The sequence below is a fragment of the Halorhodospira sp. 9622 genome (genome assembly GCF_022228025.1).
GTDB classification, from domain to species: Bacteria; Pseudomonadota; Gammaproteobacteria; order Nitrococcales; family Halorhodospiraceae; genus Halorhodospira; species Halorhodospira halophila_A.
In genome coordinates this window covers 56125-100257 of record NZ_JAJNRE010000010.1, presented here as the reverse complement: position 1 = coordinate 100257, position 44133 = coordinate 56125, and the positions used below count along the sequence as shown (strand labels likewise).

Annotated in this window: 39 protein-coding genes and 1 tRNA gene (1 of these 40 only partly in view); 17 read left to right on the top strand and 23 right to left on the bottom strand. The window is 66.8% G+C overall.

All coding sequences use genetic code 11. From position 1 onward, the window contains the following. The coding region (locus LRG07_RS07700; RefSeq protein ID WP_238642088.1) for a hypothetical protein at positions 1–1288 on the top strand (1288 nt) is incomplete at its 5' end. A 1768-nt stretch (positions 1289–3056) separates the two neighbouring features. Beyond that, complete coding sequence (locus tag LRG07_RS07695) at positions 3057–3701, top strand: hypothetical protein (RefSeq protein ID WP_238642087.1); 645 nt, start codon at positions 3057–3059, stop codon at positions 3699–3701. An 844-nt stretch (positions 3702–4545) separates the two neighbouring features. Here LRG07_RS07695 and LRG07_RS07690 read toward each other — a convergent pair. After that, positions 4546–4622: transfer RNA gene (locus tag LRG07_RS07690), tRNA-Glu, on the bottom strand. A 128-nt stretch (positions 4623–4750) separates the two neighbouring features. Between LRG07_RS07690 and LRG07_RS07685 the strand changes: the two genes are divergently transcribed. From LRG07_RS07685 to LRG07_RS07675, 3 genes are all read left to right on the top strand, one after another. Continuing rightward, complete coding sequence (locus LRG07_RS07685; protein ID WP_238642086.1) at positions 4751–6250, top strand: SPOR domain-containing protein; 1500 nt, start codon at positions 4751–4753, stop codon at positions 6248–6250. A gap of 73 nt (positions 6251–6323) precedes the next feature. Then, positions 6324–7382: a flagellar hook-length control protein FliK gene (locus LRG07_RS07680; protein ID WP_201243122.1), complete on the top strand. Its 1059-nt coding sequence runs from the start codon at positions 6324–6326 to the stop codon at positions 7380–7382. Then, complete coding sequence (locus LRG07_RS07675) at positions 7369–7638, top strand: hypothetical protein (protein ID WP_201167585.1); 270 nt, start codon at positions 7369–7371, stop codon at positions 7636–7638. The genes LRG07_RS07680 and LRG07_RS07675 overlap by 14 nt, the downstream gene beginning before the upstream one ends. Here the strand turns inward: LRG07_RS07675 and LRG07_RS07670 are convergent. The 3 genes from LRG07_RS07670 to gltX are packed head-to-tail and all read right to left on the bottom strand — an operon-like array spanning position 7599 to position 10850. After that, on the bottom strand, positions 7599–8024 hold the full coding sequence (locus LRG07_RS07670) for a DUF2802 domain-containing protein (protein WP_201167587.1): 426 nt from the start codon (positions 8022–8024) through the stop codon (positions 7599–7601). The genes LRG07_RS07675 and LRG07_RS07670 overlap by 40 nt on opposite strands. A gap of 13 nt (positions 8025–8037) precedes the next feature. Continuing rightward, a complete protein-coding gene (gene cysS, locus LRG07_RS07665) occupies positions 8038–9417 on the bottom strand; it encodes a cysteine--tRNA ligase (RefSeq protein WP_238636446.1) in 1380 nt (459 codons plus the stop codon). Further along, positions 9417–10850 (bottom strand): glutamate--tRNA ligase, encoded by a 1434-nt coding sequence (gene gltX, locus LRG07_RS07660; protein ID WP_238642085.1) that lies wholly within the window; start codon positions 10848–10850, stop codon positions 9417–9419. Before gltX ends, cysS begins: the two co-directional genes overlap by 1 nt. A 115-nt stretch (positions 10851–10965) precedes the next feature. Here gltX and LRG07_RS07655 point away from each other — a divergent pair, with 115 nt between their 5' ends. Then, positions 10966–11694, top strand: a complete 729-nt coding sequence (locus tag LRG07_RS07655; protein WP_238636447.1) for a UDP-2,3-diacylglucosamine diphosphatase — start codon at positions 10966–10968, stop codon at positions 11692–11694. Between the two features lie 19 nt (positions 11695–11713). On the opposite strand, the gene dusA is transcribed toward LRG07_RS07655, so the two are convergent. Next, positions 11714–12700: a tRNA dihydrouridine(20/20a) synthase DusA gene (dusA, locus tag LRG07_RS07650; protein ID WP_201167595.1), complete on the bottom strand. Its 987-nt coding sequence runs from the start codon at positions 12698–12700 to the stop codon at positions 11714–11716. A gap of 97 nt (positions 12701–12797) precedes the next feature. Between dusA and LRG07_RS07645 the strand changes: the two genes are divergently transcribed. From LRG07_RS07645 to LRG07_RS07635, 3 genes are read left to right on the top strand one after another with little or no spacing between them, the layout of a single operon-like run. Beyond that, a complete protein-coding gene (locus LRG07_RS07645) occupies positions 12798–13052 on the top strand; it encodes a glutaredoxin family protein (RefSeq protein WP_201167597.1) in 255 nt (84 codons plus the stop codon). A 5-nt stretch (positions 13053–13057) separates the two neighbouring features. After that, the gene (locus LRG07_RS07640) at positions 13058–13636 is read left to right on the top strand and encodes a murein L,D-transpeptidase family protein (protein WP_207189875.1); all 579 of its coding nucleotides are present in this window, start codon (positions 13058–13060) and stop codon (positions 13634–13636) included. A 53-nt stretch (positions 13637–13689) separates the two neighbouring features. Further along, the gene (locus LRG07_RS07635) at positions 13690–13989 is read left to right on the top strand and encodes an Lpp/OprI family alanine-zipper lipoprotein (RefSeq protein ID WP_201167612.1); all 300 of its coding nucleotides are present in this window, start codon (positions 13690–13692) and stop codon (positions 13987–13989) included. Positions 13990–14149: 160 nt separating this feature from the next. Here the strand turns inward: LRG07_RS07635 and LRG07_RS07630 are convergent, their stop codons facing one another. The 3 genes from LRG07_RS07630 to lipA all read right to left on the bottom strand — a co-directional run bounded on the left by LRG07_RS07630 (position 14150) and on the right by lipA (position 16838). Further along, positions 14150–15124: a L,D-transpeptidase family protein gene (locus LRG07_RS07630; protein WP_238632930.1), complete on the bottom strand. Its 975-nt coding sequence runs from the start codon at positions 15122–15124 to the stop codon at positions 14150–14152. A gap of 96 nt (positions 15125–15220) precedes the next feature. Next, positions 15221–15826 carry a CoA pyrophosphatase gene (locus LRG07_RS07625; protein ID WP_201167624.1) on the bottom strand — a complete coding sequence of 202 codons (606 nt, stop codon included), beginning with the start codon at positions 15824–15826 and terminating at the stop codon, positions 15221–15223. A gap of 7 nt (positions 15827–15833) precedes the next feature. Then, positions 15834–16838: a lipoyl synthase gene (gene lipA, locus LRG07_RS07620; protein WP_201167630.1), complete on the bottom strand. Its 1005-nt coding sequence runs from the start codon at positions 16836–16838 to the stop codon at positions 15834–15836. 176 nt (positions 16839–17014) lie between these two features. Here lipA and LRG07_RS07615 point away from each other — a divergent pair, with 176 nt between their 5' ends. Continuing rightward, a complete protein-coding gene (locus tag LRG07_RS07615; protein ID WP_238635250.1) occupies positions 17015–18145 on the top strand; it encodes a ChaN family lipoprotein in 1131 nt (376 codons plus the stop codon). A gap of 77 nt (positions 18146–18222) precedes the next feature. Here LRG07_RS07615 and LRG07_RS07610 read toward each other — a convergent pair whose 3' ends face one another. Both LRG07_RS07610 and LRG07_RS07605 read right to left on the bottom strand, forming a co-directional pair. Next, entirely contained in the window at positions 18223–18531 is a 309-nt protein-coding gene (locus LRG07_RS07610; RefSeq protein ID WP_201167644.1) for a cytochrome c5 family protein, read from the bottom strand. 209 nt (positions 18532–18740) lie between these two features. Next, the gene (locus tag LRG07_RS07605) at positions 18741–19601 is read right to left on the bottom strand and encodes an alpha/beta hydrolase (RefSeq protein ID WP_201167647.1); all 861 of its coding nucleotides are present in this window, start codon (positions 19599–19601) and stop codon (positions 18741–18743) included. Between the two features lie 102 nt (positions 19602–19703). Here LRG07_RS07605 and pepN point away from each other — a divergent pair, with 102 nt between their 5' ends. Then, on the top strand, positions 19704–22340 hold the full coding sequence (gene pepN / locus LRG07_RS07600; RefSeq protein WP_238642084.1) for an aminopeptidase N: 2637 nt from the start codon (positions 19704–19706) through the stop codon (positions 22338–22340). Positions 22341–22391: 51 nt separating this feature from the next. Beyond that, positions 22392–24512: a carboxy terminal-processing peptidase gene (locus tag LRG07_RS07595; RefSeq protein WP_238642083.1), complete on the top strand. Its 2121-nt coding sequence runs from the start codon at positions 22392–22394 to the stop codon at positions 24510–24512. A gap of 39 nt (positions 24513–24551) precedes the next feature. Here the strand turns inward: LRG07_RS07595 and recJ are convergent, their stop codons facing one another. Genes recJ through alaC form a run of 5 tightly spaced genes read right to left on the bottom strand, consistent with a single transcriptional unit; the run spans position 24552 to position 30983 of the window. Then, positions 24552–26285 carry a single-stranded-DNA-specific exonuclease RecJ gene (gene recJ / locus LRG07_RS07590; protein WP_238642082.1) on the bottom strand — a complete coding sequence of 578 codons (1734 nt, stop codon included), beginning with the start codon at positions 26283–26285 and terminating at the stop codon, positions 24552–24554. Next, positions 26278–27279, bottom strand: coding sequence for a hypothetical protein (locus LRG07_RS07585; RefSeq protein ID WP_238632870.1), 1002 nt, complete (start codon positions 27277–27279; stop codon positions 26278–26280). The genes recJ and LRG07_RS07585 overlap by 8 nt, the downstream gene beginning before the upstream one ends. Next, positions 27276–28415 carry a threonine synthase gene (gene thrC, locus LRG07_RS07580; protein ID WP_201167663.1) on the bottom strand — a complete coding sequence of 380 codons (1140 nt, stop codon included), beginning with the start codon at positions 28413–28415 and terminating at the stop codon, positions 27276–27278. Before thrC ends, LRG07_RS07585 begins: the two co-directional genes overlap by 4 nt. 4 nt (positions 28416–28419) lie before the next feature. Beyond that, a complete protein-coding gene (locus LRG07_RS07575; RefSeq protein WP_201167665.1) occupies positions 28420–29730 on the bottom strand; it encodes a homoserine dehydrogenase in 1311 nt (436 codons plus the stop codon). A gap of 50 nt (positions 29731–29780) precedes the next feature. Next, on the bottom strand, positions 29781–30983 hold the full coding sequence (alaC, locus tag LRG07_RS07570) for an alanine transaminase (RefSeq protein ID WP_238632872.1): 1203 nt from the start codon (positions 30981–30983) through the stop codon (positions 29781–29783). Positions 30984–31084: 101 nt separating this feature from the next. Between alaC and LRG07_RS07565 the strand changes: the two genes are divergently transcribed. After that, positions 31085–31456, top strand: a complete 372-nt coding sequence (locus LRG07_RS07565; RefSeq protein WP_201167668.1) for an Mth938-like domain-containing protein — start codon at positions 31085–31087, stop codon at positions 31454–31456. On the opposite strand, the gene LRG07_RS07560 is transcribed toward LRG07_RS07565, so the two are convergent. Both LRG07_RS07560 and mazG read right to left on the bottom strand, forming a co-directional pair. Beyond that, positions 31453–33273, bottom strand: coding sequence for a diguanylate cyclase domain-containing protein (locus LRG07_RS07560; RefSeq protein WP_201243111.1), 1821 nt, complete (start codon positions 33271–33273; stop codon positions 31453–31455). The genes LRG07_RS07565 and LRG07_RS07560 overlap by 4 nt on opposite strands. A gap of 35 nt (positions 33274–33308) precedes the next feature. Next, complete coding sequence (mazG, locus tag LRG07_RS07555; RefSeq protein WP_201167694.1) at positions 33309–34094, bottom strand: nucleoside triphosphate pyrophosphohydrolase; 786 nt, start codon at positions 34092–34094, stop codon at positions 33309–33311. Between the two features lie 98 nt (positions 34095–34192). Between mazG and LRG07_RS07550 the strand changes: the two genes are divergently transcribed. Continuing rightward, complete coding sequence (locus tag LRG07_RS07550) at positions 34193–34825, top strand: TetR/AcrR family transcriptional regulator (protein WP_238635269.1); 633 nt, start codon at positions 34193–34195, stop codon at positions 34823–34825. Positions 34826–34860: 35 nt separating this feature from the next. Here the strand turns inward: LRG07_RS07550 and LRG07_RS07545 are convergent, their stop codons facing one another. Further along, positions 34861–35487 carry a glutathione S-transferase N-terminal domain-containing protein gene (locus LRG07_RS07545; protein WP_238642081.1) on the bottom strand — a complete coding sequence of 209 codons (627 nt, stop codon included), beginning with the start codon at positions 35485–35487 and terminating at the stop codon, positions 34861–34863. Positions 35488–35594: 107 nt separating this feature from the next. Here LRG07_RS07545 and ispG point away from each other — a divergent pair, with 107 nt between their 5' ends. Beyond that, on the top strand, positions 35595–36836 hold the full coding sequence (gene ispG, locus LRG07_RS07540; RefSeq protein ID WP_238642080.1) for a flavodoxin-dependent (E)-4-hydroxy-3-methylbut-2-enyl-diphosphate synthase: 1242 nt from the start codon (positions 35595–35597) through the stop codon (positions 36834–36836). 36 nt (positions 36837–36872) lie between these two features. Here ispG and LRG07_RS07535 read toward each other — a convergent pair whose 3' ends face one another. The 4 genes from LRG07_RS07535 to LRG07_RS07520 all read right to left on the bottom strand — a co-directional run bounded on the left by LRG07_RS07535 (position 36873) and on the right by LRG07_RS07520 (position 40862). After that, positions 36873–37403, bottom strand: a complete 531-nt coding sequence (locus LRG07_RS07535) for an Rrf2 family transcriptional regulator (protein WP_201167705.1) — start codon at positions 37401–37403, stop codon at positions 36873–36875. Between the two features lie 95 nt (positions 37404–37498). Continuing rightward, positions 37499–38314, bottom strand: a complete 816-nt coding sequence (gene thiD / locus LRG07_RS07530) for a bifunctional hydroxymethylpyrimidine kinase/phosphomethylpyrimidine kinase (RefSeq protein WP_201167708.1) — start codon at positions 38312–38314, stop codon at positions 37499–37501. 2 nt (positions 38315–38316) lie between these two features. Then, positions 38317–39912 (bottom strand): AMP-binding protein, encoded by a 1596-nt coding sequence (locus tag LRG07_RS07525; protein ID WP_201167711.1) that lies wholly within the window; start codon positions 39910–39912, stop codon positions 38317–38319. A gap of 32 nt (positions 39913–39944) precedes the next feature. Then, positions 39945–40862 carry an MBL fold metallo-hydrolase gene (locus LRG07_RS07520; RefSeq protein ID WP_238642079.1) on the bottom strand — a complete coding sequence of 306 codons (918 nt, stop codon included), beginning with the start codon at positions 40860–40862 and terminating at the stop codon, positions 39945–39947. Between the two features lie 65 nt (positions 40863–40927). Here LRG07_RS07520 and LRG07_RS07515 point away from each other — a divergent pair, with 65 nt between their 5' ends. After that, positions 40928–42088 carry a PQQ-dependent sugar dehydrogenase gene (locus LRG07_RS07515; protein ID WP_201167721.1) on the top strand — a complete coding sequence of 387 codons (1161 nt, stop codon included), beginning with the start codon at positions 40928–40930 and terminating at the stop codon, positions 42086–42088. A gap of 8 nt (positions 42089–42096) precedes the next feature. Continuing rightward, positions 42097–44028 carry an ATP-binding cassette domain-containing protein gene (locus LRG07_RS07510; RefSeq protein ID WP_238632882.1) on the top strand — a complete coding sequence of 644 codons (1932 nt, stop codon included), beginning with the start codon at positions 42097–42099 and terminating at the stop codon, positions 44026–44028. A 31-nt stretch (positions 44029–44059) separates the two neighbouring features. Here LRG07_RS07510 and LRG07_RS07505 read toward each other — a convergent pair whose 3' ends face one another. Beyond that, positions 44060–44133: the 3' portion of a hypothetical protein gene (locus LRG07_RS07505; RefSeq protein ID WP_201167725.1), read on the bottom strand. 253 nt of this gene lie beyond the right edge of the window; 74 of the gene's 327 nt are visible here — the last part of the coding sequence; the start codon falls outside the window, past its right edge; it ends in the stop codon at positions 44060–44062.

The window sequence follows — 44133 nt, the reverse complement described above, 5'->3', positions numbered from 1 at the left end:
CAGCAGTCCCACCATCGATGTTGCAGACCAACCCAAGGACCGCTGGTTCAACCCCTATCGCGTTGCCCGAAGCGAACGCGCTAAGGCTCTCATGTCCGAGATCGCGGCCGAGTGCGAAAACCACGAGAGGCGCACCGGACTAAGAACCCGTAAACGGCGCCCTCGTGACCAAGAGATTTTCCAACAAGTGATCACCGCACTCGTCGCAAACCTCGTTTACCATCACCTAATCGCCAACGACGGCGAGGGGGTGGCTATCTCTCGCTCACGGCAGGTACTGGGGCGCAAGAGTCGTTATCGACCCAAAGCGAGCAGCAGCGTCCTTCCCCAGATAATGGACCGACTAGCCGCACCGGAGCTTGGGATCATGCGAATAGAGCTGGGCCACCAAGAGGTGTTTTCCAAGGCTCGCCGCACCCGCATCTGGCCTGAGCGCGAACTGATCAAGCGGATCGACCGATATGACCTCCACTTCGAAGATCTCGGGATGGAAGACCATGAGACCGTCTACTTGAAATCCAAGACCGACGGGACCGGTGATCCCGCCGACCTGGTCGAGTACGAGGACACAGAGCTAACGAACCAGCTACGCTCACGCATGCTCAAAATCAACCAATGGCTGAACCATGCGGATATCTTGGTTGACGACCTGCGGCTGAGCAGCGCCCAGCGCATTGACCCCAGCGACCGCCATTTACGCCGTTACTTTACCAGGGGAAGTTTTCAATCTGGGGGGCGCCTATTCGGGGGCTTCTGGCAGCCCATGAGCAAAGCAGACCGATTGGACTGCATCGCCATTGATGATGAGCCCGTCGTATCCCTCGACTATTCTCAGATGGCTCCGAGGATCCTCTACGCCAAGACTGGACTACTGCCTACCTTTGACGATGCTTACACCATACCCGGGCTCATTGGTCACCGGGGGGTTGTTAAGAAAATCTTCAACGCCTTGCTCTTTGTGGAGCAGCCAATGGTTCGACTGCCAAGGGACACTCGAGGGGACCTACCTTGGACGATACGCGGCCCAGAGCTGATCGACCAAGTAAAGGCTTTCCACGCTCCAATCGCTCATCACTTTGAAACGGGAATAGGCCACTCTGTTCAATACACCGAAAGCGAGATACTCGTTGGGGTCCTCGAAGAGCTGCGGGAAAGACACGTGGTTGCTCTACCAATCCATGATGCCGTCTTGGTGAAAGAATCTGCCAGGAACGTCACGAAGACGATCATGGAGGAGGTCTTCTACCGACACACCGGCCTAACTGGCCTGGTCACCGAGGAGACCTGAGTCTTCCCTTTTGATTACTCTCGATGTTCTGCATGTTGGGTCTGCCCCCATGAAAAACCTTGGTGTTCCCCGTAGGCCACTGGGGTACCCCATGTAGATAACCAGATGAGACACAGTGGCTTCTCCACAGGAGACCTCAGGTATTCCTTAGGGTACCTAAGGGTTGTCCTGAGGATACCCTGTGGAGGTACTTAGGTATTTATTATTAGTATTGGTAGTAGGTTCTTTATCCTAGAGGGTTCCTGTAGAGACCAAAGGGAGCACTAAGGAGTACCTAAGGTATCCCCTAGAGAGATAATCTGGGGCTCCCCTTAGGGGGGATCGTAACTTCTCGAGACCACCCAGTGCCGACACAAATCTTCCTCTAGTCCTCTATCAACCCCGAGGTCCTACCCGAGAGGCTTCCAGAACGGATACCCCCGAAGCTCACCTTGGAGAAGGTGACCGGAGCTAACATCGATGGTCCCGCGCACCCTCACACAACCGTGGGTTGTAGCCACGATATCTTTTTCCATGTCTAGCCCATCAGCTGGGATTCTGATAACAACTGGCTGCCGGTGTCTACCGTCCCGGCGACCGCGACTTTGCAGATGCGCTGTGTATGCCCACCACGCAGCACCTCTCCATGTCTCCGAGAAGTACACCGCCTCATCACTGTGGGCCCTCTCCGTTTCAGTTTTCCAAACCGGCTTCTCTCCAGGCTTCAAGCCTGATCTTCTAATCTGACCGATACGGCCAAGTATTGTTCCGTGGTATAGGTATTGTTCCGCACCGTGCGAGACTGCGAGGGCACGAAGCCTTTCTACCAGATTTTCAGAACTACCCGCCTCGAAAGAAAGAGGGTCCTCGAAGAAAGCTGGATATGGGTTCCTCATCTGACTCTCAAACTCCTCTCGTACCTGCTCGAGGAGGTTGATCTCGGCTGGCAGCAACCAGGGACGGCCAAGGTAGCCCCGAAGTATCGCAAGGTGCTGACCTCTTTCCTCTGGGTCCCAGTTGGGTGCAGATACCGCATCTAAGCACTCGACAAGAAAATCAGCAAAAGAGCACCGGGCAGAAGGGTAGAAACTACCAGCATGTGAGCCTGAGGTTGATTCTTCTAAGGAATCCAACGAACTAGTCCTCGCCTCTAGAGTCTAAAGGTCACCTAAGAGAAGGGCGGGCACCACGTTGTTTGACTTTATCGTAATGCTGCTCGTAATGCGACCGCGATCGTGGTGGGGCCAGACCTCGCGGAGTTTTTTTAAGCATGTGAACGACATAGAAGGACTTTTTCGGTCAGGAAGCTCTTGCGTCGATGTTCAGGCTGGGAAGCGGCTAGACACCAGAGCGACGCGTTAGGTCTTGCGGTCTTGAGAGGCGCCTTCCAGTCACGCTGTCCACTCCATGTCAGCCCCCTGAGGGCGACCACGAAGAAATGCGGTTAGCTTGATCAACAGCTGACTGCTTTCCAGCGTCAACTGGCACAGCCCATCGGCTTCGGTATATCAACGAGGTAGAGCCTATTGTTTGAGTCGAGCCGCAGGTGTCAAGGGACGAATCACGACACGAGAGGGTATTGACAGGCAGGGGCTACCTTGGTGTGCTCCCCTTACTAATCTCTTGTTGGATGTATGGTCGTTTCCCCGCTCACTGTGCCCTCTTATTCCGCCTGGACCGGCGAGACATCTTCCTATATAGCTGTGTCCTGGCCTGAGGGAATTTCTAACGTGCATTCTTTATTACCCCGTGCACGACCCATGTTTCGCTCCTCGATCACGGTGAAAAAATGGAATTAATAATCGGTTTGATCATCTGTTTTGTTGCCCTTCTCGTCATCGTTCATAACCACGGAAAAGAAGTGGCCAAGAAGATTGGCGCCAACCCCCAGGATCACTCCATAAAAGAGGGTTTGCGCATGGCGCGGGAGCGCCAGGATGAAATCTGGAAAAAACAAAAGAGACAAAACAAATACTACGTCGAGGAAGACTCTGAAGATAACTATGCGATCCCAATTTTTGCAAACCAGATTATCGAAATCACGCACCGCCCAATAGAGCAAACATTAAGGTATTACGGATTCGACGATGACCCACCAGTAGAGTTCTATCTTTTCTTTTACGGTGTTTTCTCTGGCTTTGCGGATTTTTTGGTAAGGAAAACGAAAATGGATGTAGGCGGCCCCTTTGAAAGGCGGCTACTTACGGAAATAGGGGAAAGATTTGGCGGCGAAGACCATGGACATTTGTTTCAGGCCATGGTTTTATCCGGCAAGCAAATAGATAACCCTCCACCTAGCTTCACTGCTGGCTTCTCGGTTGGGGTTAGTGCAGCGATAAAATATTACGAGGAGAAGGACACAGAGGCCACACCGAAAATAATTCGGACGGGGGCTCATGCGCAATTCGGTCATTTACGCGATACACACCGGTGACCCCCCCCCCTGATCGCTCTGAGGTGTGGACATTAACCGCTACACGGAACCTCGCCTAGGGTTTGTCCTTATGCTTGAGCCAAAACACCAATGGTGCCGTACCGTGGATTCCTAAACGTGATCTCCAAGATTGAGTCAGTTCTCTCGCGTAAGGGCGCAGGCAGGTCTGGCATACGCTCCTTAGCGCTGACTTTCGCTTAGAGAGCGGTAATAACGCAGGCTTCTCCGCGTCGATTGAGTCGCGCATGCCTGACATCGGAAGGAGTCAGCGCTCTTGGCGAACCGTCTCATCGCAGGGGAGCGCTACTGGGACTGGTCACCCCGGGGAAGCGGTTCGTAAGTAAGGAAGTGAGGGTCGACAGCCCCAGCTCGTGTCCAGACAAGCCGTTAGGGTGCGCCAAAAGACCGCACGTGATTCCGTAACCGAGCCCTCCCCGAAGCCTCCCTGGTTAGCCCGCTTATGACCAGCGCAGCGCCGGGTACAACAACCTTCGTGCTAGTGGCAATCCCGGCATCTGAAGCAGTCAAGGCAGGCACCGCAGAGGCATACGCAAGGAGGCAAATCGACGCTGAGACGCTGAATGTGCTCGCTCAACAGGACCCACAACCGCACACGGCAGGCTGCGCGGAGCAAAGCGGGGCATAGCGTGGCGAAGAACACCAATCCATGTCGAACACGGCGCTGGAGCCCAGCAGCCTGTGCCTCGCCCGACTCCGCTATCCTTAGCAGCGAGCACCCAGCGACGATGGGTGGCTAGCGTGGGTGGTAAACGTGGGTGGTAGCGCGTGGGACGCCACGGGGCATTCCGTGGAATAACAGCAGGTTACGTGCGAAAAAGGAAAATGGCGTCCCCAACGGGATTCGAACCCGTGTCGCCACCTTGAAAGGGTGGTGTCCTAGGCCAGCTAGACGATGGGGACGCTGTGCCGTAAAGCGAGCGCAATGGTAAGGGCGGCTGACGGGGGTGTCAACACTTCCGGCCATGACGATCGCACCGGCTCTGTTAAACTGGCGGCACACTGACCGAAGAGCACCCTCCAGGTCCTGCATGGCTCCGCAAACCGGCACGACGTTACACCTCCCGGAGGCGGCCCTGTACCGACTGGGGCTGACCGCACAGCCCTTCGTCGGTATTCCCGACCCTCCCTTCGAGGACAGCGCCCGAATCACGCAGATCAACGTCACGCTCAGTCTCCTGCAAAGCGGCGAACGCATCGTGCTCATTAGCGGCGACGCGGGCCTGGGCAAGACGACACTCCTGCGCCGCCTGGCCGAATCTCAGCCCCCCGGGCTGAGCATGCAGCGGGTCCAGGGCGACGGTGCCGACATCGATACCCTGTGGGGCGCTCTGGTCGCCGCCGCAGAGGCCGAGGAAGGCACCCTGGCTCCTCGATCCCGCGAACAGGCCTTGAACTACGTGCGGAGTGCCCGCCGTGGCGGCGTTCGCCCCGCCCTGCTTATCGATGATGCCCACGCCCTGCCCGCACGGGAGATCGACGAGCTGCTTGGACTGTGGACAGAACTCGCCGAGGACGACGAGGCCTTCAGCCTCGCCATGGCCCTCGAGCCCGCCGGCCTGCAGAGCCTCCCGGAGACGCCGCCCGCGGAGCGGTTTCACACCACGACCCTGTACCCGCTGAGCCAGGAGCAGACCGGCGCCTACCTGGACCACCGAACCCGAAGCGCCGGTGCCGAGCACACCCTGTTCGACCCGCACGAGATCGAGGACATATTCTGGCAATCCGGCGGACACCCGGAGCGGATCAACGAGGCGGCCTATCGACGCCTGACCGCCCGGCTGGCCAGTTCCGACCAGCCGGCGCCCAAGCCGGGGCCGCGCCCGGCGAAATCGCCCGGGCTCCGCGGCACCGGCTTACGGTGGGCCCTGGCCGGTGTCACCGGGATCACGGCCGCGTCGGCGGGCACCTACTGGCTGCTCACGCACCAGCTATCCACCGGCCCGGCGACGGAGGAACTCGCCATCGAGGATTTCGAGGAACCCGAGGAGGAGACAGTCGCGGCCGAAAGCGAAGAGATCGAGCCGGCAAGCGACACACCCTTTGGCCTGGATCTACCCGGGCGCTACAGCTTCCGGGACAGCCCTGACGAACAGGAGCCACCCTCCCCCACGGGACAGTCGACGACCAACCTGCAGCTCCTCGACACCCCGGATGCTGCGCAAGGGCCAACTGACAGCGGTCCGACCGAGGGCGAGCCGGGCACCGAAACCGCGGAGGAGGACCTGGCCGATAGCGCGGACTGGATCCGCGGCGAGGACGGGGAGCGCTACACCATCCAGCTGCTGGCCGCCTCTGAGCCAGCTCCGCTGCAGGAATACGCGGGGCAACAGCCACTGGATGAGCCGACCCACGTGGTCGCTACGGAGCGCGACGACGGCGATCTGTGGTTCCTGCTATTACACGGCTCCCACGAAGACCGAGAGGCCGCTCACGCAGCCCTTGACGCCCTCCCAGAAGCGGTCGCGGAGCGCGGTGCGTGGGTGCGCTCCTTCGAGTCCGTAGCCGAGAGCCTGGCGGCCGAGGACTAGTCCGGCGTCACCAGGGCGACACCTGTAGCAGAGCGACATTTTTTTGACGCACCAAGGGTGTCAATTGCTTGACATGTCAGCACAACGTCCCACGGTGTGGATCCGCTTCCCAGAGGCCAGCGGCCGGCCGGATCTGCCGTTGCGCCTGGGGGACACCCTGGAGGCGCGGGCCCGGCTCACCGGGGCCGGGCTGATCCTGATCCTCGGCGCCCACCGCCTCCCCGCACGGGCCGATGTACCGGTGGCCGACGGCGATCGCCTGCGACTGCGTGTGGCCAGCGTGGGCCACCCCCTGGTGCTACAGGTCACCGACCACCTTGGCCCCCGCCCGGCGCTGCAGTGGACCCTGCGCCAGGCCCTGCCCCGCCAGGCCACTGCGGAATCGCTGGTAGGCGACCTGCGCAGCGCACTCCGGCGCCCTCTTACCAACCTTGATTTGCACACAGCGTGCCAAGAGTTCCAGGATGCCGTGCCGTCGGCACGCTCACTGAGCTCCGCCGCCGGTATCCGCGAGACCTTGGCCCACGCCGGCCTCTACTTGGAGGCTCGACTGGCCCGCGGTGCCGACACGGGCGCGGATCTCAAGGGGCGGTTGAGCGCCTGGCTCGCTGCATTGCGCCCACGCCACCCGGAGGGGGGCGACCGCAAGAGGCCCACGCCGGAGTTCCCGCCGGCCGAGCGCGCCCTGCTCGACCAACTGGAGGCCTTCTTCTGGCGCATCCAGGCACTTCAGGCCCACCGTGCCCTCCACACCCGCGGGACACGCGACTGGACGCTCGACATCCCGGTACGCCAGGGCGACGCCCTGCACGCCCTGCGACTGCGCATCCGCCCCGCCACCGGGGCAGACGGCGGCGCAGCGTGGACCATCGAGGCCCGTCTGGCACTCGAGCGACTGGGCCCGGTGGCAGTCTCGCTGCACCTGGCCGGCGGGCGCGCCGATCTGGCCTGGTGGGCCCAGCAGCGTGTCAGCGCCGAGCGCCTGGCCAACGCGCTCCCGAAGCTTGAACAACGCCTCCGCGCCGCCGGCCTCGAACCCGGCGCGATTACCTGCTACCACGGGTGGCCGGCTCACGACGGTACCGCCCCTTCATCCACCGCAACCCAGGGGATCATCGATGAGCAGATCTGATCCGGAGCCGGACGAGTTCGGGCGGACCCTCCTGGAGCGAGCCGCAACCCGGGGCTTCGCGCTACCCGACGACCCCGACCTGGCCGCGGCACTGGCCCGCCTTGAGGACGACGCGGAACCACCCCCCGAGGTTGCGGAGGCCATCGCTGCCCTACTGGCGTTCACCTGGACCGTGGAGCAGGATGTCGGGCCCGCCGGCGCCGGCCCGTCACTCGATCACCCGGAGGCGCCGCCCTCTCCGCGCCCCGGACCGTGAAGCAGAACCACCAGGTCCGCCTCCACCTGACTGATCTCGCAGGTATCGGCGATCTCCCGGGCCTCGGCCCCCTTGCGCGCCATGCGGATCGCCTGATTGAAGCGGCTGCCATCCGTGCCGCCGGCTGCGGCCACCTGATCCAGACGCCGCCGCAGCCGGGCCAGGTTCTGCTCCAGCCGGGCCAGGTGCTCCCCCTGGCCGACCGCCCCCGCGGAGAGCCCCCGGAAGTGCTCGAGGATCTGCCGGGTCGTGGTCTCGACGCTCTCCATGCGTTGCTCAGCCTGCTGGACCCGCTCCAGGGTGCGCTGCACGCGGTAAACGGCATAGGCCGACGCCACCAGGGCACCGGCTAGAACGGCGAGCACCACCCCGATCAGCCACGCCATGCGGCCCTCCTCGTTAGCGGGTTCGCCGCCACTTGGTCCCCTCCGGCGTGTCCTCCAGCTCAATCCCCCGCGCCTGGAGTTCGTCCCGGATCCGATCGGCCTCGGCGAAATCCTTCGCCTTGCGCGCCGCTGCCCGCTGCGCCACGAGCGCCTCGATCTCGTCGACCTCGGCATCCGCAACATCGCCGCGCAGGTAGCTCTCCGGGTCCTGCTGCAACAGCCCGAGGACCGCGCCGAGCTCACGCAGCTCGGCGGCTGCCGCAGCAGCTCCTGCCTCGTCACCGCCCTCGCGCAGCCGGTTGATCTCACGGGCACTCTCGAAGAGCACCGCGAGGGCTTCGCGGGTATTGAAGTCGTCGTCCATCGCCTCACGGAAGCGCTCCCGCGCCCGGCTGCACGCCGGTTCTGCCTCCGGCAGTCCGCGCAGGGCGTTGTAGAGCCGCTCCAGCCCCCCGCGGGCCTCGCCCAGTGCATCCCCCGTGTAATTGAGCGGGCTGCGGTAGTGACTCGAGAGCAGGAAAAGACGGACGGCCTCGGCCGGATGCTCGGCCAGGACGTCGCGCACCGTAAAGAAGTTGCCCAGCGACTTGGCCATCTTCTCGTCATCGATGCGCACGTGGCCGTTGTGCATCCAGTAGTTGACGAAACGGTGACCGCTGGCGCACTCGCTCTGGGCGATTTCGTTCTCATGGTGCGGGAACTGCAGATCGACCCCGCCCCCATGGATATCGAAGTGGCTGCCGAGTAGGTCACGGGACATGGCCGAGCATTCGATGTGCCAGCCGGGCCGACCATCTCCCCACGGCGAGGGCCAGGCCGGCTCACCGCTCTTGGCCGCTTTCCAGAGGACGAAATCCACCGGATCACGCTTGGCTTCGTCCGGCTCGATGCGCGAGCCCGAGCGCAGTTCCTCCACCCGACGCCCGGACAGCTTGCCGTACGCCGGGAAGCTGGCCACCGAGAAGTAGACGTCGCCGTTCTCGCCAACGTAGGCGTGGCCGCCGGCGATCAGCTCCTCGATCAGCGCGATCATCGACTCAAGGCGCTCGGTGGCACGCGGCTCATGGTCGGGGCGCTCGACGCCCAGCGCCGCGCAGTCCTCGTGCATGGCCTGGATGAAGCGATCGGTCAGGGCGCTCATCGGCTCGCCGTTCTCCGCCGCGCGGCGGATGATCTTGTCGTCGATGTCGGTGATGTTGCGCACGTAGGTCACCTCGTAACCCTGCCAGCGCAGATACCGGACCACCGCATCGAAGACCACCAGGGCACGGGCGTGGCCCAGATGGCAGAGGTCGTAGACCGTCATGCCGCAGACGTAGATCCGCACCCGCCCCGGCTCAATGGGCCGGAACGGCTCCTTGGCTCCGGTCAGACTGTTGTGGATCTTCAGCATCACTCCCCCTGCGCGCCTTGCTCCGCGGCGAAGGTGGCGGCGCGCCTGAGCCGCTCAACCACCCGCTCACCGCCCATCAGGTCGACCACCGGCTGCAGCTCCGGACCGCTACATCGACCGGTAAGCGCCGCGCGCAGCGGCATGAAGAGTCGCTTGCCCTTGACCCCGGTACGTTCCTTGACCGCCTCGGTCAGCCCCTTGAACCGGGTGTAGCCCTCCTCAGCGGCACCCACGGCAGCCTCGAAGAACTCCGGCCCCGCCGAGACGATGGCCGCCTCGGCGTCGGCATCGAGCCCCGGCGGCCCGGCGAAGACCCGTTTGGCCCAGTCCCGCGCATCCGCCGGGAAACGCACGTTATCGCGCACGGCGTTGACCAGGTCGTCGGCGTACCCCGGGGGCACCAGGGCATCGATCCCCATCCACGGCCGCAGGCGCCGCGCCGGGCTGCGGTGCACTGCCTCGTCCTGCCAGTGCCGCAGATGGTCCGGGTCAAAACGCGACGGCGCCGTGCTGATACGCGCCGGATCGAAGACCTCGGCCAAGCCGGCGAGATCGAGCAGCGCTTCGGACGCGCAGGTGTGCCCGACCCGAGCCAGGTAATTGAGCATGGCCTCGGGTAGATACCCCTCTCGAGCCAACTCACCGACGGAGCGACTGCCGTTGCGCTTGGACAGCGGCGCGCCATCGGCCCCGGTGATCAGCCCCATGTGGCCGTAACGCGGCGCCGACAGCCCCAAGGCCTTCAGGATGAGCAACTGCCGCGGGGTGTTCGTAAGGTGATCATCCCCCCGCAGGACATCGGTGATCCCCATCAGCGCGTCATCGACAGCGTTGGTGAACAGATACGCGGCGGTGCCGTCGGCGCGGCGGATGATGAAGTCGCCGATGTCATCCGTCCGGAAGCTCTGCTCACCGTGGATGCGATCATCGAAGCGCACCTGCTCACCGCTCGGCACCCGGAACCGCAGAGCCGGCTGCACCCCCTCGGCGCGCTTGCGCGCCACCTCATCGGCGCTGAGGCGTGCGCAGGTGCCGGGATAGCGCGGCGGCTGCCCGGCCGAGCGCTGGGCACGCCGGGCCATCTCCAGCTCGCGCTCGCTGCAGAAGCAGGGGTAAGCCCACCCCTCGGCCTCGAGCTGTCGGTAGTAGGCGTCGTAGAGAAATCCCCGGTCAAACTGGTGGTACGGCGGCGCCGGACCGCCCACCTCCGGGCCTTCCTGCCAGTCCAGTCCCAGCCAGCGCAGATCGCCCATCAGCGAGCGGGTCGCCTCCGGGCTGTAGCGCTCACGATCGGTATCCTCGATCCGCAACACGAACCGCCCGCCGTTGCCGTAGGCCAGCAGGGCATTGAACAGGGCCGTGCGCAGGTTGCCGAGGTGCAGGGCCCCGGTCGGGCTCGGTGCAAAGCGCGTCTTGACGGTCATCTCGTTCATGGCGGGGCATTTTAACAGCGTCGCCCTATTCCGGGGGCATCCCACGGCCTTGCCCGCGCTCCGCCCTCGAGGGACACTGGCGCTCCGTTAATGACACCGGACTCGGACCGACGCCATGCCCCAACCCGTTCTGGTCATCGCCGACCTGCACCTGGACCGCAGCCGCCCGGCTGCGACGGACACCTTCCTGCGCTTCCTCGAGAAGGAGGCGCCGGGCGCCGAAGCCGTCTACATCCTGGGCGACCTGTTCGAGGCGTGGATCGGCGACGACGCGGTCTCCGCCGACGACCCCGTCCTGCAGGCCCTCCGTGCAGCCGCGGCGAGCACGGATATCTACGTCATGCACGGGAATCGGGATTTCCTGCTCGGTGCCGATTTCGCCGCAGCCAGCGGCACCCACCTGCTCCCCGATCCCAGCGTGGTGACCATCCACGGCGAACACGCGCTGATGATGCACGGCGACAGCCTGTGCACCGATGACGCCGAGTACATGGAGTTCCGCGCCATGGTGCGCGATCCCGCATGGCAGCAGCACTTCCTGGCGCTGCCGGTGGCGGAGCGACTCGAGCAGGCGCGCCAGGCGCGCGGCGCCAGCACCGAGCGGAACCAGCAGCTGGACGAGGCCATCATGGATGTCACCCCGGTGGCGGTGGATGCGGCACTCAGGGAGCACCAGGTGCGCTGGCTCATCCACGGCCACACGCATCGTCCGGCCATTCACGACTTGGACACACCCTTCGGTTGGGGCAAACGCTTCGTGGTGGGTGACTGGTTCGATCAGGGCAGCCTGCTGCGCTGTCAACCAGAGGGCTGGAGGCTGGAGACCCTGCCCCACGACGCCTAGCGGGCAGCAGGCGCCGCCGTCATGCAGCCTCCCCATGGGCGACGCACTTCAGCGCGCGCTCGATCACGTCGGGGCCGGCCCCCGGCTGCTGACTGCCCTCGGTCAGGGTCCGACGCCAGGCGCGGGCACCGGGCAATCCATTGAACAGCCCCATGAGCACCTTGACCAGCTGGCTCATGGGCACCCCTTCGCGCCGGCGCGCCTCGACATAAGGCAGATACGCGGTCACCACAGCACGACGCCCGGGCAACTCGCCTCCGAACAGCATGCAATCCCACTGTGCCAGCACGTAGGGATTGGAGAAGGCCTCGCGGCCGATCATCGCCCCATCGACCCACTGCAGCTGCTCCCGCAGCGTCGCCGCATCCGCAATACCGCCGTTGATCGCCACCTCCAGATCCGGCCGCCGCGCCTTGAGCCGATGCACACGGAGGTAATCCAGGGGCGGGATCTCGCGATTCTCCTTGGGGCTGAGCCCCGAAAGCCATGCCTTGCGGGCATGCACAATAAAGCTCCGGCACCCCGCTGCGGCCACGGCCTCCACGAAAGCGTCCAGGAAGGCCTCGCTGTCGTGATCGTCGACCCCGATGCGGGTTTTGACCGTCACCGGCAAGCGGGTGGCCGCCTGCATCGCGGCGACGCAGTCGGCCACCCGGGCCGGCTCGAGCATCAGGCAGGCCCCGAAACGCCCCGACTGCACACGGTCACTGGGGCACCCGACGTTGAGATTGACCTCGTCGTAACCCCACTGCTCGGCGAGGCGCGCCGCGTGGGCCAGCTCCTGCGGGTCGCTACCCCCGAACTGCACCGCCACCGGGTGCTCCGCCGGGTGAAACGGCAGAAAACGTTCCGCCGCCCCGTGCCAGAGCGCCACGGCCGGCACCATCTCCGTGTAGAGACGCACGTTGGGCGCCAGCAGGCGCAGGAAGTAGCGTGCCGGCGGCGTGGTCCACTCCATCATCGGGGCCACGCTCAAACGCCCGTGTATGCACGGCGGCTCGGTCATCAGTCCCTCTCTGCAGTCACTCAGCGATGGTTTGCCGGGGCCGGCCGGCTGGGTATTATACGCCAAGGTACGGTTGCCAGCGGCACACACGCCACCCATGACCCAATCCGTGACGCTCTACGGGACCAGCGGCTGCCACCTCTGCGACGAGGCGCGCGACCTCATCCGCCGTTATGCGGCCTACACCCCGCTGCAGCTGCACGAGGCCGACGTCCTCGACCACTTCCCGGACGACCCGGCGCTCCAGGAGCGCATCCCCTTCCTGGAGGGCGAGCACCCCGGCGGGCGCCTGTTCTGGCCGTTCGATGCCGGGGACCTGCACCAGTGGCTGCAGACCGGAGGCCGACCGTGAGCCGGATGGCGCGGCTGCTCCTTTGCCTGGCAATGCTTGCGCCGGGGCTGCTCGCGGCGCAGCAGGAGCCGCCGAACGACCTGCCGTTCAAGCCGGAGGACGATGAACGATGGGTTCTGGTGGACACCGATACCTACCGGATAACCGTGTTTGAAGGGGACCGCCCCTTCGCGCATTTTGAAAACCTCGCCGTGGGCCGCTACGGCACGGCGGAAACCCGCCGTCGCGGCGACCGGACCACTCCGCTGGGAAAATTCCGCATCAACCGGATCAATGAAGAGAGCCAGTACCATCTTTTTCTCGGGCTGAATTACCCAAGTCTGGAGAATGCGCGCAAGGCCCGGGATGACGGGACCATCGACCAAGAGGAGTATCTTGATTTTCTGGATGACTTTGCCCGCCTGGGTCGTCCGCCCCAGCGGACGGCTCTGGGCGGGCATATCGGCATCCACGGGGTGGGCGATGGTGATGTCCGGTTCCACCGGCATGTCAACTGGACAGATGGCTGCGTGGCGCTGGAAGACGATCAGGTCGAGGCGCTGGCCAGCCTTGTGGGCATTGGCACACGCGTGTATATCCGCTAGCATTCAAACACGAATAGGCGCAAAAAAACCTTCCCAGCACAAGGAGATACTCGATGCCTCAACGTTTCGCATCCGTTGCCAAGCTCGCGGCTGTCGGCGCCGCCTTCGGCCTGGTCGCCGCCTGCGCCACCGTGGATGAGGATCAGATTGGCGCCGCGGTGGACCGTGAGCTTGAGGACCTCTACGCCGAGATGGACGAAACCCGCGCCATCGCTGAAGACGCCCGCGACACCGCCGAGGGCGCTGACGAGCGGGCGGCCGAGGCACACAGCATCGCCGAGGAGGCGCTGCGCAAGGCTGAGGACAACGAGGAGAAGATCGACCGCATGTTCGAGCGGACGATGCAGAAGTAACCAACCGTCGGAACCCCGGGCGTTAACGCGACGCCCGGCATCCCCGGAAGCCCGGCCCCGCGTCGGGCTTTTTTTTCGCTACGGGCATGGCAGCAAGGGTCGTCGACCCCACGGCGGCGCAGCACCCCGCCGATAGCCGCTATGCGGCTTGGGGGGGTGCTCACTCCCCGGACGGACGATGCGGGGTGGCGTTACTCCGGGACACACGGCGGATCCGCCCGTCCTGCTCATCGGCAGCCGCGCGGACCCGCGCGCCGTCCACCCGATGGGCCGTATCGCCGAGGGCGTGGGCGACACTCTCGACGGCCATCTCGACGCGCTCCGCCCGCGACGGATCGTCTTCCTCGAAGAACGGAAACGCCTGGAGGTGGAGCACCCCGTCGGCAGACCAACCTGCCTGGAACGGCTGATTGACGATCTTCACCGGCGTGCCCACTGACAACTGATCGTAGAGGTACTCGATATCCCGCGGATGCAGCCGGATGCACCCGTGGGTGGCCCGCATCCCGATGCCCCAGGGGCGGTTGGTGCCGTGAAGCAGATAGCCACTGATGTCGAGCAGGATGGCGTGCCGACCCAGCGGGTTGTCGGGTCCCGGGGGCACTTCGCGTGGCATCGTTTCGCCTCGCTCCTCGGCCTGCTTGCGGATCGACTCCGGCGGGTACCAGGCCGGGTCCTCGATCTTCCCGGTGACCTCGGTACGCCCGAGCGGGGTTGACCAGTCCATGCGTCCGATACTGACCGGGAAGATCTCCACCACTTGCTCGTCTTCCGGGTAGTGGTAGAGGCGCATCTCGGCCAGGTTGATGACCACGCCTTCACGCGGCGCATCGGGGAGGATGTAGCGTGACGGGATGCGAACCTCCGCGCCCTCCCCCGGCAGCCAGGTATCGACGCCCGGGTTGGCCATGCGGATCTGCTCGTAGCCGACCGCATGGCGCTTGGCGACATCCAGCAGGGTATCCTCGGCATTCGCCCGGGCGGTCTGCTCCTCACCAACGACGTCGACGCCGTCCTGCAGCTCGAAGCGGTGAAGGGTCCGATCCCAGTCGTGCTCCTCGAAGGCGTCCTCGTCGACCACCTCGCCCTCGCCCGCCTGCTCGGGCGGAGGGGCTTCGTCAGCCACGACCGGCATCGCCAGCAACAGCAACCAGATCCCCGACCCGAGCAACCCTGCACCTCGCGCAGCGTCCATCCGACACCGCACCCTGCCCGCCATACGTCCCGCCATTTAGCCTATGCCCTGTAATGCTTCTCGGAGTTGCCAGAGCATACCTGCTGTCGCCCCCCAGATCAGCTGCTCCTGATGAATCAGCGCCGGGAAGCGCTCGATCCGTCCGAAGGGGCCGGGCACCCGGACCTCGCCGTCGACACGCCCCTCGAGCAGCCGTTCCAGGGGCAGCTCGAAGACCGACTCGACCTCGCCCGGATCCGGCCGCCAGATGACCGGGCTGCGAATGACGGCAACCACCGGCTGGATCACGAACCCGGTACCCGTATGGTAGCGGCCGAGCCGCCCGAGGACTCGCACCGCGTCGGGCTCAAGCCCAACCTCCTCGTGCGCCTCGCGCAGGGCGGTCGCCTCGGCGCTGGCATCGGCCGGATCGACGCGCCCCCCCGGGAAGCTCACCTGCCCCGGGTGATCACGCAGGCCGCCGGCGCGCCGCGTCAGCAGGATTCGCGGCTGATGCTGCGGCTCAAGCAGGGCGATCAGCACCGATGCCGGCACTGGGTGCCCCGGGGATCGGCGCCACCCGCGCTCAGGCCAGGCCTGCCCGGTCAGACGGGCCCGCAGGGCCTCCGGGCAACACGCCGGTCCGGACAGGGCGACGGGCATGGCACCGTCAACCAGCGTCCGGGCCGGGGGCTGGCAAGCCGACGTTGTTGCCCTCGAGCACGCGGTCCGCCCGGTAGCTCGAACGCACCAGCGGACCCGCGACGACCTCACGGAACCCCAGCCTCAGCCCCTCCTGGCGAAGGGCCTCGAACTCGTCCGGGCTCACGAACCGCTCCACCGGAAGGTGGTTGCGGGTCGGCTGCAGATACTGCCCCAGGGTGACGATGTCCACCTCCGCCCGGCGCAAATCCTCGAAGGCCTCATGGAGCTCGGCATCCGTCTCGCCGAGCCCCACCATCAGGCTCGACTTGGTCACCACGTCGGGGCGCAACCGCTTGGCCGCCCGCAGCACGTCCAGGCTCTGCTCATAGTCGGCACGCGGGTCGCGCACCTGCGGTGAGAGGCGCCGGACCACCTCGACGTTGTGAGCGAAGACTTCCAACCCGGACTCGACCACCGTCCGCACGGCCTCTTCATCGCCACGGAAATCCGGCGTGAGGGCCTCGACCGCGGTTTCCGGATTCTCCGCCTTGATCGCCCGAACGCACTGGGCGTAATGCTCCGCTCCGCCATCGCGCAGGTCATCACGGTCGACGGAGGTCAGAACGACGTAGCGCAATCCCATCAGGCGCACCGACTCGGCGCAGTGCTGCGGCTCCCGGTCATCCAGACGCCCTTTGGGGTTGCCGGTATCCACGGAGCAGAACCGACACGTGCGCGTGCACACCGATCCGAGAACCATAAAGGTGGCCGTGCCGTGGCTCCAGCACTCGCCCAGATTGGGACAATGGGACTCCTCGCAGACCGTGCTCAGGTGGTGGTCGTGGACGATACCGCGCACCCGACGATAGCCCTCGCCGCCGGGAGCACGCGCCTTGAGCCACTGCGGCTTGCGTGCGCGCGGCGCCTGCTGCCCATCGCCGCGGCGCTTCACGCCGTCCTTGATAGTGCGCACCCCGTCGCGTTCAAAGACACTACCGCTGCTCACCGGAATCCCCTTGAAATCGGTCATACCCTACCCCTGGCCGCCATCGAAACCGCACCGGATGTACCATCCGGTAGGATCCCATTGTACGCGCAGCAGCGCTGCCCTGCCGAACCACCCAGCCGGGGACGAAGCCCGGCAGCGGTCGCCAACCCAGGCCAGGAGCCCTAAGATGGGGCCGAGGCCACAGGAAGGATCGCCCCATGTCCACGCCCCTGCTGCGCAGCACCACCCTGCTCGCCGGCCTTTTGTTTGCCGGCAGCGCCATCACCAGCCCCTGTGCCGAACCGGGGCAATGGTACGATCCGGGTCACCAACGCACCCTCGGCACCCATGAGGTGCTCGATGCCCTCGAGGGCGTCGATTTCATCCTGCTCGGCGAGCGCCACGACGATGCCGCCCACCACCGCTGGCAGCTCCATACCCTGGCCGCTTTGCACGGGCGAGGGGAGCTTGGGGCCATTGGCTTCGAGATGTTCCCACGCAGCAAACAGAAACCGCTAGAAGACTGGCGCACGGGCAACCTGACGCGCGAGGCGTTCCTCGAGGAGACCGAATGGCAGCGCGTCTGGGGCTACGACGCCGAACTCTACATGCCACTGTTCGAATTCGTCCGCGCGCACCGCGTGCCGGCCGAAGCCCTCAACGTTGAGCGAGACACCGTGCGCGCCGTGCGGGAACGCGGTTTCGACGATCTGGATGAGGACGAGCGTGAATCCGTCGGCCAGCCGGCAGCGGCCAGCGAGGCGTACCGGGACCGCCTGCAGGGTATCTTCCGTCATCACCCCGGCGCCGGCGAGAACGATGCCGACCTGGATCGGTTCATCGAGGCGCAGACGTTCTGGGACCGGGCGATGGCCGAGTCGATGGTCTCCGCCCTAGAGGCCTACGGCGGCCCGGTCGTCGGCATCGTCGGCAGGGGTCACGCCGAGTACGGTGACGGCATCGCCCACCAGCTCCGGGATCTCGGCCACGACTCGATCCGCATCCTGCTGCCGCTCGACGCCGCCGCCGCGTGCCCGGACGCCGATCGGGCGGACTTCGTCTTCGCGCTCGAGCCCGAGCGCGCCACCCCCGATCCGCCGCGTCTGGGCATCGCCATGGAGGAGGACGATTCGAAGGTGACCATCCTCGAAGTCTTCCCCGATACACCCGCCGATCAGGCCGGGCTGGCCGCCGGCGACCGCATCGTGAAGGCAGCGGAGACCGAGATCCGGCATCCTCGCGACCTGCAGCACATCGTGTCCCGTCAGGCGCCGGGCACCTGGCTGCCGCTGGTCATCGAGCGGAATGGGGAGACCTTGGAGAAGGTGGCGCGGTTCCCCGCCGAGTAGCCGTGAGCGTTGGGCTGGGCTTCGCGCGGGGTTCCGCTTTGGCGGCCGGGCCCTGGCGACCCGGCCGCCCCGCAGGATCAAAGGGTCGAGAGCATGTACTCGATGGCCTTGACCAGATCCTCGCGGTCGGCACGCCCGTCGTAGGCCGGCATGGCGCCCTTGCCCGCGAGCGTGCTCTCGACCAGCTCGTCCACCGAGGAGGGCCGGTCGGCCCAGTCTTCGGGCGCGTTGAGCTCCGGTGCGCCGGCCACCCCGCGGTCATGGCACGAGGAACAGGTCGGTGCCGTGCCGTTGATGTAGATGGATTCGCCGTCGGCAAGGGCCGCCCCCATGCCGCCGAAGATCAGCGCGGTCGCGGTACCCGCCGCCAGAACAATGCGTTTCATGATCGGCTACTCCTCGGTCTTTTAGTCTCTATGCTTGATGCGCCCGGTAGCAGGGCCGCTCAATAGCCCGTCGAGCATCCCCTGGACGGGTGCCGGTGCGCCAGCCGACGTTCTCAGTGGCGCCCCTCGGGTTGGACTATCTCGATCAGTCTAGCCTAACGAGGCGCAAAGCGGTACCACGAATTCCCTGCTTTGTTGCCGGAAAACCTTCAGGACCGACCCGCCCCCGTCCGGACCAGATCGGCCAGCGCCCGTTCCAGGCAGTCCGCGCCGCGGCGCCAACTGGGCTCAAGCATGGTGGCGTGGCCGGCGCCGGGGATCCAGCGTGGCTCCACGCCATAGAGCCACGCCGTCGTGCGCACCATCCACTGCGGGATGATGACATCCTCCTCGGCCCCGATCACCGCCACCGGCACGGACACGCCGCCCCATCGCGGCCAGCGCGGGAAACCCATCTCAAACAGGGCCAGCTGCGACTCCGGCTGCATGCGGCTGGTGTAATCGAGCAGCACCTCCGGATCCATCTCTTCCGCAAACAGGGCCCGATGGGCCTCATCCACATCGACCCAGGCCGGTCCGAACCCCTGAAGAATGCCCATCTGCCAGAGCAGCCGCGGCTCGGTCAGCATCATCTGCATGCCGGAGGGGGCGAGCCCGGTCGGGGGCACCGAGGCCAACAGCACAGCGCCGGCGGCCGGTACGCCCTGGCGCAGGGCGATATCCACCACCAAACCGCCCATGGAGTGACCGATGAGCACCGGCGGATGTGGCAGCGACTCGACGGCTTCGGCCACGTCCTCGACGTAGTGGCTCAGGGAGGCCGAGTTGAGCGTCTCCCGGCCTGCGCTCGCCCCGTGGCCGCGGAGGCTCAGCGCGTGAGCCTCGTAGCCCAGGCCGGCGAAGTGCGGCAGGTAGTGGACCTCCCAGCACCAGGCACCGGCGAAGGCGCCGTGGATGAACAGCAGCGGCGGGAACACGGCATCCGATGCCCCGTCGCTGCCCGCGTACCGGATCAGCTCCAGCCCCGTCTCCGGGCCGCCGCCCCCGATCCCCCCGAAACTTGCGTACATTCAGCCTCCCGCGTTGGGTCACCCGTGTGCCCGGAGTGCCCTGATCAGGTAAGCTGCTTATTCCACACCGATCACCTCGCTATATTCAACACGAGCGTCCCCATGAGTGCACCCCGACCGCAGACCATCCGCCTGCGCGACTATCGTCCGCCCGCCTTTCTGGTCGACCGGATCCACCTCCGCGTGGACCTCCATGCTGGCATGGCCCGCGTGGAGGCGGCGCTGGAGCTGCGCCGCAACCCTGCGGCCACCGACGATGAGGCGCCGCTGCGCCTGGACGCAGAGTTCCTGGAGCTGGAAGCGCTGACCGTCGACGGGGTCGAACTGGAGCCCAGCGCGCACCAGGATGAGCAGGGGGCGGTGATCCTCTATGATGCCCCCGAGCGCTGCCGCGTGGAGACCGTCAGCCGGTTCGATCCCGCGGCGAACACCGCCCTCTCCGGCCTTTACCGCTCCGGCAGCATGTTCTGCACTCAGTGTGAGGCGGAGGGGTTCCGGCGCATCACGCCCTACCCGGATCGCCCCGACGTCCTGGCGCCGTTCACCACCACCGTGGTCGCCGACCGCGCCACCTGCCCGGTGCTGCTGTCCAACGGCGACTGCATCGAACGGGGAGAACTTGACGACGGGCGCCACTACGCCATCTGGCACGACCCCTTCCCCAAGCCGTCCTACCTGTTCGCGTTGGTTGCCGGCGACTTGGCCTGTCAGGAAGCGTCCTTCGTAACCGCCTCGGGCCGCGAGGTAGCCCTCCATTTCTATGTGGAGCCAGAGAACACGGGGCGTACCGATCACGCTCTAGCTGCGCTGCAGCGAGCCATGCGCTGGGACGAGGAACACTACGGCCTAGAGTACGACCTGGATACCTACATGGTCGTCGCCGTGGGGGACTTCAACATGGGCGCGATGGAGAACAAGGGGTTGAACATCTTCAACACCCAGTTCGTCCTGGCCAGCCCCGACACCGCCACCGACAGCGACTACGAGAACATCGAGGCGGTCATCGGCCACGAGTACTTCCACAACTGGACGGGCAACCGCGTCACCTGTCGCGACTGGTTCCAGCTCTCGCTCAAGGAGGGGCTGACCGTCTTCCGCGAGCACCAGTTTGCCGAGACCACCGGCTCCGAGGCGGTCCAGCGCATTGGTCAGGTGCGCCTGCTTCGTACCGCCCAGTTCCCGGAGGACGCCGGGCCCATGAGCCACCCGGTCCGCCCGGATGCCTACGTGGAGATCAACAACTTTTACACGGCCACCGTCTACGCCAAGGGTGCCGAGGTCATCCGCATGTACCACACGCTGCTCGGCGACGACGCCTTCCGGCGCGGCGTGCGGCGCTACCTGGAACGCCACGACGGTGAGGCCGCCACCATCGAGGATTTCCTCGCCGCCATGGAGGAAACCGCCGGGGTCGATCTCCAGCAGTTCGCCCTGTGGTATACCCAGGCCGGCACCCCTGAGATCGAGATCGAGGACGACTACGACCCGGAGCGGAACGAGTACACCCTGATCTGCCGTCAATCCCTGCCCGGCAACTCGACCCAGCCGCACCGGGATCCCATGCACATCCCGCTGGCCGTGGGGCTAATCGGCCAGGACGGTTCGCCGCTAGCGGTCCGCGAGGCCCGGGACTCCACCGCACACAGTCGCACCCGCGTACTCGAACTGCGCGAGTCCGAACAGCGCTTCGTTTTCGAGGACTGCCCAGAGCGCCCCGTGCCCTCGCTGCTGCGCGGCTTCTCAGCGCCGGTCAAGCTGCACTACCCGTACAGCGACGACGACCTCGGCTTCCTGCTCGCCCATGACACCGACCCATTCGCGCGCTGGGAAGCGGGGCAACAGCTGGCCATGCGCGTTCTCCTCGACGAGGCGCGGGGCACTCCGCGGCCCGACGGGGTGGAGCGGCTCGAGCAGGCATTCCGCACCTCCCTCGAGGCGCCCGAAGCCGACCCCGCGCTGGTTGCCGAGGCACTCACCCTGCCCGCCGAGAACTACCTCGCCGAGCAGGTGGAGGTGGTCGACCCGCAGGCCATCCACGACGCCCGCCAGCGCGTCCGTGCCCGCCTGGGCGAGGCGCTGGAGGGGCACTGGCTGATCCTGCACAGCCAGGCGACAGGCCCCTGGCGCTACAACCCGGACGAAGCCGCCCGGCGCCGACTGCGCAACCTGGCCTTGAGCTATCTCCACGCCGGCTCGGAGCGCCACCTGAGCCGGGCGCTGGAACAGCTCGAGCGCAGCGACAACCTCACGGACCGGCTGGCTGCCCTGGCTGTACTGGCGGACAGCTCGCGCCCGGAGGCCGAGCAGGCGGTGGACGCTTTCTACGAGCGCTGGTCCGGGGAACCGTTGGTGGTCGACAAGTGGTTCCGGACGCAGGCCCTGGCCGATCGACCGGAGACCGTCCACCGGGTGCGCCAGCTCACCGAGCACCCGGACTTCACCCTGGAAAACCCCAATCGAGCCCGGGCCCTACTCGGTGCGTTCGCCCAGGGCAACCCGGCCCACTTTCACAGCTCGGACGGCAGCGGATACCGGCTGCTCAGCGATCACGTGCTGCGCCTGGACCGGAGCAATCCGCAGCTCGCCGCCCGGCTGCTGGCACCGCTGACACAGTGGCGCCGCTACGACCCCGGCCGGCGTCGCTCGATGCGCCAGCAACTCGAACGGATCCTTGAGCGCGATACGCTGTCGAAAGACGTATACGAGGTCGCTTCCAAAAGCCTGGGGGCGATGAGCTAAAGTGAGGTAACAAGCCTCGCGGCAACCGAATACTTGGATTGGAGGCGTATTTTGGCCCGAAGTCACCTGTTGTTGACCCCTGTGCTGGCACTCGGCCTGGCCCTGTTCTCCACGGCTCCGCTGCCGGGATCACCGGGTATACCGACGGCAGCTGCCGGCGAGAACGGCGTGGTGCCCGGCCAGACCGAGTTCGAAAAGGCACGCGTGGTTGCCGATCTGCTCCAGCGCTACCACTACGGCGGTCCCGAGTCCGACGAGAAGCTCATGGAGCAGGCCACCGAGACCTACCTGAAGCAGCTCGACCACGGCCGCTTCTTCCTCCTCGAGGAGGACGTCGAGGCGTTCCGCGAGCGCATGGGCGAACTCGGCCCCGGTCAGGGGGACGCGATCCTCGAGGCGGCCTACGATTTGCACGCCCGCTACCGTGAGCGCGTCGCGGAGCAGACCCAATTCGCCCTCGGGCTTCTCGAGGAGGGGTTCGACTTCGACGGCGACGGCCGCTTCGAGCAGGACCGCAGCGAGGCCGACTGGGCGGCCGATCGCGACGCCCTCGACGACCTCTGGCGCCAGCGGGTCACGCATGATGCCCTGACCCTGGAGCTGGCCGAGCGCAGAACCGAGGAGATCCGCGAGAACCTCGAGCGGCGCTACAACACCCTTCGTGACCGTGCCGTGGATGCCGACAACGAAGACATCATGGACCAGTTCCTGAGCGCCTGGGCAGGCGCCTACGACCCCCACAGCACATTCCTCTCGCCCCAGCGCTCGGAGGAATTCGACATGCAGATGTCGCTGCAGCTCGAGGGGATCGGCGCCAAGCTGACCATGGACCAGGACTTCACCGAGATCGTCGAACTCATCCCCGGCGGTCCGGCCGAGCAGTCCGGTGAGCTGCGCGAGGGCGAGCGCATCATCGGCGTCGCTGACGGCGACGACGGCGAGATGAAGGACGTGGTCGGCTGGCGGCTCGATGAGATCGTGGACATGATCCGCGGCCCCAAGGAGTCAGTGGTCCGGCTCAACGTCCTGCCGCCAGCCGGGGCCAGTGAGAGTTCACCGCGCGAGGTGCGGCTGGTCCGCAACAAGGTCGATCTGGAAGACCAGGCCGCCCGCAAGGAGGTCATCGAGAAGACCGACGCTCAGGGCGAGGAGCAGCGGGTCGGCGTGATCACCATCCCGAAGTTCTACCGGGACTTCGAGGCCGCGCACTCCGGGCAGGACGATTTCCGCAGCACCACGCGTGACGTCCAGCGCCTGCTTGGGGAGTTGCTCGAGGAGGGGATCGACGGCCTGCTGATCGACCTGCGCGGAAACTCCGGGGGGGCCCTGCGCGAGGCCACCGCCCTCACCGCCATGTTCACCGGCGGCGGACCGGCAGTGCAGGTTCGCGACGCCCGCGGCCACCCCGAGCAGGTTGGCGAATCCAGGGGCGAGCCGGCCTACGATGGGCCCCTGGGGGTGCTGGTCGATCGACGCAGCGCATCGGCTTCCGAGATCTTCGCCGCGGCCATTAAAGACTACGGACGGGGCATCGTCCTCGGCGACCAGACCTTCGGCAAGGGCACGGTGCAGCAGATGATCGGCCTGGACAATTACGCCATCCCCGGCGAGGAGCGTTCCGGGCAGCTCAAGCTGACTCTGGCCCAGTTTTACCGGGTCACCGGCGAGAGCACGCAGCTCGAGGGCGTCAAACCGGATATCCACCTGCCCTCGGAGTTCAGCCACGAGGAGTTCGGCGAGCGCGCCACCCGGAACCCGCTGCCGGCAACGGAGATCACCGGGCTCGATGTCACGGTGCATTTCGAACTCGAGACAATCATCGACGAACTGGCCCGTCGCCACCAGACACGGATGGATCAGACCGAGACCTTCCGCGCCCTGGAGCGGGAGCTTGAGGCCAAGCGCGAGATACGGGAGGACACCTCGGTCGCCCTGAACAAGGCCACCCGGCAGGAGGAGCAGAAGGTACGCGAGGAGCGGTTGCTGGAGCTTCACAATGAGCGCCGCAAGGCCCACGGCAAGGAGCCGGTGGAGCGTTACGCGGATGTTGACGCGGATGAGCTGCCGGACGCCCTGCTCAATGCCAGCGCAGCGATCATCGCCGATTTTGCGCAGCTCCTGCGCGAAGCGGGCGACGAGGTCCTCACCGCGGAGGCCCGGGAAGAAGACTGAGACCGGAGCCGGGAGGCGGCCGGACGGCCCGCCTCCCGGTCAACCTGAGGTGGTTAGGTACTCGATGCGCAGCTGCAGGGTGACACTGCCACGAAACCGGTTGACCTCCGGGCGGTAGATCGCGCGAACCGGACCCTCCAGTTGGTTCCAACCCCGTTCGACCCCACCGAAGGCGATGGCCGGGACAGTGGGCCCATTGCCATGGTCAGCATCCAGCTCCAGCCGCAGGTGGCCACCGCGCAGTTCCCGGCTCTGACGGATCCGGAAAACGCCGTCAAAGCACGGCTCGGGGAACCCCTGGCCCCAGGGACCGCCGTAGCGCAGGGCCCAGGCCGTCTCCAGGTTGAGCTCCTCCGGTTGCAACTCGCCGTCGGTCTCCACACGCAGCTCGGGCAACTCACCACCCAGCGCCTCATCCAGCGCACCGGCGAACTCGCGGCGGAACGCATCCAGCTGCCCGGATTCGATGGTGAGTCCAGCGGCCATCGCGTGCCCGCCGAAACACTCGATCAGCTTTGGCGAACGCCCGTGGATGCGCGCCAATAGGTCGCGGATATGCAGCCCGGGCACCGAGCGCGCTGAGCCGCGCAGCATCCCCTGGTCTGCCGGAGCGAAAGCCACCGCCGGGCGGTGATAGCGCTCTTTCAACCTCGAAGCGAGGATCCCGGTCACCCCCTGGTGCCAGCCCTCCGCCGCCACGCACACGCCGAGGCCTACATCCTCGGCGCGGGCCTCGAGCCCGGCCAGTGCCTCCTCAGTCATCTGCGACTCCACCGCGCGGCGCTGACGATTCAGGTCATCCAGCGCGACCGCCCGCTCCCGGGCTCGATGCGGATCTTCCTCGAGCAGGCACTCGACCCCGGCGGTCATGTCGTCCATGCGCCCGGCTGCATTCAGGCGCGGCCCGACGGCGAAAGCCAGATCGGCCGCCGTCGCCTCGGCAGGCTCGCGGCCGGCCTGCTCCAGCAGCGCGACGATGCCGGGACGGGCAACACCGGCGCGGATCCGGCGCAGTCCCTGCTCGACGAGGATGCGGTTGTTGTGATCTAACGGAACCAGGTCTGCCACGGTCCCCACGGCGACCAGATCCAGCAGCCCCAGCAGCGAGACCGGTTCCTCGCGGAGCCACCCGTCCGCCGCAAGGCCACGCTGCAGCGCCAGAGCCAGGTAGAAAGCCACGCCCACCCCGGCCAGGGCCGTACTCGGGAAGTGGTCGTCATCGCGTAGCGGATCCACAACCGCCTCGGCGGCCGGCAACGCTGCGCCGGGCGCGTGGTGATCAGTCACCACCACGCCCATGCCCGCCTGGTGTGCCGCAGCGACCCCCTCCAGACTGCTGACGCCGTTATCCACCGTCACCAGCCAGGCCGGCTCCGTGGGGCGCAGCCGTTCGACGACGGCCGCGCTCAAGCCGTAGCCCAGCGAGAACCGATCCGGAACGAAAGACTGGACGGCCGTCGGATCACCGCCAGCCGCCGCAGCGAGACGTCGGAGCGCAAGGACCATGAGCGCGGTCGCTGTCGCCCCGTCGGCATCGTAATCGCCGACGACCACGATGCGCTGGCCCCGGCTCAGGGCCGGAACCAGCGCAGCCACCGCACGGTCCAGATCGGCCATGCCGGTCGGCGGTTGCAGCCGCCGCAGGCTCAGATCCAGCTCCGCGGCATCGCGTAGGCCGCGGCGCTGATAGACCCGCCGCAGGACCGGGTGCAGGTCCTGCGCAACGCCGTCCGGAAGTGCACCCGCCGGACGCCGCCGGATGCGCTCAGGCATCCTCGCCGCCCTCCCGGACCCAGGCGCCGAGGGGCCGGGGCCGGCGCCAGAACCGACGCAGCTCCCGCCGTCCCAAAGTGACACCGTGGTCATCGGCCCCAAAACACAGTTCCAGCGCATCCCAGCGCGACCCCTGCGCAGCGGCCTCGCGCAGCGCCACCAGCGCCGGCGCGGCGATCGCGCGCTCAACCGCCGCCACGGCGTCGATCCACGCCGCCCCATCATCCACGGCCAGCGCCTGCTCCGCCCAAGGGACCGCGACCAGCGTATCCGGCCCCGGGAGGATGGGCGTCGATCCAGCCAGATCCGCCACCTCGGCCCCAGCCAGCACCCCGAGCCCCAGCCAGGCCGGATCGTCGCTGAACAGGCGCTGCCAGGGAAACGACGCCGGGGGCGTAGGGCACCGCCCGCTACCCCACGCCCACAGGGCGTTGATGGGCGGCTCGCCGCGCTCTTCCCGATCGCGGTTGACCGGGTGGTCACACAAGGCCATCTCGACTTCGTTGAAGAGCGTCGCCCACCTCAGGGCGTCGCCTCCCCGCGGCAGGTAGGCGTCGATGAAACGGCCGCAGACTTGTTCCGGTGCGGGACGTTCCGGCAGCGGCGCCTGGCTCTGCAAGTACCAACGCCCGGCGGATGTCCGGTGCAGCTGCACGCGCCGTCCGGCCAGCAGATCGGCCAGATCGGTCTCCAGCCGCGCGGCCTCGAACTCGTTGATCGCGACCTGCACCAGGCGCACACCCGCTGCCTCCGGGCGCAGGTGCAATGGCTGCGCACGGCTCCAGTAAGCCTCACAGCCCGGATCCCCGCCGTCGGCCAGCCATCCCAGGGCACCGGCCGCCTCGGGCACCGGCGACGGCGTCAAGGGGCCGTGCCGGCCCCGGGCCAGCCAGGTCTCCAGCGCCGGCTGGCGTGCCAGCACCCCGGGAGGCAGCCGCCCGGGAAGCGGCCCGAGCAGCCCCGGAATCCGCAGGCGTAAACGGTGGGCGTTCAAAGCCGCTTCAGAATGGCCTCGCGGACGGCCTCATAGTCGGCATCCACGGTCTGCACCGCATCCCCGGCCTGGGCGCTGGCCACATCCGGGTCCTTGAGGCCATGCCCGGTCAGGGTACAGACCACCGTGCTGCCCTCGGGGATGCGGCCGCTGCGGATATCGCGCATGGCCCCCGCCACCGAGGTCGCCGAGGCCGGCTCGCAGAACACACCCTCATGATCGGCGAGCATCCGCTGCGCCCGGAGGATCTCCTCGTCACTGAGTTCATCGAACCACCCACCGGACTCCTCGCGAACGGCCTGGGCGTAATCCCACGACTGCGGATCGCCGATGCGGATGGCCGTCGCCACGGTTTCGGGCTCAGCCACTGGCCCGCCCCGCAGGAAAGGTGCGCTGCCGCTCGCCTGGTAGCCGACCATGCGCGGGCGCCGATCCACCAGTGCGGACGCGTAACGACAATGCCCCTCGCAGAAGGCGCAGGCAGCGGTCAGCTGCTCGTCACCCTTGCGTCCGGCGCACTCGCTGTAGCCGATCCAGTGGGCCGTGATGTTGCCGGCGTTGCCCACGGGCAGGCAGTGGTAGTCCGGGGCGCGTTCAAGCTCCTCGATCACTTCGAAGGCCGCCGTCTTCTGACCCTGCAGCCGATACGGGTTGATGGAGTTGACGATGGTCAGCGGCGCGTGCTCGGCCAGCTCCTTGACCAGGCGCATGCCGGCGTCGAAATTGCCGCGGATCTGCAGCACCTGCGCACCGTGCATGATCGCCTGGGCCAGCTTACCCATGGCGATCTTGCCATCGGGAATAAGCACGAAACAGCTGATCCCGGCGCGGGCCGCATAGGCCGCGGCCGAGGCCGAGGTGTTGCCGGTCGAGGCGCAAATGATCGCCTTGGCCCCCTGCTCGACCGCCTTCGTGACCGCCATGGTCATGCCGCGGTCCTTGAACGAGCCGGTGGGGTTCAGGCCCTCGAACTTGACGTAGAGGTCCACGTCGCGGCCGAGCTCCGCCGGGATCCGCGTCAGCTGGATCAGCGGCGTATTGCCCTCGCCCAGCCCGAGAATCCGGGCATCATCGCTGATCGGCAGCCGATCCAGATACTTGGCGATCAGTCCAGTGTAGCGGGGTCGAAAGGGCATGCTCTCACTCCAGGCTCTCGACACGGATGCGCACGACGCGTCCATCGACCTGCTCCAGGTGCTCCAGGCGTTCGATGGCCGCGTCCATGTGACGCTCATGGATACGGTGGGTCAGCAGGATGATCGGGACGTGATCGGCCCCGGCCTGCGGCTGTTTCTGGATGATGGCCTCGATGGAGATCCCGAAATCCCCGAGCACGCGGGTGACGTCGGCCAGCACGCCGGGCTCGTCCCGCGCCGAGAGCCGTAGGTAGTAGGCCGTCTCGACGTCGCGCATGGGCAGCACCGGCTCCCGCGAGAGGGACTCGGTATGGAACGCCAGATAAGGCACCCGGTTCTCGGGCTCCAGGTTGAACTCGCGCACCACGTCGATCATATCGGCCACCACCGCCGAGGCGGTCGGCTCGGCGCCGGCACCGGCGCCGTAGTAGAGCGTCGGCCCGACGGCGTCGCCCTTGACCATGACGGCGTTCATGACGCCGTCGACGTTGGCCAGCATGTGCCGTCGCGGCAGAAGCGTCGGGTGCACGCGCAGCGCGTAGCCGTTCTCCTCATGGAAGGCCAGGCCCAGGTGCTTAATCCGGAAACCCAGCTCCTCGGCGAAGGCCACGTCCTCGCGCGTGATATGATCGATGCCCTCGACATAGACCTTGTCGTACTGCAGCGGGATGCCGAAGGCGATGGAGGCCAGGATGGTCAGCTTGTGGGCGGCGTCGGTGCCGTCGACATCGAAGCTCGGGTCCGCCTCGGCGTAGCCCAGGCGCTGCGCCTCGGCGAGGACGTCTCCGAAATCCCGGCCCTCGTAGAACATCTCGGTGAGGATGTAGTTCGAGGTCCCGTTGATGATCCCCGCGAGCCACTCGATGCGGTTACCGGTCAGCGCCTCGCGCACGGCCTTGATGATCGGGATGCCGCCGGCCACCGCTGCCTCGAAGGCCACCGTAACACCGTTCTCCCGCGCCCGGGCGAAGATCTCGTTGCCGTGGGAGGCGATCAGCGCCTTATTGGCGGTAATAACGTGCTTGCCGTTGTCCAACGCACGCAGCACCAGCTCCCGGGCCGGCTCGTAGCCGCCGATCAGCTCGGCGATGATCTCCACTTCCGGGTCGTCGACCACCTCGAACGGATCGGTGGTCAGGCGGATCCCCTCCAGGCGGCAGCTGCGCGGGCGCTCCGGATGGCGCGCCGAGGCGTGGGTAACGCGGATCTCGCGCCCGGCGCGCCGGCTGATCACATCGGCATTGCGCTCGAGGATATTGACCACCCCCGAACCCACGGTACCGAGGCCGAGCATCCCCACATTAACCGGTTTCAATCCTCACCTCCGAATCTGAGCGGTTCCAGCCCGCCGCGCAGGGCGCGGGCTCAGCAAGCATCATCACGCCGCAGCATCTGTTTGATGCCGCGAATCGCCTGACGCGTGCGGTGTTCGTTCTCGATCAACGAGAAACGGACATACTCATCGCCGTAACTGCCGAAGCCGATCCCTGGGGAGACCGCCACCTTGGCATCGGCCAGCAGCTTCTTCGAGAACTCCAGCGAGCCCATCTCCCGATACGCCTCGGGGATACGGGCCCAGACAAACATGGTCGCCTTCGGCCTTTCCACGGGCCATCCGGCCGCCTCCAGCCCATCACAGAGGACATCGCGCCGGGCCCGGTACATCTCGCGGATCTCCTCGACGCAGTCTTGCGGCCCCTCCAGCGCCAGGATGCCGGCGACCTGGATGGGCGTGAACATACCGTAATCCAGGTACGACTTCATCCGTGCCAGGGCGGCGATCAAGTCCGGATTCCCGCAGACGAACCCGATCCGCCAGCCGGGCATATTGTAAGTCTTGGACAGGGAGTAACACTCCACCGCCACGTCCTTGGCACCCGGCACCTGCAGGATCGACGGGGCCTTGTAGCCGTCGAAGACGATCTCGGCGTAGGCCAGATCCTGCACGACCCAGATGCCCTCCTTGCGGGCGATCTCGACCACTTTCTCGAAGAAGTCCAGCTCGACACACTGCGCCGTCGGGTTCGACGGGAAGTTGAGGATGAGCATCTTGGGCTTGGGGTAGGTATCCCGGATCGCCTTCTCGAGCTCCACGAAGAAGTCCCCGCCCGGGATCATGGGCACGTGGCGGATATCCGCTCCGGCGATCACGACGCCGTAGGGGTGGATCGGGTAGGCGGGGTTGGGCACCAGCACGGCGTCCCCCGGCCCCAGAGTGGCCAGGGCCAGGTGGGCCAGGCCTTCTTTGGAGCCGATGGTGACAATGGCCTCGCTCTCCGGGTCGAGGTGCACATCGAAGTTCTGGGCGTACCAGTTAGCCACCGCCCGACGCAGTCGCGGGATCCCCCGCGACATCGAATACCGGTGCGTGTCGGGTCGCTGGGCAGCCTCGCAGAGCTTGTCCACGATATGCTGGGGCGTCGGCTGGTCGGGATTGCCCATCCCGAAATCCACGATATCCTCGCCCCGCTGGCGTGCGGCCGCCTTGAGTTCGTTGACGATGTTGAAGACGTACGGAGGCAGCCGCTTGATCCGAGGGAAGTCGGCTTTCGGCAGATCGGAGTCCACGGGCGAACCTCAAGGAATGCAGTGTAGGGACCGGGGGCAATGAAGCCTGTGAACGTACTCACCCGGGGCAGGACTGTCAAACGAGATCGAGGCTTGAGCCCATGAAACTCGCCCAAGATCACGGCAATGCCGGTTACCGGATCCGCGCCTTCGAACCGGGCTGGATCCGCATCAATCAGACCGAGTACCAGACCAGCGTCCTGGTGACACCGACCTTGCTGAGCACGGATATCCGCGCCGAGCGCCTGGAGGAACTCACCCTCGCCGACCTGCAGCCGGCCATCGACCTGGAACCGGAGCTGATCCTGCTCGGCACCGGAAGTGAGCAGTCCTTCCCCGATCGCGAGCTGATGCGGGCGCTGATCGGCTCCGGGATCGGTTTTGAAGCCATGGATACCCGCGCCGCCTGCAGGACATTCAACCTCCTCCTCGGCGAGGACCGCTCGGTCGCCGCGGTGCTCCTGCTGCGCTAGTCCGCTGTATACGGTCCGGCCAGGGGCGCCCCGAAGGCGTAGGTACTGCACGAGCGATCGGCCTTAGCGGCGTACATGGCGTCATCGGCGACGCGCTGGAGCTCGTCCGCCGAGCTTCCGTGCTCGGGATACAGGGCAATGCCAATGCTCAGCGAGACCGGGAAAGCCAAGCCGTTGACGGTCACCGGCTCGTCGAGGCTGGCGACGATGTTGTCGGCCACCCGCTCGGCGGCGCGCCGGCTGTCCACGCCCTCGAGCAGGATGACGAACTCGTCGCCACCGTGGCGGGCCACCGTGTCCACCTCCCGCACAGCACCGGTCAGGCGCGTGGCCAACTCTTGGAGGACCCGGTCTCCGACCTCGTGGCCGTGCTCGTCATTGATCGGCTTAAAGTGGTTCAGATCGATGAACAGCAGCGCCACCGACTCGCGGTTGCGCCGCGCCCACTCCAGCGCCTTCTCCAGGCGATCGAGCAGCAGCGCCCGGTTGGCCAGACCGGTGAGGTGGTCGTGCAGGGCCATATGTCGCATCTGCTCTTGGCTCCGCTCGGCCTCAGCCAACGCCTGCATCCTCTCGGTGACGTTGTAGGCGAGCCACAGCACCGAGGGGCGCGCCTCCAGCCCCGGCGGCAGCGGGTAGATCCGCGCCTCGAACCACTGGCGCCCGCGCGGTCCGTGCTCGCCGCCGCCCTCGACCTCATCCATATCGAGTTCGTAGTCCAGCGTCACCAGCCGCCGCTCGGCCAGTGCCTGCTGGATGCTCTCAAGAAAGCTCTCGGCCAGCTCGAAGCGCAGCACCTGATGCAGCCGCCGCCCGACCAGGTTGCGCAAATCCCGGTAAAGGCGCCGCTCCTGCCCGCCGAAAACCTCCCGGAACTGCCCACGATCATCAATCACGAACCCCAGATCGGGGATGGTGGCCATGATGGCCTCAAGCCGATTCTTGAGAAAGCGCAGCCACAGGGCCTGGCGAGCCACCACACCGCCTAGCAGGGCCAGCATCACGCCTCCGCCGGCCCAGCCCCACCACCACCAGGCCGGCAACGAGGCCTTCGCCTGCCATCCGCCCTCGGGAATGGCCGCCAGCTGCCAGCTGGATGCCCCGAACGTGATATCCATGCGCACCGGATTCCGCTCGAAGACAAACGGTTCGCCGAAAAAGACGCCGCCCTTCCGGCCGAGCCCGTCCCGCCCGCGCAGGGCAATCTGCAAACCGGATTGCTCGATCTCCCGCAACCCGGCAGCACGGTAGAAGCTGTCGAGATCCAGCGGGACACTGGCCACGCCCCAGTAGCGCCCATCATCCTCATGGACTGGAACGCGCACGATCAGCGCCTCGCCCCCCTGGACCAGCTCCGTCGGACCAGCAACCACCGGAGCGCTGGTGGCCATGACGCGCTGGAGACTGGGACTCTGGGCCGGATGCTCGCTGATATCCAGGCCCAGGGCCCGGACGTTGCTGGCCAGCGGGTAGACGTAGCGGATCACATTGTCCGGGGCCAGCGTGATATTGCGGATGTGAAACTCGGGGCGCATCATCCGCTGCGCGATCGCGGCGAATCGCCGCCCGTCGATCTCGGGATCCGCCCCTACTAGGACGCCCAGCCCCGTGACCAGCGACACGGAGGCGTTCAGCTCCCCCTCAATCCGTCCCCGCAGCGCCGAAGCTTCCTCGGTCACCTGCGAGCGCGCCTGCTCCAGGCGATACTCCTCCAGCCAGTGCGCGAGCACGCCGGCAAGGATCAAAACGGCGACGAAGACCCCGAGGGCGAGCAGGAGCGGGACGACCCGGCTAAGCCCCTGCACTGCCGGCGGCATACGCCGCTCCCTCCCTGGATCTGCCGCCGACCCGGTCACGTTCCCCCTTCCCTCCCCTTCGTCCTCTGCCAAGCCGCCTCCAGGGCATCGATCGACTGCGCCCCGAGGGTTTCACCACGCGCGGCGAACTCCGCCTCCACGCCACGAAAGCGCGCCTCGAAACGCTGACCGGCGCGACGCAGGGCCGTTTCCGGATCGACGTCGAGATGGCGCGCCAAATTGACTACGGCAAAAAGCAGATCGCCGACCTCGGCCTCGCGACGCTCGGGGCTCCCGTCCACCTCGGCCTCCGCTTCGGCCAGCTCTTCACGGATCTTCGCAGCCGCGCCCCGGTAGTCCGGCCAGTCGAACCCCACCCGCGCCGCCCGGCGCTGGAGCTTGGTGGCCCGAGCCAAGGCCGGCAGTGCCGTCGCCACCCCATCGAGGGCGCTGTCGCCTTCGCCCCGATGCTCACGTTCCTGCTCCTTGATCGCCTCCCAATGATGGGTCACGGATTCCGGTTCAGCCACCCGCGCAGCCCCAAAGACATGCGGATGCCGGCGGATGAGCTTCGCCTCGAGCGTCTCGGCCACCGACTCCAGGTCGAAGTGCCCGCCTTCCTCGCCCATGCGCGCGTGGAAGACGACCTGCAGCAGCAGGTCACCGAGTTCATCCCGCAGCGCATCCATGTCACCGCGCTCGATCGCATCGAAGACCTCGTAAGCTTCCTCGACGGTATGCGGCGCGATAGAGTGGAAATCCTGCTCCACGTCCCAGGGACACCCGCGCTCGGGGTCCCGCAGGCGCTCCATGATCTGCAGCAGGCGGTCGACGGCTTGCACGGGGGCACCTCCTCACTTCCACGTTTCCCGGCAGATTTGACAGGGTTAAACCGGCCAACTTAATTTGAGCAGGTTAACCAGCCAATTGCGGGATGGCCATGGAGAAGACCAGACCCGGTTTGACCCAGGGGGTGGGGCCGGCCACGGAGCGCGGCGAGCGCACGCGCCGCAACCTGCTCGCCGCCGCCGAGGTGGAGTTCGGCGAGAAGGGCTTTCACAACGCATCGATCAGCAGCATCACCCAGCGCGCCGGGGTGGCCCAGGGGACGTTCTACCTCTACTACCGCTCCAAGGAGGAGATCTTCCGCGCGCTGGTCGAGCACATGAACCGCACCATGCGCCGCTATCTCAGCGAAGCCATCGAGGGCGCGGCAAACCGTGCCGAAGCTGAGCGCATCGGCCTGGAGGCGTTCCTACGCTTTTGCCGCGAGCACGAAAACCTTTACCGGATCGTGATGGAGTCGCAGTTCGTCGATCCGGAAGCGCATCGGTGGTACTTCCAGACCCTGGCAGGAGGCTACGCCGAGCGCCTCGAGGCAGCACAGGCCCGCGGCGAAGTCCGCCGCGGGGATCCCTACACCCAGGCACTGGCGCTGATCGGGATCGCATTCTTCATGGGCAAACGCCACCTGATCTGGAGCGAGGACGGCACCCCCGAGAGCGATGTCCTGGCAGCAGCCACGGAGATCATCCAGCACGGGATCACCCCGGACCCGGGTAAACAACCTTAGCGCGGCCCACCCGGGCCGCGCCCCGGGGCCCCAGCCTACTGCTGCCTAAGCACCGCCATCCCCCGCTCCACCGCAGGGCGCTCGCCGATCTCATCCGACCAGCGCAGCGCGTTGGGGAAGTCGCCCATGCGCTGCCCCAGGCGCTCGGCCACCTGAACCCACGGATAGGTCGCCATGTCGGCGATGCTGTAGGCCACCCCACCCAGGTAGGGCACCTCGCCCAACCGACGGTCCAGAACCCCGAGCAAGCGCTCCGTTTCCTGGGTGTAGCGCTCGATGCCGTAATCCACCCGCTCCGGCGCCTGGTTGCGGAAGTGGCCCGCCTGACCGAACATCGGTCCGACGCCACCCATCTGGAACATCAGCCACTCGATCACGCGCATCCGCGCGGCCGGATCCGTCGGCAGAAACTGCCCGCTCTTCTCCGCCAGATAGATGAGGATCGCCCCGGACTCGAACACGGAGAACGGCTGCCCGCCGGGCCCCTCGCTATCGACGATCGCCGGTATGCGGCCGTTCGGGCTGATGCGCTGGAACTGCTCGGCAAACTGCTCGCCCTTGCCGATATCCACACCGTGGACCCGGTACGCGAGCCCCATCTCCTCGAGGGCGATGTGCACTTTCTGTCCGTTGGGGGTTGGCCAGCTGTAGAGTTCGATCATGGTGCCTCCCAGGTTCGTGTCGCCACGGCGGGGACACCGCGGCCTTTCGGCATCGTAAAAGACGAATGTTTTCCGGGTCGACGACGGATTGGGCTACAATACCGGCCATGGATGCAGAAACCCGTCCCCTGGAAGCCGAGCCGGCGCCCCGGCGCCGCAGTCGAACCGTCCGCATCGGTGACCTGAGCATCGGTGGCGATGGACCGATCGTGGTCCAGTCGATGACCGACACCGACACCGCTGACGAGGTGAGCACCGCGGTCCAGGCCGCCGATCTGGCCCGGGCCGGATCGGAGCTCGTGCGGGTCACCATCAACAACGAGGAGGCCGCCGCGGCCGTGCCGCGCATCCGCGAGCGCCTCGCCCGTGTGGGGGCCGAGGTACCGCTTGTCGGCGACTTCCACTTCAACGGGCACAAGCTGTTGCGCCGCCACCCGGAGTGCGCTGAGGCCCTTGCCAAGATGCGCATCAACCCCGGCAACGTCGGCAAAGGGAGCCGACGCGACCCGCAGTTCGCCGAGATGATCGAGATCGCCTGCACCTACGACCTGCCTGTGCGGATCGGCGTCAACTGGGGAAGCCTCGACGACAGCGTCCTCACCCGGCTGATGGACGCCAATGCGGCGCGAACGGAGCCGCTGCCGCCGGAGACCGTCATGCGCGATGCGGTGGTCACCTCGGCGGTGGAGAGCGCGCAACGCGCCGAGGAGCTGGGCCTGCCCGGTGATCGCATCGTGCTCTCCTGCAAGATGAGCGGCGTCCAGGATCTGGTGGCGGTCTACCGCGACCTCGCCCGGCGCTGCGATTACCCCCTCCACCTGGGCCTGACCGAGGCCGGCATGGGGGTGCCCGGCGTAGTCGCCTCCTCGGCGGCCCTGGCCATCCTGCTCCAAGAGGGGATCGGCGACACCATCCGCGTCTCGCTCACGCCGGATCCCGGAGGCGCCCGAACCCGCGAGGTCGAGGTAGCGCAGCAGGTGTTGCAGAGCATGGGGCTGCGCGATTTCACGCCGCGGGTCACGGCCTGCCCCGGCTGCGGCCGCACATCCAGCGACTTCTTCCAGCGTCTCGCCGAGCACATCCGCAGCCATATCGATGCCCGCATGCCGGAGTGGCGCGAACGCTACCCCGGTGTCGAGGGGCTGCGCATCGCGGTGATGGGTTGCGTGGTCAATGGCCCCGGCGAGAGCCGCCACGCCGATATCGGCATCAGCCTGCCGGGCGCCGGCGAGCAGCCCTCGGCCCCAGTCTTCATCGACGGCGAGCGCTCCGTGACCCTCAAAGGGGAGCGCATCGCCGAAGAGTTCGAGCAGATCGTCGAATCCTACGTCGAGCAGCGTTTCGGCTGACCGCCCCGGGGGACCCCCCCCCCGGCGGAGGCGGTCCTACCGCGCCCGTCGGGAACGTCCCGCCCGATGACCGGCATGCTTCGGGCCCCGCTCGGTGAGCACGCCGCACACCTCGCACCGCCACGGACCGGTTCGATACTGCCGCGCAAGCCACTCCCGCGCCGCCGGACGCTCCACCAGATCGGCCACGGTGAGCCGCTCCATGAAGTGGGCAATATCCGCCATCAGCCGGCTCCAGACCGCACCCTCAAGCGCGCTGCGGTAGTGGGTTCCGGCCTCGCGCCGCTCCACCGCCGCGATGATCTCCGCCACCGTCACCTCAGTCGCCGGACGGGCCAGCCGGTACCCGCCCCCCGGCCCGGGGATGCCCTCGATGATCCCGTGTGGCCGCAGATCGGCGAAGATCTGATCCACGTAGGAGGTGGAGATATTCTGACAGACCGAGATCTCGGCCAGCGGGACCGGGCCGATCTCGTCGTGGAGCGCGATGTGCAGCACTGCGCCAACGGCGTAGCGACCACGGGCGGTAACCTGCACCAGGGTGTTCGGATCGGCGTTCGCGTACATGGCACAGCCCTCACGGTTTTGAGCGATTCTATTGTGGACCAGTCTAGTCCATTTTTCGTTCTGTGCCAATTTGCCGCATCACGCCACCCCCTCAATCAATAAGGGGGCACATTGAAGGCGTGGTTCACCGGCCCCGCCCCGGATCCAAGGCCGCGGGCCGTGCGCAGGGCTTCCTGGAGGTAGTCCCGGGCGCGGGCGACGGCATCGGCCATAGGCAGCTCCCGGGCGACCCCGGCAGCGATGGCGCTCGCCAGGGTGCACCCGGTGCCATGGTTGGAGGTCGTGTCGATCCGTCGGCTACGAAAGCACATCTCGCCGTCCGGCGTAGCCAGGCAATCGATAACCTCTTCACCGGCCGCATGCCCGCCCTTGACCAGGACCGCTCCGGGGCCGAAACCGCGCAGGGCTCGGGCCGCCTCCCGCAGGCCGGCCTCGGTGCCCGGCACGGATCGGCCGAGTAGTACCTCCGCCTCGGGCAGATTGGGGGTGAGGAGGGTTGCCCGTGGCAGCAGCACATCGCCGAGCCGCTCGGCGGCCGCTTCGGCCAGGAGTCGATCGCCACTCTGGGCGACCATCACCGGGTCCACCACCAGCGGCACGCCGGGCGCCAGGGCGTCGAGTTCGGCGGCCACCGCATCGATGACCGCAGTGTCGTGGAGCATGCCCGTTTTCACGCAGTCGGCACCGATGTCGGCGAGGACCGAGCGCATCTGAGCAGCCACAAAACCGGGCGGGATCGTGTGCACATCCTGGACACCCCGGGTGTTCTGCGCCGTCAGCGCGGTAATCGCCGTGCTGCAGTAGCCGCCGAGCGCCATCACCGCCTTCAGGTCCGCCTGAATGCCGGCCCCGCCCCCGGAGTCGGAACCCGCCACCACCAGCACCCGCGCGTTACCGAATCGATCCGTCATGCCTACTCCTCTCCCGATGACGCCCCTGCCTCCCCGGCAAGCTGCTCGCGGACGCGGTTGCGGTCCACCTTGCCGGCGCCGGTCAGCGGCAGATCCTCGTAAAAGCGAATCAACCGCGGCACCTTGTACCGTGCCAGCTCCCGCTCGGCAAACTGTAGGATCTGCGCCGCATCGACATCGGCACCCTCGCGTGCGACCACCGCAACCGCCGGCACCGCACCCCAGCGCGGGTCGGGCACGCCCACCACCGCCGCCTTGCGAACACCGGCGTGGCGCAGCAGGACCTGCTCCACCTCCTCCGGGGCGATGTTCTCGCCGCCGCTGATAAACATGTTGTCCGCGCGGCCGACCAGGCGCACATAGCCCTCAGCATCCTCGTGAGCCAGGTCACCGCTGTAGACCCAGCCGTCCGCGAGCAGCGCCCCGGCACTGCGCTCGGGCTCGTCGAGGTAGCCGTCAAAGTTGTGGGGGCTGCGCATCAGCAGCACGCCGACCTCACCCCGGCGCACCGGCTCTAGCCGTTCGGGATCGACGATGCGGTAGTCCGTGTGAAACATCGAGGTGCCCACCGAGTCGTGGTGCTCGCGCAGTTCATCGATGCCCTGATCATCACCGACATAGAGGAAGTTCGACGGACCCGCCTCGGTCATCCCGTAGGACTGACTGACACGGATCCCCCGCTGCCAGAACGGCTGCATGGTCCAGGAGGAACAGGGCGCACCGGCAGTCGTGATCTGCTCCAGCGTGCTCATATCCACCCCGGCGAAGCGCGGATGCTCGGCCATTAACTGCAGCATGGCCTCAACTGCACCGAAATGGGTGATCCCCTCCACCTCGATCAGCTCCAGGGCCTGCCCGGCGTCGAAGCTGCGCGGCATGACGGTGTAGCCGCCGGCGTAGAACACCGGAGTTAGGGTGTTCCAGCCACCGATATGGAACAACGGAAAGGTCAGCAGCTCCTGCTGAGGCCCGAGCGATCCGCCACTGCTGACCAGAATGTCCACGGCGTTCCAGACCATCTGCCGATGGGAAACCACGCAGATCTTGGGCGTGGCCGTGGTTCCACCGGTGTGCACGTAGAGACACGGGTCCGAGAGGGCCAGCGGACGGTTCTGACCGGTGCGCGGATCCTCGCCCGCATCCACGGCCTCGAACCACCGGCCGCGCCCATCGGCCAGCTCGACACGCTGGGCGCCGGCGGGCAAATCCAGGTCCGCGGCCAGCTCGGCGAAGGCCTCATCGTAGAACAGGGCGCGCGGCGCAACCCGCCGGACCAGGTCGTTGAGCTCAGGTTGCGCCAGGCGGTAAGACAGCGGCGCCAGGATCACACCGGTCTTGCCACAGGCAAGATAGAGATCGACCGCCTCGAGCCGATTGCGCGACAGAAGGCAGACCGGTTCGCGGGGGCCGATCCCCAGGGTCTCGGTCAACAGGGCCGCAGCACGCTCGGCCCGCTGATCGGCCTGGCGATAGGTGATGCAACGCTCGCTGTCCGGCTCGTAGAGCGCCATCCGCTCCGGGGTCAGCGCAGCGCGCCGCCCGGCCCAATTGCCCACCCACTCCATGGGCAGATCATCGTAGCTAGACCCCGCTGCCATGCAGCCTCCTCGTCGTATCGGGATGCAGGACGTCAGCCCTGCTTCTGCTTCCAGTAGCGCCGCAGCCCCAGTGCGGACATCCAGGCCGGATTGATCGCCTGATGCCCGGCCCAGTCCGCCGGATCCAGCCCCTGCTCCAGCGCCCACGCCTCTAGCCAGGCGGTGTAACGGGCCTGCAGATCGGCGACATCGTTCGCCTCGGCCACCGTTTCGTCCGCCCAGCGCGTCAGGTCGCGCAGGCCACGGCGCAGGGCCGCCAGATGCTCCGGCGGATCCAGGAACAGGCCAAAATGGGTCAGCGCCAGGTACTCCGGTTGTTGCGCAGCGATGTGCGCCAAGCTCTGCCGCCACCGCTGCGGGTCGAACTCCGGTGGCGGCGCGGGCGGGATGACCACCCCTGAGTGGGGCATGCGCACGCCGCCCACGTCACCGGTGAAGCAGACATCGTCGAGCTGGAAGGCCAGGTGGTGCTCGGCATGCCCCGGCGTGTCCAGGGCGACCACGCCGACTCCGCCCACGGCGACCTCGTCACCGTCATCGAGTGTGGTGATCTGCTCCTCGGGCACCGGCAGGCACTCCCCCCAGAGCCGATCCATGTCGTCTCCATAGATCCGCGAGGCGCTATCGAGCAGACGGCCGGGGTCGATCAGATGGGGGGCACCCCGCGGGTGCACGTACACATGGGCGCCCTGACGGGCCAGCCAACCGGCGGCACCGGCGTGGTCGAGGTGAATATGGGTGAGCAGCAGGTGGGTGATATCCGTCGGCGCCAGGCCCCGCCGCCGAAGCTCGAACTCCAAGCCGCCGATCGTGCTGCCGGGGCCGCTCTCGATCAGCATCGCCCCGCCTTGATGACGGATCAGGAAACTGGCAATGCGCCCGGCCTTGCCCTGGAAGTGGAGATCGATCACCTCCATCGGAACGCCGGTTCGCGAGCGTATGCTGTCCACGACGGACCTCCTCTGCTTGAATGGTAAGGGCCGTATAAGGTCTACGCTAGCATGGAGCAGGCGCCATGGTCCGAGTCACGCCGCGTATCGCCACCCTGACCGGGTTCTCGCTGATCGGCGGGGCCGCCCTGGCCGAAGAGGTCATCGAGGCTCATCACGATACGGAGTATCACGGTGTGCGCATCGTGCAAGTCGCCACCGATTTGGAACACCCCTGGGGACTGGCTTTCCTGCCCGAAGGTGGCATGCTGGTCACCGAACGGCCGGGTCGCATCAATCGGGTCGAAGACGGCCGGGTGGAGCGCTTGTCCGGCGGGCCCGACCGCATCCACGCGCGCAACCAGGGCGGGATGCTGGATATCACCCTGCATCCGGACTTCACCGACAACCGCTGGGTGTACTTCACGTACGCGCGGGGGGATGCCAACGAAACCACCGTGGCCCTGGCCAGGGCGCGCCTCGATGACGGCGCGCCGCGGCTGACCGACCTCGAGGAGATCTTCGTGGCCGATGCCGCCGCCACCCCGGGCCGCCACTACGGGTCGCGGATCGACTTCAAGCCGGACGGCACCCTGCTGATGACCGTCGGCGATCGCGGCGACGACGAGCACGACCCGGATACCCACCGGGCGCAGGACACCGGCGACCACGTTGGTACCACCCTGCGCCTCAACGACGACGGCTCGGTCCCCGGGGACAATCCGTTCGTGGCCGACGACCAGGTGCGCGACGAAATCTACTCCTACGGCCATCGCAACGCCCAGGGCCAGTTCATCCACCCCGAGACCGGCGCGATCTGGCAGACTGAGCACGGCCCGCGAGGCGGCGACGAACTCAACCGGGTCCAGGCGGGGTACAACTACGGCTGGCCGATCATCTCCCACGGCCGCGACTACGCCACCCAGGAGCAGATCGGCATCGGGCGCCACGCCGAGGGCATGGAATCCCCCATCCGTGACTGGACACCGGCGATCGCCCCTTCAGGGCTGGATCACTACAGCGGCCAGGCGTTCCCGCGCTGGGAGGGAGATTTCCTGGCCGGCGCCTTGGTGCGTCCGGCGATACGCCGCGTGGTCATCGAGGACGAAACGGTCGTCCACGAGGAAGAGATCCTGCGCGATACCGTGGGCCGGGTTCGCGCTGTTGAGGAAGGGCCCGGGGGCCATATCTACCTGCTGACCGACGAATCCGATGGCGGGATTTACCGCCTGGAGCCTGCCGACTGAGGGAGCCTGTGCCGCTACTCGAGCTACGCAACGTCCAACTCGCCCTGGGGCACCACCCCCCCTTGCTGGAAGACATCAACCTGACCGTCGAATCAGGCGAACGCGTCTGCCTGGTCGGACGCAACGGCGCCGGGAAATCTACCCTAATGCGCATTCTCACCGGCGCCGTCGAACCCGATGACGGCCAGGTCCTCTGCGACCCGGGCGTCCGGGTCGCGCAACTGGCCCAAGAGTTGCCCGAGGACACCAGCGGCACCGTCTATCAACACGTGGCCGCAGGCCTCGGCAAGCTGGGAGAGACCGTCGAGCGTTACCACCGGGTCGCCGAGGCCGTTGCCGCCGGCGACACTGATCGCCTCGACGAGATGCAGGCCTGCCAGGACGCGCTGGACGCCCAGGGCGGATGGGACCTGAAGCAGCGAGTCGAGGCCGTGATCTCCCGCCTGGACCTCGACCCCGAGGCAGCCATGGCGAACCTCTCCGGCGGCGTGCAGCGTCGCGTGCTGCTCGGCCGCGCACTGGTCACGGCCCCGGACCTGCTCCTGCTCGACGAGCCGACCAACCACCTGGACATCGAGGCCATCACCTGGCTTGAGGGGTTCCTCCGCGACTGGCCAGGGGCGCTGCTGTTCATCACCCACGACCGTGCCTTCCTGCAGAGCCTGGCCACGCGCATCGTGGAGATCGACCGCGGAGCACTGATCAGCTACCCGGGCGACTACCAGAACTACCTGCGCCGCCGCGAAGAGCGCCTCCACGCCGAGGAGCAGCAGCGCGCCGAATTCGACAAGCGCCTGGCCCAGGAGGAAGCCTGGATCCGACAGGGCATCAAGGCCCGGCGCACCCGCAACCAGGGACGAGTCCGGGAACTCCAGCGCATGCGCGCCGAACGGGCCGAGCGCCGTGAGCATCAGGGCAAGGCGCGCTTCAGCGTTCAAGAAGCGGAGCGCTCGGGCAAGATTGTCGCCGACGCCGAAGCAGTAGACTTTGCCTACAACGACGCCACCATCATCCGGGATCTGAACACCACCGTCCTGCGCGGCGACAAGGTGGGCCTCATCGGACCCAACGGCTGCGGCAAGACCACCCTCATTCGGCTGCTGCTCGGGGCACTGGAACCAACCCACGGGACCATCCGCCGCGGCACCCGGCTGGAGATCGCCTACTTCGACCAACAGCGCGCCGTGCTCGACGAGGACGCCAGTGTTCAGGACAACGTCGGCGGGGGGCGCGAGCACATCGAGATCAACGGCCAGTCCCGCCACGTGCTCAGCTACCTGCAGGACTTCCTGTTCCCGCCGCAGCGCGCCCGTCAGCCGGTGCGGGCACTCTCAGGCGGGGAGCGCAACCGCCTGTTGCTGGCCCGGCTGTTCAGCCAACCGGCCAACCTTTTGGTGCTCGACGAGCCAACCAACGATCTCGATGCCGAGACCCTGGAACTGCTCGAGGACCGACTGCTGGATTTCTCCGGGACGGTGCTGGTGGTCAGCCACGACCGCGCCTTCCTCGACGCGGTGGTCACGCAGAGCCTGGCCTATGAGGGCGATGGCCGCTTCCGCGAATACGCCGGCGGTTATACCGACTGGCAGCGACAGCGCCCCGGACCGGCCGCGCAACGCCGCTCCGAGCGCGGCGCCAAGGCATCGCCGGACAACGACGCCCCGGACACTGGCAGGCGAACGTCGGGAGGGCGCAGCTCAGGTGCGCCGAAGCGACTGACCCGGCGCGAGGAGCAGGAGCTGGCCGGCCTGCCGGAGCGTATCGAGGCCCTTGAACAGGAGCAGGCACAGCTGCACGAGCGGTTGGCCGATCCCGCACTTTACCAGAGCGACGATGGGCATCTTGCCTCGCTGCAGGAGCAGCTGGGGGAGCTTGAGTCGCGCCTGGAGGCCACCTACGAGCGCTGGCAGGAACTCGAGGCGCGCAACCAGTCCCAGTAATCGGCCGACCAGCGACGGACCACCTGGGGCGTCAGTCGGGCCGCTGGTACATCCCGCTGCCCCCCTCGGCTCCGGGGGCGCCACGCGTGTCCCCGGCCGGCGCTG

What these genes read in the sequence shown, in the direction of transcription:
- LRG07_RS07695 (WP_238642087.1), top strand. Translation starts at nt 3,057, where the DNA reads ATGGAATTAATAATCGGTTTGATCATCTGTTTTGTTGCCCTTCTCGTC.
- LRG07_RS07685 (WP_238642086.1), top strand. Translation starts at nt 4,751, where the DNA reads ATGGCTCCGCAAACCGGCACGACGTTACACCTCCCGGAGGCGGCCCTG.
- LRG07_RS07680 (WP_201243122.1), top strand. Translation starts at nt 6,324, where the DNA reads ATGTCAGCACAACGTCCCACGGTGTGGATCCGCTTCCCAGAGGCCAGC.
- LRG07_RS07675 (WP_201167585.1), top strand. Translation starts at nt 7,369, where the DNA reads ATGAGCAGATCTGATCCGGAGCCGGACGAGTTCGGGCGGACCCTCCTG.
- LRG07_RS07670 (WP_201167587.1), bottom strand. Translation starts at nt 8,024, where the DNA reads ATGGCGTGGCTGATCGGGGTGGTGCTCGCCGTTCTAGCCGGTGCCCTG.
- cysS (WP_238636446.1), bottom strand. Translation starts at nt 9,417, where the DNA reads ATGCTGAAGATCCACAACAGTCTGACCGGAGCCAAGGAGCCGTTCCGG.
- gltX (WP_238642085.1), bottom strand. Translation starts at nt 10,850, where the DNA reads ATGAACGAGATGACCGTCAAGACGCGCTTTGCACCGAGCCCGACCGGG.
- LRG07_RS07655 (WP_238636447.1), top strand. Translation starts at nt 10,966, where the DNA reads ATGCCCCAACCCGTTCTGGTCATCGCCGACCTGCACCTGGACCGCAGC.
- dusA (WP_201167595.1), bottom strand. Translation starts at nt 12,700, where the DNA reads ATGACCGAGCCGCCGTGCATACACGGGCGTTTGAGCGTGGCCCCGATG.
- LRG07_RS07645 (WP_201167597.1), top strand. Translation starts at nt 12,798, where the DNA reads ATGACCCAATCCGTGACGCTCTACGGGACCAGCGGCTGCCACCTCTGC.
- LRG07_RS07640 (WP_207189875.1), top strand. Translation starts at nt 13,058, where the DNA reads ATGGCGCGGCTGCTCCTTTGCCTGGCAATGCTTGCGCCGGGGCTGCTC.
- LRG07_RS07635 (WP_201167612.1), top strand. Translation starts at nt 13,690, where the DNA reads ATGCCTCAACGTTTCGCATCCGTTGCCAAGCTCGCGGCTGTCGGCGCC.
- LRG07_RS07630 (WP_238632930.1), bottom strand. Translation starts at nt 15,124, where the DNA reads ATGCCGGTCGTGGCTGACGAAGCCCCTCCGCCCGAGCAGGCGGGCGAG.
- LRG07_RS07625 (WP_201167624.1), bottom strand. Translation starts at nt 15,826, where the DNA reads ATGCCCGTCGCCCTGTCCGGACCGGCGTGTTGCCCGGAGGCCCTGCGG.
- lipA (WP_201167630.1), bottom strand. Translation starts at nt 16,838, where the DNA reads ATGACCGATTTCAAGGGGATTCCGGTGAGCAGCGGTAGTGTCTTTGAA.
- LRG07_RS07615 (WP_238635250.1), top strand. Translation starts at nt 17,015, where the DNA reads ATGTCCACGCCCCTGCTGCGCAGCACCACCCTGCTCGCCGGCCTTTTG.
- LRG07_RS07610 (WP_201167644.1), bottom strand. Translation starts at nt 18,531, where the DNA reads ATGAAACGCATTGTTCTGGCGGCGGGTACCGCGACCGCGCTGATCTTC.
- LRG07_RS07605 (WP_201167647.1), bottom strand. Translation starts at nt 19,601, where the DNA reads ATGTACGCAAGTTTCGGGGGGATCGGGGGCGGCGGCCCGGAGACGGGG.
- pepN (WP_238642084.1), top strand. Translation starts at nt 19,704, where the DNA reads ATGAGTGCACCCCGACCGCAGACCATCCGCCTGCGCGACTATCGTCCG.
- recJ (WP_238642082.1), bottom strand. Translation starts at nt 26,285, where the DNA reads ATGCCTGAGCGCATCCGGCGGCGTCCGGCGGGTGCACTTCCGGACGGC.
- thrC (WP_201167663.1), bottom strand. Translation starts at nt 28,415, where the DNA reads ATGCCCTTTCGACCCCGCTACACTGGACTGATCGCCAAGTATCTGGAT.
- LRG07_RS07565 (WP_201167668.1), top strand. Translation starts at nt 31,085, where the DNA reads ATGAAACTCGCCCAAGATCACGGCAATGCCGGTTACCGGATCCGCGCC.
- LRG07_RS07560 (WP_201243111.1), bottom strand. Translation starts at nt 33,273, where the DNA reads ATGCCGCCGGCAGTGCAGGGGCTTAGCCGGGTCGTCCCGCTCCTGCTC.
- LRG07_RS07550 (WP_238635269.1), top strand. Translation starts at nt 34,193, where the DNA reads ATGGAGAAGACCAGACCCGGTTTGACCCAGGGGGTGGGGCCGGCCACG.
- LRG07_RS07545 (WP_238642081.1), bottom strand. Translation starts at nt 35,487, where the DNA reads ATGATCGAACTCTACAGCTGGCCAACCCCCAACGGACAGAAAGTGCAC.
- ispG (WP_238642080.1), top strand. Translation starts at nt 35,595, where the DNA reads ATGGATGCAGAAACCCGTCCCCTGGAAGCCGAGCCGGCGCCCCGGCGC.
- LRG07_RS07535 (WP_201167705.1), bottom strand. Translation starts at nt 37,403, where the DNA reads ATGTACGCGAACGCCGATCCGAACACCCTGGTGCAGGTTACCGCCCGT.
- thiD (WP_201167708.1), bottom strand. Translation starts at nt 38,314, where the DNA reads ATGACGGATCGATTCGGTAACGCGCGGGTGCTGGTGGTGGCGGGTTCC.
- LRG07_RS07525 (WP_201167711.1), bottom strand. Translation starts at nt 39,912, where the DNA reads ATGGCAGCGGGGTCTAGCTACGATGATCTGCCCATGGAGTGGGTGGGC.
- LRG07_RS07515 (WP_201167721.1), top strand. Translation starts at nt 40,928, where the DNA reads ATGGTCCGAGTCACGCCGCGTATCGCCACCCTGACCGGGTTCTCGCTG.